The 55,442-nt window shown below is 67.5% G+C and carries 55 protein-coding genes and 5 pseudogenes (1 of these 60 running past the window's edge); 24 read left to right on the forward strand and 36 right to left on the reverse strand.

Features of this window, described 5'->3' with window-relative positions; genetic code table 11:
• Window positions 1-219, forward strand: a pseudogene (locus ACIRB1_RS32990) (hypothetical protein); the annotation flags it as partial.
• 53 nt (window positions 220-272) lie between these two features.
• Here ACIRB1_RS32990 and ACIRB1_RS32995 read toward each other — a convergent pair.
• Complete coding sequence (locus ACIRB1_RS32995; protein WP_403467953.1) at window positions 273-812, reverse strand: YrhB domain-containing protein; 540 nt, start codon at window positions 810-812, stop codon at window positions 273-275.
• A 156-nt stretch (window positions 813-968) separates the two neighbouring features.
• Here ACIRB1_RS32995 and ACIRB1_RS33000 point away from each other — a divergent pair, with 156 nt between their 5' ends.
• Entirely contained in the window at window positions 969-1,172 is a 204-nt protein-coding gene (locus ACIRB1_RS33000) for a hypothetical protein (RefSeq protein WP_403467954.1), read from the forward strand.
• Between the two features lie 945 nt (window positions 1,173-2,117).
• Here ACIRB1_RS33000 and cutA read toward each other — a convergent pair.
• From cutA to ACIRB1_RS33025, 5 genes and pseudogenes are all read right to left on the reverse strand, one after another.
• Window positions 2,118-2,441, reverse strand: coding sequence for a divalent-cation tolerance protein CutA (gene cutA, locus ACIRB1_RS33005; protein WP_403467955.1), 324 nt, complete (start codon window positions 2,439-2,441; stop codon window positions 2,118-2,120).
• 64 nt (window positions 2,442-2,505) lie between these two features.
• On the reverse strand, window positions 2,506-3,360 hold the full coding sequence (locus ACIRB1_RS33010; protein WP_403467956.1) for a helix-turn-helix domain-containing protein: 855 nt from the start codon (window positions 3,358-3,360) through the stop codon (window positions 2,506-2,508).
• 6 nt (window positions 3,361-3,366) lie between these two features.
• Complete coding sequence (locus tag ACIRB1_RS33015; RefSeq protein ID WP_403467957.1) at window positions 3,367-3,888, reverse strand: DUF6879 family protein; 522 nt, start codon at window positions 3,886-3,888, stop codon at window positions 3,367-3,369.
• Window positions 3,863-4,114: a hypothetical protein gene (locus ACIRB1_RS33020; protein WP_403468188.1), complete on the reverse strand. Its 252-nt coding sequence runs from the start codon at window positions 4,112-4,114 to the stop codon at window positions 3,863-3,865. Before ACIRB1_RS33020 ends, ACIRB1_RS33015 begins: the two co-directional genes overlap by 26 nt.
• 3 nt (window positions 4,115-4,117) lie before the next feature.
• A pseudogene (locus tag ACIRB1_RS33025) lies at window positions 4,118-4,357 on the reverse strand (transposase); the annotation flags it as partial.
• A 365-nt stretch (window positions 4,358-4,722) separates the two neighbouring features.
• Here ACIRB1_RS33025 and ACIRB1_RS33030 point away from each other — a divergent pair.
• Window positions 4,723-5,592 carry a GNAT family N-acetyltransferase gene (locus ACIRB1_RS33030; RefSeq protein ID WP_403467958.1) on the forward strand — a complete coding sequence of 290 codons (870 nt, stop codon included), beginning with the start codon at window positions 4,723-4,725 and terminating at the stop codon, window positions 5,590-5,592.
• Between the two features lie 256 nt (window positions 5,593-5,848).
• Here the strand turns inward: ACIRB1_RS33030 and ACIRB1_RS33035 are convergent, their stop codons facing one another.
• Window positions 5,849-6,445 carry an SMI1/KNR4 family protein gene (locus tag ACIRB1_RS33035; RefSeq protein WP_403467959.1) on the reverse strand — a complete coding sequence of 199 codons (597 nt, stop codon included), beginning with the start codon at window positions 6,443-6,445 and terminating at the stop codon, window positions 5,849-5,851.
• Window positions 6,446-6,939: 494 nt separating this feature from the next.
• On the opposite strand from ACIRB1_RS33035, the gene ACIRB1_RS33040 reads away from it, so the two are divergent.
• On the forward strand, window positions 6,940-7,923 hold the full coding sequence (locus tag ACIRB1_RS33040) for a phosphotransferase family protein (RefSeq protein WP_403467960.1): 984 nt from the start codon (window positions 6,940-6,942) through the stop codon (window positions 7,921-7,923).
• Between the two features lie 41 nt (window positions 7,924-7,964).
• Here the strand turns inward: ACIRB1_RS33040 and ACIRB1_RS33045 are convergent, their stop codons facing one another.
• From ACIRB1_RS33045 to ACIRB1_RS33075, 7 genes are read right to left on the reverse strand one after another with little or no spacing between them, the layout of a single operon-like run.
• The gene (locus ACIRB1_RS33045) at window positions 7,965-8,435 is read right to left on the reverse strand and encodes an NUDIX hydrolase (RefSeq protein WP_403467961.1); all 471 of its coding nucleotides are present in this window, start codon (window positions 8,433-8,435) and stop codon (window positions 7,965-7,967) included.
• A 31-nt stretch (window positions 8,436-8,466) separates the two neighbouring features.
• Entirely contained in the window at window positions 8,467-10,083 is a 1,617-nt protein-coding gene (locus ACIRB1_RS33050; RefSeq protein ID WP_403467962.1) for a carbamoyltransferase, read from the reverse strand.
• Entirely contained in the window at window positions 10,083-10,949 is an 867-nt protein-coding gene (locus ACIRB1_RS33055; RefSeq protein WP_403467963.1) for a hypothetical protein, read from the reverse strand. The genes ACIRB1_RS33050 and ACIRB1_RS33055 overlap by 1 nt, the downstream gene beginning before the upstream one ends.
• A gap of 2 nt (window positions 10,950-10,951) precedes the next feature.
• Window positions 10,952-11,989 carry a Gfo/Idh/MocA family protein gene (locus ACIRB1_RS33060; RefSeq protein ID WP_403467964.1) on the reverse strand — a complete coding sequence of 346 codons (1,038 nt, stop codon included), beginning with the start codon at window positions 11,987-11,989 and terminating at the stop codon, window positions 10,952-10,954.
• On the reverse strand, window positions 11,986-12,897 hold the full coding sequence (locus ACIRB1_RS33065; RefSeq protein ID WP_403467965.1) for a sugar phosphate isomerase/epimerase family protein: 912 nt from the start codon (window positions 12,895-12,897) through the stop codon (window positions 11,986-11,988). The genes ACIRB1_RS33060 and ACIRB1_RS33065 overlap by 4 nt, the downstream gene beginning before the upstream one ends.
• Window positions 12,894-14,138, reverse strand: a complete 1,245-nt coding sequence (locus ACIRB1_RS33070) for a methionine adenosyltransferase (protein WP_403467966.1) — start codon at window positions 14,136-14,138, stop codon at window positions 12,894-12,896. The genes ACIRB1_RS33065 and ACIRB1_RS33070 overlap by 4 nt, the downstream gene beginning before the upstream one ends.
• Complete coding sequence (locus tag ACIRB1_RS33075) at window positions 14,129-15,112, reverse strand: glycosyltransferase (protein WP_403467967.1); 984 nt, start codon at window positions 15,110-15,112, stop codon at window positions 14,129-14,131. Before ACIRB1_RS33075 ends, ACIRB1_RS33070 begins: the two co-directional genes overlap by 10 nt.
• Window positions 15,113-15,293: 181 nt before the next feature.
• Here ACIRB1_RS33075 and ACIRB1_RS33080 point away from each other — a divergent pair, with 181 nt between their 5' ends.
• The 3 genes from ACIRB1_RS33080 (at window position 15,294) to ACIRB1_RS33090 (ending at window position 18,052) form a co-directional block, all read left to right on the forward strand.
• Window positions 15,294-16,673, forward strand: a complete 1,380-nt coding sequence (locus ACIRB1_RS33080) for a transcriptional regulator (RefSeq protein WP_403467968.1) — start codon at window positions 15,294-15,296, stop codon at window positions 16,671-16,673.
• 424 nt (window positions 16,674-17,097) lie between these two features.
• Window positions 17,098-17,841 (forward strand): NUDIX domain-containing protein, encoded by a 744-nt coding sequence (locus ACIRB1_RS33085; protein ID WP_403467969.1) that lies wholly within the window; start codon window positions 17,098-17,100, stop codon window positions 17,839-17,841.
• A 46-nt stretch (window positions 17,842-17,887) separates the two neighbouring features.
• Window positions 17,888-18,052 (forward strand): hypothetical protein, encoded by a 165-nt coding sequence (locus tag ACIRB1_RS33090; RefSeq protein WP_403467970.1) that lies wholly within the window; start codon window positions 17,888-17,890, stop codon window positions 18,050-18,052.
• A gap of 24 nt (window positions 18,053-18,076) precedes the next feature.
• On the opposite strand, the gene ACIRB1_RS33095 is transcribed toward ACIRB1_RS33090, so the two are convergent.
• Complete coding sequence (locus tag ACIRB1_RS33095) at window positions 18,077-19,423, reverse strand: IS630 family transposase (RefSeq protein WP_403467971.1); 1,347 nt, start codon at window positions 19,421-19,423, stop codon at window positions 18,077-18,079.
• Window positions 19,424-19,624: 201 nt separating this feature from the next.
• Between ACIRB1_RS33095 and ACIRB1_RS33100 the strand changes: the two genes are divergently transcribed.
• A complete protein-coding gene (locus tag ACIRB1_RS33100; RefSeq protein ID WP_403467972.1) occupies window positions 19,625-19,792 on the forward strand; it encodes a hypothetical protein in 168 nt (55 codons plus the stop codon).
• A gap of 637 nt (window positions 19,793-20,429) precedes the next feature.
• On the opposite strand, the gene ACIRB1_RS33105 is transcribed toward ACIRB1_RS33100, so the two are convergent.
• Window positions 20,430-21,044 (reverse strand): TetR/AcrR family transcriptional regulator, encoded by a 615-nt coding sequence (locus tag ACIRB1_RS33105; protein WP_403467973.1) that lies wholly within the window; start codon window positions 21,042-21,044, stop codon window positions 20,430-20,432.
• 81 nt (window positions 21,045-21,125) lie between these two features.
• On the opposite strand from ACIRB1_RS33105, the gene ACIRB1_RS33110 reads away from it, so the two are divergent.
• Together ACIRB1_RS33110 and ACIRB1_RS33115 are read left to right on the forward strand one after the other, a co-directional pair.
• The gene (locus tag ACIRB1_RS33110) at window positions 21,126-22,004 is read left to right on the forward strand and encodes an SDR family NAD(P)-dependent oxidoreductase (RefSeq protein WP_403467974.1); all 879 of its coding nucleotides are present in this window, start codon (window positions 21,126-21,128) and stop codon (window positions 22,002-22,004) included.
• A gap of 537 nt (window positions 22,005-22,541) precedes the next feature.
• A complete protein-coding gene (locus ACIRB1_RS33115; RefSeq protein ID WP_403467975.1) occupies window positions 22,542-22,976 on the forward strand; it encodes a hypothetical protein in 435 nt (144 codons plus the stop codon).
• A 321-nt stretch (window positions 22,977-23,297) separates the two neighbouring features.
• On the opposite strand, the gene ACIRB1_RS33120 is transcribed toward ACIRB1_RS33115, so the two are convergent.
• Window positions 23,298-24,233 carry an AraC family transcriptional regulator gene (locus tag ACIRB1_RS33120; RefSeq protein ID WP_403467976.1) on the reverse strand — a complete coding sequence of 312 codons (936 nt, stop codon included), beginning with the start codon at window positions 24,231-24,233 and terminating at the stop codon, window positions 23,298-23,300.
• Between the two features lie 98 nt (window positions 24,234-24,331).
• Between ACIRB1_RS33120 and ACIRB1_RS33125 the strand changes: the two are divergent.
• The 6 genes and pseudogenes from ACIRB1_RS33125 to ACIRB1_RS33150 all read left to right on the forward strand — a co-directional run bounded on the left by ACIRB1_RS33125 (window position 24,332) and on the right by ACIRB1_RS33150 (window position 27,588).
• A pseudogene (locus ACIRB1_RS33125) lies at window positions 24,332-25,110 on the forward strand (MBL fold metallo-hydrolase).
• Window positions 25,111-25,161: 51 nt separating this feature from the next.
• Window positions 25,162-26,100 (forward strand): SMP-30/gluconolactonase/LRE family protein, encoded by a 939-nt coding sequence (locus tag ACIRB1_RS33130; protein WP_403467977.1) that lies wholly within the window; start codon window positions 25,162-25,164, stop codon window positions 26,098-26,100.
• Window positions 26,101-26,171: 71 nt separating this feature from the next.
• A complete protein-coding gene (locus ACIRB1_RS33135; RefSeq protein WP_403467978.1) occupies window positions 26,172-26,435 on the forward strand; it encodes a hypothetical protein in 264 nt (87 codons plus the stop codon).
• Window positions 26,436-26,500: 65 nt separating this feature from the next.
• Window positions 26,501-26,797: a hypothetical protein gene (locus ACIRB1_RS33140; protein WP_403467979.1), complete on the forward strand. Its 297-nt coding sequence runs from the start codon at window positions 26,501-26,503 to the stop codon at window positions 26,795-26,797.
• A 220-nt stretch (window positions 26,798-27,017) separates the two neighbouring features.
• Window positions 27,018-27,461 carry a helix-turn-helix domain-containing protein gene (locus ACIRB1_RS33145; protein WP_403467980.1) on the forward strand — a complete coding sequence of 148 codons (444 nt, stop codon included), beginning with the start codon at window positions 27,018-27,020 and terminating at the stop codon, window positions 27,459-27,461.
• A complete protein-coding gene (locus ACIRB1_RS33150; protein ID WP_403468196.1) occupies window positions 27,373-27,588 on the forward strand; it encodes a hypothetical protein in 216 nt (71 codons plus the stop codon). The genes ACIRB1_RS33145 and ACIRB1_RS33150 overlap by 89 nt, the downstream gene beginning before the upstream one ends.
• Before the next feature lie 242 nt (window positions 27,589-27,830).
• Here ACIRB1_RS33150 and ACIRB1_RS33155 read toward each other — a convergent pair whose 3' ends face one another.
• From ACIRB1_RS33155 to ACIRB1_RS33200, 10 genes are all read right to left on the reverse strand, one after another.
• The gene (locus ACIRB1_RS33155) at window positions 27,831-29,261 is read right to left on the reverse strand and encodes a sensor histidine kinase (RefSeq protein WP_403467981.1); all 1,431 of its coding nucleotides are present in this window, start codon (window positions 29,259-29,261) and stop codon (window positions 27,831-27,833) included.
• Window positions 29,258-29,983, reverse strand: a complete 726-nt coding sequence (locus tag ACIRB1_RS33160; protein WP_403467982.1) for a response regulator transcription factor — start codon at window positions 29,981-29,983, stop codon at window positions 29,258-29,260. The genes ACIRB1_RS33155 and ACIRB1_RS33160 overlap by 4 nt, the downstream gene beginning before the upstream one ends.
• A gap of 97 nt (window positions 29,984-30,080) precedes the next feature.
• Entirely contained in the window at window positions 30,081-32,486 is a 2,406-nt protein-coding gene (locus ACIRB1_RS33165) for an MMPL family transporter (RefSeq protein WP_403467983.1), read from the reverse strand.
• A gap of 163 nt (window positions 32,487-32,649) precedes the next feature.
• Window positions 32,650-33,339, reverse strand: coding sequence for a GntR family transcriptional regulator (locus ACIRB1_RS33170; protein ID WP_403467984.1), 690 nt, complete (start codon window positions 33,337-33,339; stop codon window positions 32,650-32,652).
• 270 nt (window positions 33,340-33,609) lie between these two features.
• Entirely contained in the window at window positions 33,610-34,317 is a 708-nt protein-coding gene (locus ACIRB1_RS33175; RefSeq protein WP_403467985.1) for an RraA family protein, read from the reverse strand.
• On the reverse strand, window positions 34,310-34,681 hold the full coding sequence (locus ACIRB1_RS33180) for a DUF4387 domain-containing protein (RefSeq protein ID WP_403467986.1): 372 nt from the start codon (window positions 34,679-34,681) through the stop codon (window positions 34,310-34,312). Before ACIRB1_RS33180 ends, ACIRB1_RS33175 begins: the two co-directional genes overlap by 8 nt.
• On the reverse strand, window positions 34,674-36,065 hold the full coding sequence (locus ACIRB1_RS33185) for an acyclic terpene utilization AtuA family protein (RefSeq protein WP_403467987.1): 1,392 nt from the start codon (window positions 36,063-36,065) through the stop codon (window positions 34,674-34,676). The genes ACIRB1_RS33180 and ACIRB1_RS33185 overlap by 8 nt, the downstream gene beginning before the upstream one ends.
• Window positions 36,049-37,164, reverse strand: a complete 1,116-nt coding sequence (locus ACIRB1_RS33190; RefSeq protein WP_403467988.1) for an ABC transporter ATP-binding protein — start codon at window positions 37,162-37,164, stop codon at window positions 36,049-36,051. The genes ACIRB1_RS33185 and ACIRB1_RS33190 overlap by 17 nt, the downstream gene beginning before the upstream one ends.
• On the reverse strand, window positions 37,157-38,896 hold the full coding sequence (locus ACIRB1_RS33195) for an ABC transporter permease (RefSeq protein ID WP_403467989.1): 1,740 nt from the start codon (window positions 38,894-38,896) through the stop codon (window positions 37,157-37,159). Before ACIRB1_RS33195 ends, ACIRB1_RS33190 begins: the two co-directional genes overlap by 8 nt.
• The gene (locus ACIRB1_RS33200; protein ID WP_403467990.1) at window positions 38,893-39,867 is read right to left on the reverse strand and encodes an ABC transporter substrate-binding protein; all 975 of its coding nucleotides are present in this window, start codon (window positions 39,865-39,867) and stop codon (window positions 38,893-38,895) included. The genes ACIRB1_RS33195 and ACIRB1_RS33200 overlap by 4 nt, the downstream gene beginning before the upstream one ends.
• Before the next feature lie 688 nt (window positions 39,868-40,555).
• On the opposite strand from ACIRB1_RS33200, the gene ACIRB1_RS33205 reads away from it, so the two are divergent.
• From ACIRB1_RS33205 to ACIRB1_RS33215, 3 genes are all read left to right on the forward strand, one after another.
• Window positions 40,556-41,011, forward strand: coding sequence for a hypothetical protein (locus tag ACIRB1_RS33205; protein WP_403467991.1), 456 nt, complete (start codon window positions 40,556-40,558; stop codon window positions 41,009-41,011).
• 68 nt (window positions 41,012-41,079) lie between these two features.
• On the forward strand, window positions 41,080-41,385 hold the full coding sequence (locus ACIRB1_RS33210) for a hypothetical protein (protein ID WP_403467992.1): 306 nt from the start codon (window positions 41,080-41,082) through the stop codon (window positions 41,383-41,385).
• Window positions 41,386-41,879: 494 nt separating this feature from the next.
• On the forward strand, window positions 41,880-42,269 hold the full coding sequence (locus ACIRB1_RS33215; RefSeq protein ID WP_403467993.1) for a DUF1275 family protein: 390 nt from the start codon (window positions 41,880-41,882) through the stop codon (window positions 42,267-42,269).
• Window positions 42,270-42,286: 17 nt separating this feature from the next.
• Here ACIRB1_RS33215 and ACIRB1_RS33220 read toward each other — a convergent pair whose 3' ends face one another.
• The gene (locus ACIRB1_RS33220; RefSeq protein ID WP_403467994.1) at window positions 42,287-43,120 is read right to left on the reverse strand and encodes an alpha/beta fold hydrolase; all 834 of its coding nucleotides are present in this window, start codon (window positions 43,118-43,120) and stop codon (window positions 42,287-42,289) included.
• A gap of 114 nt (window positions 43,121-43,234) precedes the next feature.
• Here ACIRB1_RS33220 and ACIRB1_RS33225 point away from each other — a divergent pair, with 114 nt between their 5' ends.
• On the forward strand, window positions 43,235-45,511 hold the full coding sequence (locus tag ACIRB1_RS33225; RefSeq protein ID WP_403467995.1) for a helix-turn-helix domain-containing protein: 2,277 nt from the start codon (window positions 43,235-43,237) through the stop codon (window positions 45,509-45,511).
• Between the two features lie 219 nt (window positions 45,512-45,730).
• Here the strand turns inward: ACIRB1_RS33225 and ACIRB1_RS33230 are convergent, their stop codons facing one another.
• Window positions 45,731-46,060 carry a hypothetical protein gene (locus tag ACIRB1_RS33230; RefSeq protein ID WP_403467996.1) on the reverse strand — a complete coding sequence of 110 codons (330 nt, stop codon included), beginning with the start codon at window positions 46,058-46,060 and terminating at the stop codon, window positions 45,731-45,733.
• A gap of 248 nt (window positions 46,061-46,308) precedes the next feature.
• Window positions 46,309-47,235: a hypothetical protein gene (locus tag ACIRB1_RS33235; RefSeq protein WP_403467997.1), complete on the reverse strand. Its 927-nt coding sequence runs from the start codon at window positions 47,233-47,235 to the stop codon at window positions 46,309-46,311.
• Window positions 47,236-47,432: 197 nt separating this feature from the next.
• Between ACIRB1_RS33235 and ACIRB1_RS33240 the strand changes: the two are divergent.
• A pseudogene (locus tag ACIRB1_RS33240) lies at window positions 47,433-47,570 on the forward strand (IS701 family transposase); the annotation flags it as partial.
• 565 nt (window positions 47,571-48,135) lie between these two features.
• On the opposite strand, the gene ACIRB1_RS33245 reads toward ACIRB1_RS33240, so the two are convergent.
• Entirely contained in the window at window positions 48,136-48,711 is a 576-nt protein-coding gene (locus ACIRB1_RS33245) for a TetR/AcrR family transcriptional regulator (RefSeq protein ID WP_403467998.1), read from the reverse strand.
• Between the two features lie 86 nt (window positions 48,712-48,797).
• Here ACIRB1_RS33245 and ACIRB1_RS33250 point away from each other — a divergent pair, with 86 nt between their 5' ends.
• Window positions 48,798-49,667, forward strand: a complete 870-nt coding sequence (locus tag ACIRB1_RS33250) for an NAD-dependent epimerase/dehydratase family protein (RefSeq protein WP_403467999.1) — start codon at window positions 48,798-48,800, stop codon at window positions 49,665-49,667.
• On the opposite strand, the pseudogene ACIRB1_RS33255 reads toward ACIRB1_RS33250, so the two are convergent.
• A pseudogene (locus ACIRB1_RS33255) lies at window positions 49,657-50,395 on the reverse strand (transposase); the annotation flags it as partial. The gene ACIRB1_RS33250 and the pseudogene ACIRB1_RS33255 overlap by 11 nt on opposite strands.
• 272 nt (window positions 50,396-50,667) lie before the next feature.
• Between ACIRB1_RS33255 and ACIRB1_RS33260 the strand changes: the two are divergent.
• Window positions 50,668-51,681 (forward strand): LacI family DNA-binding transcriptional regulator, encoded by a 1,014-nt coding sequence (locus ACIRB1_RS33260; protein ID WP_403468000.1) that lies wholly within the window; start codon window positions 50,668-50,670, stop codon window positions 51,679-51,681.
• Between the two features lie 68 nt (window positions 51,682-51,749).
• On the opposite strand, the gene ACIRB1_RS33265 is transcribed toward ACIRB1_RS33260, so the two are convergent.
• Complete coding sequence (locus ACIRB1_RS33265) at window positions 51,750-52,478, reverse strand: family 16 glycosylhydrolase (RefSeq protein ID WP_403468001.1); 729 nt, start codon at window positions 52,476-52,478, stop codon at window positions 51,750-51,752.
• A 442-nt stretch (window positions 52,479-52,920) separates the two neighbouring features.
• Between ACIRB1_RS33265 and ACIRB1_RS33270 the strand changes: the two genes are divergently transcribed.
• On the forward strand, window positions 52,921-54,207 hold the full coding sequence (locus tag ACIRB1_RS33270) for a glycoside hydrolase family 6 protein (RefSeq protein WP_403468002.1): 1,287 nt from the start codon (window positions 52,921-52,923) through the stop codon (window positions 54,205-54,207).
• Between the two features lie 129 nt (window positions 54,208-54,336).
• Here the strand turns inward: ACIRB1_RS33270 and ACIRB1_RS33275 are convergent, their stop codons facing one another.
• The 3 genes in view from ACIRB1_RS33275 to ACIRB1_RS33285 are tightly spaced (at most 8 nt apart) and all read right to left on the reverse strand, a layout consistent with a single transcriptional unit that may run on beyond the window.
• Complete coding sequence (locus ACIRB1_RS33275) at window positions 54,337-54,543, reverse strand: IS3 family transposase (protein ID WP_403468003.1); 207 nt, start codon at window positions 54,541-54,543, stop codon at window positions 54,337-54,339.
• Window positions 54,540-54,965, reverse strand: a complete 426-nt coding sequence (locus ACIRB1_RS33280; protein WP_403468004.1) for a hypothetical protein — start codon at window positions 54,963-54,965, stop codon at window positions 54,540-54,542. Before ACIRB1_RS33280 ends, ACIRB1_RS33275 begins: the two co-directional genes overlap by 4 nt.
• 8 nt (window positions 54,966-54,973) lie before the next feature.
• A protein-coding gene (locus ACIRB1_RS33285) for an SRPBCC domain-containing protein (protein ID WP_403468005.1) crosses the window boundary here: on the reverse strand, window positions 54,974-55,442 show its 3' portion. Its footprint extends 14 nt past the window's final position; 469 of the gene's 483 nt are visible here — the last part of the coding sequence; its start codon lies off the right edge, out of view — the gene reads right to left on this strand; the stop codon is at window positions 54,974-54,976.

Raw genomic sequence — 55,442 nt, forward strand, 5'->3', positions numbered from 1 at the left:
CTCCTCAAACACACCCTCCCCACCATCACCCACCCCGCCACCCTCACCACCCTCAACCTCACCCCCAACATCACCCACCTCACCACCACCAACACAGTCAGCACACAGAGCGGCGACACCAGCGCAGACAGCGACAACGGACACGAAGACAACGACGGCAGCGACAGCGACAGCAACAGCAACAGCGAACCCGAGAAACAGCGGGCTGGGCGAAATTGACCTGGTGCCGGCCAGTGTCGTCGTTATCCGGACTACCAGCCGGCGGCTTGAGCTCAGCCGGCGGTGTCTCGCCCAGGCTGGATGGTGCGGACGCCGAGGACGGGGTCCAGCTCCGGAACGAGGGTCCTGGCAGCGACCGCCACGAGATGAGCCGATGGCGAACCGCTCCGCAGAGCATCTACGTATTCGATGGCCTCCGCGTGCGCAAGCGCCGGAACCTTCCGACGCAGCACATGCATAGCGAAGATCCGACCGCGAGTTGCTGTCGTCTGGCGTAGCTCGTCGTGCAGGTCATCGACCGCCGTTCGCACCGCCATCCCCCGGATACGGGACCGGTAGTCCGACTCCCACGCTCCAGTGACCGCAGACACCACCCCGATCGAATGCAGCCCGCCATCCACACGATCAACGAGAAACGGACCACTACCCACCAGCAGATGGGAAGGATCACCCGTCCGCACATACTCCGCCGACTGGTAAGAGACAACCCACGCCAGTTCGTGCTCTTCAACATGGGCCACCAGCAACTGCCCCGGACACTCACGCTCCAGCTGCAACTCCACCAGCCGGACAGCGAATTCACGGTCAATCACCCAGACACCATCTCCCACCCGCAGAGTAACGACCAGCCGTCCTCACCCACGACTCAGGGCAGAGCTCACCCTGGACAACGGCGACACCCCGGCCATCAGGAACCCTCCCGGGAGACCCGCAGCCGACCTCACGAACACACCACCACACACAAAGCAATGACCGACACAGCCCACAACCTCGCCGACAACTGGATGGCACCCGATCCCAACGCCTGCGTCAAAGTCACGAACAACATCGCCAAGGCGTTCCAGGCCACGCCCCAGAACACCGGCCGCTGGCAGGAACTCACTGACGCTCATTCCCAGATCTACTCCCCGTGCACCCACTCGACGAACACCATCCAAACCGCGCACGCCTGACTGATACAAGGTCACCACCCTCCAAAGCCCAGTGTCCTCATAGCGGCCGGCGTCGGAGGCCAGTGCCAGTGCCAGTGCCAGCTACCGCATCAGCGCGCCAGTCCGCAATCCGTCACCGCTGGCGGACAATCACCACCAGAGCATCACGGCCCACCTACTCCCACCGGGAAACGCAGCCGAAATCATGACCGGCCACGCTCGACCGCCCCCGCGGACGGCGCCGCCCCGCACGTTCACAGGTTCCGCTCCAGACAGCGCCCATACCCGGTTCCGGCAGGCCGACAGGCCAGCAGGGCCATTCCCTTCGTACGCCTGCACACCGGAACCGGCTCGACACTGCCGTAAGGCACGCGACGGCATCCGCCGCGCACCCGGACTTGCAGCGAGACGCCCCGAGACCCGCCCGGGACGCCTCCCCCACAGCTGCCGATTCCCTCTGCCGTCGCAACGCCCAGCACAACCGGCGTCGAACACAATCCACAGTGCCGCACAATGCCACTGCAGCACCACGATGCACCTGCACGGTCAGAGTCACGTAAGACTCAAAGACCCTCCGCACCCAAGAAGCACACAGCACACGACGAGCAGACCTCCCGCAGTCGCATGAGCGGCCCCACCCGGCAGCAGGCCCGCTTCCGCCCACACAAGCCTCTGCAAGCAGGTAACAGGTTCGGCACCCGGGAACAGTCGCTCGGCGGAGCCCCAGCCAAAAGCCTGCGCATCCAGGGCCCAGACGAACAACTCACGCAATACCGGGCCAGCCCGACACATACACAAGGACAGCCAAAGCCCAACACCGTGGGCCATCAGCGGGCGCAGGCCACAGCCGCCGAGCTCCCCGACACCGAGTATGACCTTGCCCCCCACCTGCTGACGTTCGCGACACTATGAAGCGTCCAAGCGCACAGGCCCGGCGAGAGCGAGGCGCTGAGGTGGTGACCTCTACTACGGACGCGTCTCGTCGACGACCCAGGACAAGTACGCCTCCGACCCACCGGTCACAGGCAGCGTGACCCACTGGGGCACGTCGTACGGGTGCCTCTCCTGCAGCCACGCCTCCAGTGCGGGGAGGCGATCCGCCGACGTCATGTAAGAGATCCGCCACTCCTGAGCCGCTTCGACCTTCCCCTGCCACCGGTAGAAGGCCGCGATGGGCGCATCGATGTGAACGCCCGCCGCCAGCTTGCTCTCAACAGCGCCTCTGGCGAGGGACTCCGCCAGCTCCTTGTCGTCACCCGTCGTCTGCGCGATCACGATCTCGGGGTCCATGCGGCTACCTCTCCAGCTCGGGTACCGCGACCCTAACCACTGGATGTAGGAGGCGAGGACGGGGTCAGCTCAGGGCGTCGATGGCCTTCACGATCAGAGCCCGCGCATCAGCCCCGTACACGGCCAGTTCCGTCAGCCGGGCGAACGCCCGCAAGTACATGTCCAGTTCGCCCGGCGCCGTCACGGTCACCTTCGCGGCAAGCAACTCCACATGGATCCGCGAGTCGTCGAACACCGTGAACTGCTCCAGCGGCCACACGACCGCCTCCCGCGCTGCCGTGGCCGGGATGATGCCGAGTGACATTGACGGCAGGGACATAGCGGCCAGCAGGTTGCCGAGCTGGCCGGCCATCACGTCCTGATCGCCGATCCGGTGATGAAGGACGCTCTCCTCGACCAGGGTCGCGAACCGGTGGTCTCCCTCGTGGATCACGCGTGCGCGGCGCATGCGGACCTCGACCGCCTCCGCCACGTCGTCCGGGGTACCGCGGAAGTCCGCGATCGTGCGCATCAGTGCCGTCGCGTAACCGGATGTCTGCAGGTAGCCGGGCACAACGTGGGAGGCGTACACGCGGAACTGGCGGGTGCGCTCGTACAGCCTGGCCGAGGTCTCCGCCAACTGCTTCATGCCGGTCCGCTGGAGCCGCTTCCACTGCAGGTACAGAGAGTCGGCTTGACGGTTGGCGGCGATGAGGTCGTCCGCCTGGCCGTGCGCGCCGCAGGCCGCACACCAGATGCGGATGTCGGCGTCGGCCGGCGCGGTCACGGCGTTCTCGATCCTCGACGACTTGGCGACGGACCAGCCCGCGAGACGGGCGAGTTCCTTGCCGGTAATGCCCGCGTCCAGGCGCAGCTCCCGCAGCCGGGCCGCGAGAGCTGCGCGTGCTTCCTGCACGCCGGGCGTGGGAAATGTGGACATGGACGGTTACTTGACCCTGACCTCGTACTGGTCGTGGGGGGTGGCCCGTTCCCAGATCCGTTCGTATGCGCTCGCGTGCCGGGAGACCGTGCTGCCCTCGTCGCAGAGTTCCTTGCCGATCCATTCGCCGTCACCGGAGAAGTGGTGGATCCGCATCAGGCGCCCGTCGAAGATCCAAAGGTCGGTGCCCGGGACGAGCAAGTCCCACGCGCGGTGCCGGGGAAGCCAGCGCACATCCTCGCCCGCTTCCACGTTGGCGCGGGTCTGGTAGTGCTCCCACGCGATGTAGTCGGTGACCGGCTGGGACACGATCCTGACGCGCCGCACATGCACACCGCGGGCGACAGCGTCCGCGATGTTCTGGTGGTAGGGACGCCACCAGGAACCCCGGTCGTCCCAGTCGACGCGCCGGCCGTCCCGCCAGGCTTCGAAGCGCGGATTGGTGAAGTATGCGTCCCTCATCTCCAGATGGGCGGCGGACTGCCTGGTACCGGAGAGGAGTTCAGCGAACTCCGGAACCGAGCTCATCGCACGCCTTCCTGATGATCGGAATCATACGGGCCGGGACCCTGATGACGGTCTCGCCGCACGGGATCGGCGCCCCAGCCGGGGACAACGCGTCACAGGTCGCGGTCGTCTCGTCGTCGGCCTGGTAGCTCTGGATCAGCAGATCGTCCGTGCTGGTGTCCACCCAGACTGTGGGGCATCCGTCCTCGTCGGTCTCGGGATCTATCCCGACGAACTGAATGTTCATGGTGGCAGTGTCGCGGGGCACCTCTACTTCCACCGGCCCGACGTCGGTCAGCACGGTCTTGGCCCGGCTCCCGTTGCGGGAGTTGCCGCTGCCTCGACCGACAGCATCGTGACGTTCGTAGCCGAGGTGATCGGTGATCTCGCCTTCCAGGGCAGATTCCAGGACCCGCTTGGTCAGCTGCTGCAGCAGCCCGCCCTGCCCGGTCAGCTGCAAGCCCTCCGACCGGGCCCGTTCCACCAGCATCGCGACCAGTTGCTCATCGGACACGGGTGCAGGCTGCCTGGATGGGGCACTCTCGACAGGTTCCACGGTCTCCAACTCCACGGCGGTGTCAGTCACTTGACGTCTCTCCCATGATCGTCGGATCCGCCGTTAGTTTTACACTCCCCCCGCTGGCTATCCGTCCGGCTCTGCCCACCACCCTCGTCGCAACCACGGCGCTCGTCATTGAGATGGATGCCGACGCCTTGATGGAGGGGAGCGCCTGTTCCTCCGCGGCCGGCGACGACAACCCGAACTGACCGAACCCTTCCGGTCATCTGCGCTCAGGCCCTGGCGGATCCGCGTCGGAGCCTGAGCCACGAGCACGAGATGAGTACCCTGAGCACATGCGATTCCGCTGGGACTGGCTACGTCCAGTGGTGTCGGCGCCCTACGTGCCGACGATCGGACCGGTACACCCGTCCGTCCTCACCGAAGACTTGTTCACAGACACCCTGATCGCGGCCTCCACCGACCGCTGGTTCCTGCGCTACGACAAGGACATCCGCTGGTCCGACAGCAAAGACGAGACCGTTCTCGTCGAGCACATTGTTCACCGACCCGGTGAGACATTGATTCCCACGCTGTCCCAGCGAGGCTCCGGCATGGTCAAGGTCCATGTGTACGGCATCGAGCCCGACAGCGTCTACGCCGCCACGGAGCTGGCTCAGAAGCTGGCCGCCGAGCACAGCGCAGGCAAGGCACGGATCGTGCGTTTCCTCGGTCCCGAAGCATCAGACGGGCGCGGTACGCGCATCCAACTCCAGGACTTCAGGACGGCCTTGTGCCTGGCACCCGATGGCCCGGTCCGTCTCTTCGACAAGTGGCCAGCGGGAGTACGAGACACCTTCGCCGCCTTCGCCGAGCAAACGGCAGCCGACGGCTTCACCTTCCTTTACAAGCAGATGCAGGCTGGGACCATCGGCCCGGTGCTGACCGTCGTCGTGGGCGGCGGAGTGGCCGGCGCCATCGGCCCCATGGAGATTCGGCCCGACGCGATCGGCACCCCTCAGTTGATGCCGCAGTACTTCGGCGTCCTCCAGGAGCATCGCGGCAAGGGACTGGGACGTCTTCTGTGGCGTGCCGCGATGTATTGGGGACAGGACAACGGAGCCGCTTACCAGCTCCTTCAAACCGAGGTAGGAGGTCCCTCTGACTGCCTCTGCCAGGCCGAAGGACTCACGTCACTCGGCTTCACTTACTGGCAGACTGCCTGAACCCATGCTCTGTTCTGCCTATATCACAGAGGTCGATTATTGGCTCTGAAAGGCAGGGAAATTAACTCGCAAGTTTTGAGCTAGCACCTGAATACGAAGCGAGCAGGCAAGCTTCGGTTTTAGCTCTTCCGAAGAGAACACGACACGGAGCCTCTTCCATCTTGATCACGAGCAGGTCAGATCAAGCATGTAACACCGCTGGACAGAGCTGATGATGCACGTAGGGCGCATCGCCGCGCACTGCTGGCATTGGGGATCAGTGCCAGAGCAGCCGACCGTCGTGGACGGACGCCCGGTACCCGCGCGTTAGCGCGGTGTTTTCCTGGTCGTGCTCCAGCGCATCGGCTACGGCAGTCAGCAACTCTTCCAGCGATGAGGTGAAGTGCTTGGCGTAACCGGTCTCGCGATAGGCCAGCAGAGGGGCGGTTCCGTCCCGCTGCCCGGCCACCAGGATCAGCCCGTAGTGTGCGTCCGGCTGCACCAGGACGGGTATCCAGGACGGCTTCCACCACTCCTCGTCGCCGATGTCAGCGGCGATGCGAAGGCAATCCTGATGCTGGTTGATGATGCGCTGGCAATCGAGGAATACCTCACCACCCGGGAAGATGCTGGAGTCTATGTGGGGGATGAGCCGGAACCCTCCGGGGATTGGGGCTCTGGAGTCCTTCGCGGTGCTGCCGTTGTTCAGGCGTAGCCAGGATTCGAGGGCCTGGGGTATGCGGAAGCCCAGGATGTCGTTCAGGTGTCGGATGTCGGCATCCGTTGCCGGAGGGTTGAGTGCCTGTGCACTGGCGGGGGCGTTGTTCTCCAGCCATCTGACGATTCTGGTCCACGATGAGGTGACGTCGTCCACAGAAGGCATGAAACTACTTCCGGTATCGAGGGCCAGCGTCGTTGCAAGGGAACAGGCAGCGCGGCTGCGCTGGCCCGGTGCCGTGAGTAAACACGACGACACCAGCGGCGAAGGCGAACCGTTCGAGCTGCGGCTCGGCGGGGGCCTCGCCGAGATCGCCCAACTCCCCGGCGAGGGAGGGTTCGTGTTGGAGGCCACAGGAGCCGACCACACCAGCGGTCAGTCCCCGAGCCGTACGGAAGCCGGATCGAGGCCGCAGCCCACGCCGGCGCCTTCCTCCCCCGGCACGCGGTCCCGGGCGACGACAGCGACGATCACGACGCGGCGCACGCGGGCTGCTTCGAACCCCACCTCGGCCCGGACGGCTACGTCGACTGCGACGGCGTCCCGCTCTGAACCCGCGCGGCGCGAAGCACGCGGGACCACTGCCGACCTGGCGAACAGCGAGCACGTGAGAGCCACCCGGCCCCCGCACAGGCCGTATAAGGAGCGTCATGGACTTCTGCCCTATCCCCCGCGCCCCCGAAGCCTTTCAGCAGCCCGTTACGGCCGAGGACGTCGAAGCGATCGCACTTCGAGCCTTCGGCCGCGCCGTCCGCGTCACCTCGGTGGTCGAGCTGGGAGGGGGCATGTACAACAACACCTACCGGCTCGTGGCGGAAGGCCTCGACGGGCCGGTCATCCTGCGCATCGCCCCCGCTCCGAACCAGCAGTTCGGCAGCGAGCACGAGCTGATGCGCAACGAGTACGCCACCGCCCCCTTCCTCGCACCCATCGCCGACCTCGTTCCGCGGGTCCTGGCCGCCGACTGGTCCCAGGAGATCACCGGCCGGGACTGGATGGTGCAGAGCCACCTCGGCGGCACGCCCGCCCCTGACCGCCTCGACGACTACCCCCGCCACCTCTGGCCGGGGTTCTTCGCCCAGCTCGGCACGATCACGAAGCACCTCCACGCCGTATCCGGCCCGCTTTTCGGGCCCGTCGCCGGCCCCGGCCACGCCACGTGGAGCGAGGCCGTGCTGGCATCCCTGTCCGCCATCGCGGACGATGTCAGCCGCGTCGGGCTGGACGCCTCAGACGTACGCAAGGCCGCCGACCTCGCGGCCGAACACCACAAGGTCCTGAACGAGATCACCGAGCCCCGGCTGCTCACTGGCGATCTGTGGACCGTCAACACGCTGCTCGCTCCCACCCCCACGCCGGTGATCAGTGGCGTTATCGACCTGGACCGCACCCTGTTCGGCGACCCGGCTGCTGACTGGACCATCCGCATGGCCAGCGCGAAGACAGACGAGCGCACTGCCTTCTGGAACACCTACGGCGCCCGTGATTCCTCCCCGGCCGCTATCTGGCGCGCCCTCGTCTACGAAGCCCGCCACCTCGGCGCAGTCCGTCTGGAGCGGTACCGGCTCCACAACAACGACGGAGTGCGCGACACCTACCGTTCCATGGCCGACGTCCTGGCCGAGCTGACCTGACCGCTGCGCGGATGGCACCACTGGCAGCGGGCGGTCAGGAATCAGTCCAGCACGACGGGATGCTGGGGGATGCGGCCAGCACGGACGCGGGCGATCAGCTCGGCAAGGCCTACGGGATAGACCGTCTCCTCGGTGCAGCGCAGGTCGGGAACAGTCCACCAGCGGTATTCGCGGATGTTGTCGGGCTGCGTTGCACGGGCCGGATCGACGGCGCCCGCGTCGACGCGGGCGAGGAAGTACTTCTCCACCTGGCGGACCGGGTGTCCGCCCACCAGGTGGTCCTTGCTGCGCTCGGCAAGCTGCACGCCCAGTTCGACAGCCCGCTCGTCGATACCGAGTTCCTCGTGCAGCTCGCGGAGCGTTGCCGTGGTGTCGTCCTCCCCCGGCTCCAGTGAGCCGCCCGGTGTGGCCCAGAAGCCACCACTCTCGTCGTACCGCAGCAACAGGACGCGATCGTCGGCGTCGACCAGGATGGCGCGGGCAGCTTTCCTCAGCGGCGGGGAGGTCGTCATGTCCTCCAGTGTGGCAGTCCCTGGAAGGGAGTCAGGACCGCTCGACGAGGTAGGAGCCGATACACGCCGCGTCCAGGTCACAGGCCTGGAACGTGGCGAGCGCGTCGGCGGGGCTTTCGACGATGGGCTCGCGGTCGTTGAAGGAGGTGTTCAGGACAACGGGCACGCCGGTGAGCTGGTGGAAGTGCTCGATCAGCGCGCCGTAGGCGGGCGCGGTGGCTGGGTCGACGGTCTGGACCCGGGCGGTGCCGTCGACGTGCACGACTCCGGCGATCTTGTCGGCATGATCGGGGCGTACGGGCGGGGCGAGCAGCATGAACGGGCTGAGCACGTCGAGGTCGAACCAGGCGCCGGCATGGTCGGCAAGGATGCTCGGTGCGAATGGCCGGAACGCTTCGCGGTGCTTGATCCTTTCATTCAGGGCGTGGGAGCTGGCCGTGGTGCGGGGGTCGGCGAGGATGCTGCGGGCGCCCAATGCGCGGGGTCCGAGCTCGCTGCCGCCCTGGAACCAGCCGATGATCTTCCCGTCGGCGATCATCTGGGCGGCCGTGCGGGCGATGTCGCTCTCGCGCCGCCATGTGAACGGTGTCCGGCGGCGTTCGACCAAACCGGAGGGCGGATCGCGGCGCAGGGCCTGCTCGATCTCCTCGCTCGTGTAGTCGCGGCCGAAGTAGTCGCTGGACAGCGGCCGCCGGGGCAGGTCTCCGGTGAACCGGTGCCAGGCATACAGGGCGCAGCCGAGGGCCTGACCGCGGTCGCTGGCGGCAGGCGGGGCGAAGTAGCCGGTGACTGCGATCAGGCGGTGGATCTTGTCGGCGGCGACGCAGTTGAGGGCCACGCCGCCGGCGAAGCACAGGTTGCCCAGCCCGGTCGCGGCGATGGTCTGCTCGGCGAGCCTGCACAGGGCACGCTCGGTCTCGCCCTGGACGTATGCGGCCGCGTTCGTTCCGAGCTCGTGCGCGCCGCGGCTGTCGTACGGGCCGAAGTCGAAGCCGGTCCGTGCCGCGAGATCGGCGATGCCGGGTGCGTGGGTGCGGGTGAGGCGTCCGTGGACCTGGGTGTTGACGACGTCGAAGAGCGGGGCGAGGTAGAGGCTGGGGTCTCCGTACGAGGCGAGCGCCATGGTCTTGCCAGCCTCCTGCTCATGCCAGCCCAGCCAGTTGGTGAACGCTTCGTACGTCGCGCCGATCCCGCCCGCACGCGGTCGGGTGGGCGGGTTGCCGCCGAGACGTTCGATTCCGTCGGGGGTGGCGGCGTAGTGGGTCTCCGTGTCGTTGTTGTTGCCGCCGCCGTCGACGACCAGCACGGTCGCCGTCTCGTACGGGCTGAGGCAGTAGGCGGTGTAGGCGTGGCTGAGGTGGTGGTCGACCGGGGCGATGCGGCTCAGGTCGATCCCTAGATGGGTCAGACCGGTCTCGGTGGGGGCGGGCCGGGTGCGGCCGATGCCGCTGACGGCGACCAGGTCGATGTCGTCGAGGGCGAGGTTGGCGGCGCGCAGGCAATACAGCAGGGACGCTTCCCAGCCGGGGCTGTAGCGGGTGCGGTTGAGTCGCTCTTCGCCGATCGCGACCATCACGGTGTCGGTGATGAGGGCGGCGCCGCCGTCGTGGCCGAGGTTGATGCCGACGACGCAGGGTGTGCGTTTCATCAGGCGGCCCTCCGGTCGGGGTCGGCGAGCGGGTTCCACAGCCGGGTGCGGCCGGCCGGGTCGCGGTGTAGGGCGCCGAGCTGGCACAGCTGGACGGTGCCGCCGCGGTGTTCGATCGCCGGGGTGAAGGGGTGGCCGAATGCTTCCAGTCCGCCCAGGCGCATGTAGGTGTCGGCGAACTGCTCGTCCAGGGACGGCCGGAGGGTGGGAGCGGCGACGGAGGTGAGGCGCCGTGCGGTCTCGGCGGGGCCGACGTCCGCGAGGATGCCTGCGACCTGGGCGAGGACGGCTTCCCGGGTGGCGCCGTCGGTGTCGATGATCACCGGTGGGGTCGGGCACAGCGTGGGGGCAATGTCCGTATAGAAGGTGTGCAGCCGCTCCAGGAGCCCTTGGTCGAACCACTGTTTCCAGCGAGGAAGTTCGGCTACGTTGCCGCGGCGGGCCAGGCTCTGTGCGGGACTCACCAGGAGGATGGCGGTGAGCACGGTCTCGGGGAGTGCGGGCGCGATGCGGCGGGCGTAGAAGTCTCGGGCGGTGCGGTAGGGCAGGGAGTCCTCGGCGCGGGTGGCGTAGCAGTAGGCGAGGGCACCGAGGTGGTTACGGTCGGAGATGAGCAAGCTCGTGGCCGGGTCGACGACCAGGCGTCGCGCGGCGCGGGCCTTGTCGAACTCGTGCCGCAGGAACCAGAGGGTGTGTCCGGCCGGGCTGGGATGCACGGGCATGGACAGGCCCGTCGCCAGGCGAGCGTTGGGTTCGGTGAACCAGACGGTGTCGTCGCCCAGGGCGCAGACCATGTGGGCGAGCAGCGAGGTCTTGCCCGCTCCGGGCGGACCGTCCAGGACCAGTACGGGGGCGTCGTGGGCCACGATCACGTGTCCTTCCGTGCGGTTGTGCCGGTGCGGGCAAGGCCGGCCAGGGCGAGGGCGAGCTCCTCGACGCGCAGTGCGAGGTCGGCGCTGGTCGGCAGGTCGGCCGGGTGCTGGCCGGACAGGCGGGCGTCGACGGCGTTCCACATGGCCGCGAACGGGTCACCGAAGCCGCGCTGGCTGCCGACGGTGGTGGTCACCTGGGTGGCGGCGGCCGTTTCGTAAGGGCGGGCGAAGTCGACTGTGGCAGCCGCCGTCTGGTCGGCGAGATGGATCTGCTCGCGGAAGACCCCGGCCGGGGTGGCGCTGATGACCAGGGTGAATGGCTCACCACTGGGGCCGTGCAGGAGGGCGTGGACGGACTGTCCGGCGGGATCGAGGCCGCACGAGACTGCGGTGGTGCCGGGGACCGCCAGGACGAGAGCGGTCAGCAGGTGGTAGCCCTGCCACAGCAGGATCTGCAGAGCCGTCACCTGGTGCGGCGCGAGGTGGTCGGGGAGGGGCTGGGGAGGGTCCTGGGCGAAGGTGTATGGGGCGAAACCGGGCGGGAGAAGACGACGGCGCGCGGCTTCGTCGACGCCGTCGGCCTTCACCAGCCAGCCGCCGGTGGGCTCGGGTACGTGGGCGAGGGCGGCGTGCAGGGCTGGGTCGTGTGCGCGCATCGCGCCGACTTCCAGCAGCAGGCCGGCGTCCTTGGCCCGGGCGGCGAGCGTGCGGGTCCGTTTCGGGTCGAGGCAGACGGGTTTCTCGGTGACGACGTGGACGCCGGCGTCGAGGGCCTCCTCGATGAGGTCATCGTGCACGCCGGTCAGGATGACCAGGACGTCGGCCTCGCTCAGCAGGTCGCCGACCCGGGTCGCGGTGCGGGGGACGGCGAACCGGCGCTGCGCGCTGCGGGCCCGGGTTACGTCCCGGTCTGCGACGGCGACCACGTCGAACGCGGTGGAGGCCGTGAGCAGTGGGAGGTGGAGGCCGAAGGCGGCGGCGCCGCATCCGGCCACGGCGAGCCGCCATGGCCGGCCAGCAGGGGTGGGGGTCATCGGGGTGCCTCCGCGGGGATCCAGCAGCCGGTGGCCGCGTGGTGGGACTTGCGGGCGATTTCGCCTGCGGGCAGCGCTCGCAGCTTCGGGTTGAACAGCTCCACTGACACCGGCCCGGCGTACCCGGCCTGGGTGAGTGCGTGGGCGAAGCTGCGCCAGTCGATGGCGCCGTCGCCGGGGAACAGACGCCGGCTGTCGGTGAGCTCGCGCTCGGCGCAACCGGCGGGGAGATCGGCGATCTGCACGTGCGTGATGCGGTGCGGGCTGAGGCTGCTGATGTGTGCGGGGTCCGCGCCGGCGGCGGCCCAGTGGAAGGAGTCCACCAGAACACCGGCCGCGTCGGCGGAGGTCTCGTCGAGGAGTTCGGCGAGTTGGGGAAGAGTGCCCAGGACCGGGTCCGGGCCGTCCAGTTCGGGCGGCAGTGCGGCCTGCACGCTGACCGTTTCCACAGCGAGCTGTACGCCGTGTCGGGCGGCGGCGCTGGCGAGTTGGGCGATCCGCACGCGTGCGACGGCCCGTGCCTCGGCGCCGGGAAGCGGGGAGCGGGGGTTGAGGACGGTCGTCGCGACGGTGCACCCCAGTGCCGCCATGGCTTCCAGGCGTTCGTCGAGGCCGTCGAGACAGGTGCGGTAGGTGTCCGGGCCGGACAGCAGCGGGGCGGGCAGGACGGGTCCGGCGGGCAGGATGCCGCTTGAGGCCGCCACGGTCACGCCGAGCTCCTGCAGGAGGTCACGCAGCCGGCTGGTGCCGTGAGCCTGGGCCTGTTGGATGGAGACCTCGACGGTGGGGAATCCGGCTCCCGCGGCCAGGGCGAGGAACTGTTCCAGCGGGATACCGGAGAGGGTGGCCGGGTTGAGGCAGGGCACGAACGGGGGCCCGGCGAGATCGGTGACGCGGTGGGTGTTCACGCGGTGGCCAGCTTGCCGTCGAGGAGCTGCTGGCGAAGCGCCGGCAGCTCCTCCAGCACGTCGGCGACCACGCGCCGGACGCGGGCGGCGCCGATGGGGCTGGTGCCGGAGGCCTGCACGATCGCCTGCCAGGGGTCGGTCAGGTCCCGGCCGGACTGGGAGACCAGGGCGACCGCACAGTCCTGACCGCTCTCCTCGTACAGGCGGCGTGCGACCTCGGCGGCGGCCAGGTTGTAGAGCTTGCCGACGTGGTAGACGGGGTTCTTGCCGGATACGCCTTCGGCGGACCATGGCCTGAGCATGCTGATCAGGCCGTTGGCGCGGTTGCCGCGGCCGACAACACCTTCGTCTCCGGACTCGATCGACGAGCCGGTTGCCGTCAGGTACAGCTCGGGCCTGCTGTCGTTGTCGCGGGTGTTGAGGCAGACGCTCACGTGATGCTGGGGGGCGATCTGGGCGGCGAGTTCGGTGATCAGGTCGCGGGCCTGGGCGCGGCGGGTGATGTAGGTGTCCAGGTCTGCTGTTTCGCGGGCGATCTGCGGTACGCACGCGGTCAGCTGTACGCGCGGGCCGTACCTGACGACCATGAGTTTGATGTCGGTGCCGTACCAGGGGTGTTCGGCGCGGAACGTCTCCTCCGTGAGATGTCCCTCAATGCCCAGGGCTAGTTGTTCGGCGATGCCGAGGGGCCAGTAGGCGACGCCGGCGCTGCTGTCGTTGGAGAACATGCGGTGGCGTTCGGCGAGATCGTCGAGGCTGCGCGGGGCGAACCACCGCTGGCGGGAGGCCTCGTGCTGCGCGGCGGACGGGTCGTGGACGGCTCCGGGGCTAGATGCCTGGCTCAGCCGCGGCCGTACCTCTACCCACCGGTTGACGTCCAGGAGGGGGAGCGCGCTGGCGAGGTAGTCGCGGGCGGCGGTGGTGACGATGTCCGTAACCGGGATGGCGTGGGCGCCGAGGGCGGTGGTGATGCGCCCGTTGACCAGGACCTGGATGGGTGCGGTGAGCTCGCCGTGCCCGAAGGCGACGTCGGCGGCTCCGCCGAGCAGGGACGTCTTGTCGGTGTTGTGGTGCAGGATCGCGCCGAGTTCGTCCAGGCAGTAGCGGCTGTAGGCGCGGGAGATCGCCTCGGCGACACCGTCGGCGAGGGTGTCGGGGTGTCCGGCTCCCTTGCGTTCGACGACTTCGGTGCCCAGCACGGCGGAGGCCGGCATCAGACCGGTGGTCGTTATCACGTCCATGGGAGGGGCTCCTTCGGGGCGTACTGGGCAAGGGCGATGGGACGGCGGCCCAAAAGGCGCAGGCGACCGCGTTCGAGGTGGTAGGCGCCGATCCGCACCAGGTCGCGGGCACCCTCGACGGCGCGCGAGCGGTCCAGGAAGGTCCATCCGGCGGCGAGGCCGACGGCGGCGGCGTGCACGTCCCTGCAGCCGGCCTGGATAGCGGCGGGCTCCACGGTCACGCTCAGGTGCATGCGGGCCACGCATACGCCGTGTCCGGCGCCCTGGCGGACGAAGTAGCGGAGGGTGGTTTCCGGACGGTAGACGGGGTGGGAGGCGCGGGCGGCCGGCTCGATGAGGGTCTGGTGGCCTGCCTGACGGGCCCGGTCGATGAACTCCAGGTCCTCGCAGTCCCCCATCCACCGGCCCCGGCGCCCGAGGTCGGTGCGGAACAGGCCGATGTCCAGCGCGGTCTGCCGGTCGAAGAGCAGGTTGCAGCCGGTGACCCAGTACGGCCACACGGCCATCTCCCGGCCTGCGGGCCACTTCACCGCACCGTGGCACTCACGCAGCGCCGTCGTCAGCGCGGTGATCTGACCGCCGGGGTAGGTGACGTCGGTGCGGCCGCCGACGGCGAACACCTGCTCCTCCTCGATCGCAGCGACGAGGGCGTGCAGCCAGCCGGGGTCGGGGGTGATGTCCGGGTCGGTGATGGCGACGTACCGGCCGCGGGCGGCGCAGATCCCGCGGTTGCGGCCGGCGCTCAGTCCGGGAGTCGGCTCGTACAGCACCCGCACCGCGAACGGCCAGGTGCCGTCGCAGACCGCGTCCGCGATCGGCCGGACGGGGCCGGGCAGGTCGTTGTCGACAACGACGGCTTCCATCTGCGCAGCCGGCAGCGCCTGCACGGCCAGGGCGTCCAGCAGGTTCCGTACGCTCTGGGTGTTCCCGCGGGCACTGACGACCACGGACACCAACGGGGGCGGACCGGGCATGGGCACTCCCTCCTCGCTCGGGGATCGGGGCTGCCGTTCATGTCACCGCGCGCACCCAACTGCCGGGAAGGAAAAGCCTGTTGCGGAGGTGTTGCGGACCGTGCGCCGAAGTTCTGCACAGCACGGGCGGGACTGGCTACGGTGACGGAACATCAGGAGAGCGTGTGGAGGAGGACTTACGATGTCCGACCAGCTGCTACCGCACCCGCTGGCCGCTCTGCGCGCCGAACTCGGGCTGAGCGGCGAGCAGTACCTCGACCGGCTCGACGACGTGCACAGCGCCCTCGGCCACGGCCGGATGGCCAAGAGCCGGCAGAAGATCTCCCGCTGGGAAAACGGCGTCAACTCCCCCGACATGCCCGCCCGGTACGCCATGGCCCACCTCCACGGCATCCCCCGCGCCGCCGTCACCGAGGTCGGCTGGCCGGATTTCCTGCTGCTCGCATTCCCCGACGACCGTCCCGTTCTCGACAGCCCCTGGACCCTGACGGGTACCGTGGCAGCAGTAGCCGCTGCTGCTCGGGGAGGCTCCATGCAGGATCGACGGGGATTTCTCATCGCCAGTGGAGCCGCGCTGACCAGCGTGGCGACGAGCTGGAGTCGCGCGCTCGCCGAACCGGCCGGGGCCTCATCTGCCGTCTTAGCGGGCGCCGTCCCCACGAACACCCGCCTGACGCCGGAACTGCTGGACACCCTGGAACAGCGCCTGGACGACCTGCGCCGCCTCGACGACGTCCTCGGAGGCACCCGCCTCCGCCAGACGGCCATCGCCGAGTACGACCTTCTGGAAGGCCTGGCCAAACGGACCGGTCAGCACGGGCCGCTCGAACACCGGCTGCTGTCACTGCTCGCCGAGTCCGCCCGGATGTGCGGCTGGCTCCAGTTCGACTCCGGACACCATGCCCGCGCCCAGCGGTTCTACATCACCGCACTGCGCGCGTCCGCCAGCGCCGACGACCACCAGGTCGGCGCCAACACCCTCGCCTTCATGGCGATCCAGGTCTACTCCGAGGGCAATCCCCAGGACGCCGTCGCCCTGGTCCGCACGGCCCAGGACGCGACCCTCCGGTGCGCCACGCCACGTGTTAAGTCGATGCTGCACGCCCGCGCTGCCCGGGCCTTGTCCAAGACCGGCGACCACGCCGGGTGCTGGCGCGAACTGGACACCGCACGCACCGAATACGCACGCGGCCCCCACGACGACGACCCCCCGTGGTCGTACTGGCTCAACCCGGGCGAGATCGAGATGCTCGCCGGGTCTTCTGCGCTCGATCTCGACGACCCTCGTCGCGCCCTGCGCCACTTCGGGCAGGCACGCCATGTTCAGTACGCGGCCGACGGATACGCCCGCGACCACGTCCTCTATCTCACCCGAACCGCGCGCGCCCATCTCCGACTGGGTGATCTGGACACCGCGTGCGCCGTGGCGACGGACGCCTTTTCGCAGAACGTCTTCCTCAACTCCTCTCGTCCGTCGGACGCGCTCGATGATCTCCGAAACGAGTTGGCTCCCCACCGCCGCGTCCGGGCTGTGCGGGACTCCCTGCTGCTGAGCGCATGACGCCGACGGCGGGCATCGCCCGGACCGGGATCAGGGTTCCCCGGTACGCAGGAGGGAGGCGATCCGGTCGGCGATACAGCGGGGAGGTGTTCAGTTCGTGGGCGAGTGCGGTGAACTGCTCACGGGTGGGGTCCACGGGGATGTTGCTGGCCTCCAAATACATGACGGCGACAGCGCAGGCGACAGTCAGGCCTCTGGTACGCAGGCGGCTACCGCAGCACCGCCGCCGCCCGCATGGCCGGTGTCCACGCCACCGACGAACAGAGCCTGGCCACTCTCATCCGCAGCACCACCGAACACGAACCCTGATGTGCCGAGCACTTCTGAACCACCACCCGGTCACCAAACGCACCACGAGATCGACTTCGCCAACGAAAGCGACACCCCCGTGAGAACAGGGTGTCGGCTGTGACAGCCTTCGGCGGTGACCCAACCCTCAACGCACCCACCCGTTGACGTCATCGAGGCCACCGAGCTCCACCTCATCGAGAAGCCACCGCCGCGGCTGTCCGCCGAACACCAGGCCGCACGCGACCGCGCCTGGGACGAACTGGCCCACAACAATCCCGCGCTCTTCGACGGCCCCGTCGTCGCCTGCACCAGCCTCACCCAGCCCAGCCCCCACGAACTCGTCGTCGGATGGGCCCGCGTCACCTACCGCAACTTCGCCCTGCGCCGGGTGCCCGGCGCCCGCGCCCTGCCCGCCCTGTTCGTCGACGTCCTCCAGCCCACCGACGACGGCGCCCTGCTGGTCGCCCAGATGTCCACCGCCACCGCCCACCCCGGCCGCTGGCACCTGCCCGGCGGATCCGTCGAGCACCCCGACGCCGGCCAGCCCCTGAACACGACGGCACTGCGCCACAACGCGGCGCGTGAACTCCAGGAAGAACTCGGGGCCGACACCGCCCCCGAGGACCTCACCCTGTGGGCCGTCAGCCGCGGCAACCACGGCAACATCGGCATCCACTTCGCCGCCCCGCCGCAGCCCGCGACAACCCTCAACGACCGGTTCACCGCAGCCCTCCGCGCCACCGCCGCCGTTAGCCAGGCCCCCGAACTCGACCGGATCGCCTTCGTCCGCCGCCCGGCCGACCTCAAAGCGCTCGACGGCCCGCACGTCGACTACCTCGAACCCCTCGTCAACCGGTACGCGCAGCTACTTCTGTAGCTGCATGTCGGGTGGGGGAAAGGATTCAACTACGGGAAGAACATCGATGAAGACCGCAGAGCAAGGCGCGGACGGCTCCGACAGGGCCGGGACGGTGCTCGGCGCCCAACTGGCGATCCTCGGCGTCGTGCTCGTCACCGCGCAGTACGCGCCCTGCGAAAACAGCGACCGGGCGTTCCGCCTCTTGGACTGGATGACGAGCAACTCCTAGTGTGATGCGCCAGAAATCTCGCGCTTAAGTTTCTCCCTGGTTTTTGTTGACCGGTGGAGTGACCTTCGTGAGGTAGTCGGCGAGAGAGTCGAGGATCTCGTCGGCGGTCTTGGTCCAGGTGAAGGGCCGCGGGTTCTCGTTCCAAGTGTCGATCCACGCGGTGATGTCGTCCTCCAGGGCCTTCACCGACGTGTGGACGCCGCGGCGGATGAGCTTGTCGGTCAACAGGCCGAACCACCGCTCGACCTGGTTCATCCAGGAGGAGCCGGTCGGGGTGAAGTGGACGTGGAAGCGGGGGTGCTTGCCCAGCCAGGTCTTGATCTCGGCGGTGTTGTGGGTGGCGTAGTTGTCACAGACCAGATGGACGTCGAGGCCGGCCGGCACCGCCTTGTCGATCGTGACCAGGAACTTCTTGAACTCGATCGCCCGGTGGCGGCGGTGCAGTGCCGATATGACAGTGCCGTCGGCGATGTTGAAGGCGGCGAACAGGCTGGTGATGCCGTGCCGCAGATAGTCGTGGGTACGGCGTTCGGGCATGCCCGGCATCATCGGCAGCACCGGCTGGGACCGGTCCAGCACCTGGATCTGGGACTTCTCGTCCACGCACAGCACCACCGCCTTCTCCGGCGGGTGGTGGTACAGCCCGACGACGTCGACGACCTTGGCGACGAACTGCGGGTCGGTGGAGAGCTTGAAGGCATCCTGCAGGTGCGGCTTGAGATCAAACCTCTTCCAGATCCGCCCGATGGTCGACTTCGACAGCCCGGTGCGCTCGGCCATCGAGGCCCGCGACCAGTGCGTGTCCTTACCCGGCGTCGATTCCAGCGTCGCGACGACAACGTCCTCGACCTGGTCGAGGAGGATGGACGGCGGCCGCCCCGGACGGGGCTCGTCGACCAGCCCGTCCAGGCGCCGCTTGACGAACCGGGCCCGCCAGCGGTTCACCGACTGCTCGCGCACCCCGAGTTCGGCCGCCACCTGCTTGTTCGTCCCGCCCTCCGCGCACCGCAGCACGATCTTCGCCCGCAGGGCCAGGAACTGGGCGGTCTTCGCCCGCTTCGCCCAACGCATCAACTGATGCCGCTCGTCCTCGCTGAGTACCAGTTCTGCCTTGCGCCGGCCTGGCCGCAGCATGTCCGTCAGCCCCTCGAGCCGATGGTCAGAAAACCGCGACCGCCACTTCCTGACCGTGTCGGCGGTCACCTTGAGATCCGCCGCCACACGCGTATTCGGCGCCCCGGCCGCACATGCCAAAATGATGCGCGCCCGCTCGGCGATACGGGGTTCTACCGCCCCGTCCGCCCAGCGTGACAACTCGGCGAACTCGGCATCGGACAGCCTGACTTCAACAGCACGGGGTCCCGGCGACATGTAAATAGGCTACAGACTTAAGCGCGAGATTTCTGGCGCATCACACTAGTACTCCAGCAGCACTTCGCTGTTTTCCCTGTTCAGGGGCGGTTTGGGTGAGTGTAGAGGGCTGGCCGGCGGCCTGTGTTCTCTTTCCCGGTCCGCCCCTCGATCGTGTTCAGCCGCCGCTGATAGTGGCAACAGTCCGGGCAGCCTCCCGACGTGATCGACGAGCGTGCAGTTGAGATCTGGAATGACGAACTCGAGGAACTGTTCCTGCGTACCGGCCACCGCTTCCAGCGTGTCGAGCCGCGTCGCAGAATGCGTGACTACATCCGCGGGCTGCTGGGCCGCCTCAGGGCTGTCGACATCCTGTGCCGTTCAGGCTGAGTACGCGTACTCCACCGCAAGCGCAGACGCCTCGGCAAGAGTGTCGGCGACGGGGACGCAGCCGCGCCGGAGAGTGTCGCGGTGTGTCAAGCCTCCCGCGTATGCCACAGGGTGAACCCGATTCGCGACCGCGGCCTGGATGTCATCCACGGCATCACCGATGAGGGCGATCGACCGGTCTCCCACCGTCTGGCGCAGCGCGGTGAGGTGTTTGGCCAGAGGTTGTTTCTTGCTCCTGGCGGAAGGGCCCGTACGTCCGTCGCCCGTAAGAACAAGGAGTCGATGCCCAGTTCAGAGATGCGGTGGGTCAGCTCGTTGTGGGCGGCGAGGGAGAGCACCGAATGGGTGCACCCACTGCGGATCAGCCGCGTAAGGAGGTTTCCCGCCGTAGCGAGCGAGGTCCTGGTGCACGGCTGGTGTGCGAGACGAGGCCGTCCGGATCCGGGCCGTCCGACGCCAGCGAGGCGAGTTCGTCCGGGATGTGCGCCAGACCGGACAGCCCGGAGGCAGCCACGACGGTAGCCGCGGCCACCTGCGCTCCGTCCTCCATACGCACCGTGAACCCTGCACCGTCGCGGTCCACGGCCGCGGGGTCGTCCGTCGTCGAGGCCAGGGGGCCGCATCGTGAGCGGAGGTCCTACTCCTGCCGCTGGGGGACGAATGCCACCCCCATCGCCTGGTCGAGGATCTCCGCCAGCGGTCGTGGCCGATCGGTTGCGGTCCATGCGGCCAGCGTGGCCTCGACGCAGCCCAGTGCCGCGGCGATCACGGCGTCGGCGCGCGGGTCGGCGGCGTCGGCCGGGTCGGCCCCCAGGCGGCGGGCGATCTCGGGGCGCAGGAGTTCGTGCCAGCGGGCGTTCTTCTCGCGGTGCCGGGCCGTCAGCGCCGGCGTGTTCACCATGAGGCGGGTCAGGCGCCGGGTGCGCTCGTCGTGGCCCTCGTACTGGTCGATCACCGGAGTGAGCGCGTGCCGGATCGCGACCCAGGGTGCTTCATCGGCCGGGCGGGCGGCGAGCGCGTCCCGCAGGTATTCGGGGGCGTCGGCCGTGGGGCCGAAGAGGGCCTCGTCCTTGGAGTGGAAGCACCGGAAGAACGTGCTGCGCGAGATCTCGGCGGCTTCGCAGATGTCGTCGATCGTCGTCTCTTCGTAGCCGTGTTCGAGGACCAGGTCCTGGACGGTCACGGCCACCTCGGCGCGCAGGGCCTGGCGCGCCCGCGCTCGTGCGCCGCCTGCGGTTCGGTCCGGATTCATCTCCTCACGGTACTACTAGCCATTATTGGTACTGTGTCTCACTCATGGGACGTGGTGCCAATCCAGGAGGAGTGACAAGCGATGAGTGACACCAAGGTGGTCGTCGTCACGGGCGCGAGCGACGGCATCGGGGCAGCAGCGGCGCGGAAGCTGCACGCGGACGGGCAGACCGTAGTCGTCGTGGGCCGCTCCGCCGAGAAGACCCGCACCGTCGCCGCGGAAATCGGGGCCGACAGTTTCGTCGCCGACTTCACCCGCCTCGACGACGTCGAACGTCTCGCTGCCGAACTGCGCGCCGCGTACCCGCGGATCGACGTGCTCGCCAACAACGCCGGAGGGGTGTTCGGCACCCGGACCAAGACCGTGGACGGCTTCGAGAAGACCTTCCAGGTCAATCACCTCGCGCCGTACCTGCTGACACGGCTGCTCCTGGACGTCCTCATCGCCTCGCGGGCGTCGGTGCTCCAGACCTCGAGCACGGTGCGGTTCGCCAAGGAAATCCATCTCGACGACCTGGACCACGACCGCTCCTACGACCCGGTCCACGCGTACGGCGCGTCGAAGCTGGAGAACATCCTCTTCACGACCGAACTCCACCGGCGCCACCACGCCGACGGCCTCTCGGCAGCCTGCTTCTACCCGGGCAACGTCCGCACGAACTTCGCCTCCGACACCACCAGCGCGATCATGCGAACGGTCCGTTTCCTCGGCACCAAACCCGTCATACGAAACATCCTGCTGTCCACGCCCGAGCAGGGCGCGGACCAGATCGTGTGGCTCGCCGAGACCACACCTGGCAAGGACTGGCGGTCAGGGGCCTACTACTACAAGCGCAAGGACGTGCCGCCCAAGAACCCGCAGGCCCTGGACGCCGATCTCGCCCGCGACCTGTGGGACCGATCCGAGGAACTCCTCGCCGGGCGACTGCCCGCATCGGCCCAACAGGCACCGCGAAGCTGACACGTACCCCACCGGCCGCAACCCGACAACCGCGCACCCACCCCCAACAACCCGGCCGGGCCCGCGACTCCCCCGTTACGTCTTCCGCGGTCCTGCAAGAGGGCCGCTGGCCTCCGGGCCCGGCATGGCTGATCCCCCTGTCGAACGGATGACCCGGGGGGGGTGGTGCCACCGGGGTTCACGCGCGCGCTCTCACGAGGCTGGGCAGGTGGACGGCTCTCCTGGCAGTGACCGAGGGGCGGCGGCACCGTTATACGCGACCCACCGCAACCTCAAGTTCGGCTGCGGCGCGGCCTCCCTCGGCACCGGAAGCGGGCGTCGTACTGATGAAACGCTCACGGCGATGCCCGCCCCGATGAGCAGGAGGCGTTCATCAATCGACGCCTTCAACCCAGCGTTCCAAGCGGGACATACCCCACCCCTCGCCTCACGGGAGTGGACCGAACCCCACAACCGGCGTCAAGACAGCGATTACAGCGACTACTGTAGGAGTTGTCCGGCCGATCATGGCTTTGGGTAGTCGGGCACGATGCCCCGGTGAGCATCATCGTGAAGTTCTTCGCGGCGCCGGACGACACGTCAGCGGGCCTGGCTCTCAAGACTGGGCCGGGACAGGCATTCGAGTCGCTCTCCTTCGGCAAGTTCGATCCTGAAGAAGCCGTGGTCGAGTGGGAATGCCTCCTGGCCGGCGGCAGCTTCGAGGAACTCGTCGAAGCCGGTGAGCCTCGCATCGTCGCTGGGCAAGACAACGACGGGTGCGTCGTCTTCGCGCTCTCGCCTCGCCTGACCACTGCACTTGCGGACGCGGAGCACTCCAGGTTGCGTGACGTCGCTGCCGCGTGGGCTCAGCGGCGTGCGGAGGACGGCGAGGTCATCGACACCGAGATCGCGGACGGGATCGTGGGTGATTTGGCTGCTCTTGTCAGTAGCGCCCGGCGCCAGAACCAGAGCGTCTACTGCTGGGTCGCGTAGGAGTTCAGGTTCGGAGCCAGATAGCGACGGCCGCGGCGGTAGCGGTGCCGAGATAGACGTAGCCGCGCTTGTCGTAGCGCGACCGCCCGGGACTGCTTCAGGCGGTTGATCGCCCGCTCGACGGTGTTGGGCTTCTTGTAGCGATCCTCATCGAAACCGGGCGGCCGTCCACCGCGTGGACCCTTGCGCAGGCGGGCGGCCTGGCTGTCAGTCTTCTCCCCAAGAAGCCTTGCTCCCGGAACACGGGCACAGGCCACACGATCAGCGACAGCGTATTAGATGCAGCCACATGCCCGGACAGATCAGGTGAGCGGCCAGGCGTCATCCGCCCTGATGGGTGTGACGGAATGCGCCAGGCGTCACTCCAATGCGACGGGTGAAGAACTTTCCGAAGTTGGTGGCTTCCAGGAATCCCAGCCGGCGGGCGATCGTCGCCACCGGTTCGTCGGTGTGGGCGAGCAGCCGCTGGGCTTCAAGGGCCACCCGGGCGTCGATGACGTGCTTCACAGGCTGTCCGGTGGCGGCGATACAGGCACGCGTGAGGGTCTTGACGGTGTAGCCGAGACGGTGCGCGTAGTCGGCGGCGCGGCGGGTGGTGGCGTAGGAGCGCTCCAGCTCGGCGCGGAAACGGGCGTACACCTCGCCGCCCGCGTGCGGGTCTCCCCCGCTGTCCGGGTGGGGCAGGCGGTCGATCTGCAACAGGACGGTGGCCAGCAGGAGTTGGAGGATCTCCGCCGATACGCTCTCCTCCTGCCGGTCGTACTCGGTCCGCATCTGACCGAGCAAGGTCGACAGCACGGCGTACTCAGGGCGCGCGCCCAGCTGCCAACAGGCGGGCCCGTACCACTCCTTCACCAGCCGGTCGGCGCTGCTGGTGTGCGGCGGGAAGGCCGGTGTGAACAGGAGATGGGTGCCGTTGGCCGTGCCGGGCCGGACAAAACGCTGCACCTGACCCGGCCGGACCCACAACAGGGTGCCCGGGCGGCAGGGATACGTCACGAAGTCGACCGCGTGATCCCCGCTGCCCTCCGTGATCAGCGTGAGGGTGTGGAAGTCCACTCGGTGTACCAGATCGGGCCGCCGGCCACGCCGCCGACGCCGCTCGTGCAGGGTGGCGAGATCGATGATCTCGAAGACGGGCACCCGCTCCTGGGGCGGATTGAAGTCGAGCCGCAGGATCGCCCCGCCACGGGAGGGATCACCGTCGCCAAGGTCCGCGGAAAGCACACCGAGCTCCAAATGTCCTCGAATTACCATGCCGCGTCTTCAGCGTACCTCGCCTACCTCGGCTTTTACGACGACTGTAGAGGTCGTCAAGGCGGCGCAAGGCCGCCTCCAGCGCAGGGAGCATCGCAATGAACGGCACAGTCACGGTCCTCGACATGGGTGCGGTCCGCATCCACAGCTACATGTCGCCGGCGGACACCTTCCACACCACCACCCAGCTGGTCGAGACCCCGGCGCGGATCGTCGCGGTCGACGCCCAGCTGCTGCCCGCCTACGCCGACGAGGTCGTCGCCTACGCCAAGGGCCTCGGCAAGCCGATCGACCGGCTGATCGTCACCCACGCCCACCCGGACCACTACAACGGCGCGGCGCGCTTCGGCGCTCCCGTCCACGCGCTGGCCCAGGTGACGCAGCAGATCATCGACCGCGGCGACAGCCACCTGCCGACCGGACAGGTCATCCCCCTGAGCGAGTTCACCCCGGACGTGGCCCTCGTCCCGGGCACCGAGGTCATCGACGGCGTCCGCTTCGTCTTCGAGGCCGTCTCCGGCGGCGAGGCCGCGGACGAGCTCCTCATCAAGCTGCCCGAGCAGGGGGTGCTGATCGCCCAGGACCTCGTCTACAACGACGTCCACCTCTACCTGGGCAACAACGACATCACCAGCTGGCAGCAGCTCGTGGACACGCTGGCATCGGAGTCCGGCTACGACACGATCCTGGCCGGCCACGGCGCCCCACCGGGCCGGAGATCTACGCGGACATCCGCCGCTACCTCGACGACGCCCGGGAACTGCTCGGCGACGACGGCGACGCGTACAAGAAGGCGATCGTCGACAAGTACCCCTCCCACGTGGGCCCGTTCATCATCGACATCGCCAACCGGTCTCTCTTCCCGGCCGCCGGCTGATCCCCGCCTCGCTGCTCCCTCCTGCCCCGCTCTCATCCGGAGAGATCCACCATGTCCCGAGTACGTCTTCGCGGTCCCCGGGCCGCGGCTGTCGCCACGGCCGCCCTCCTCGTCCTGGGTGCGGCCACCCCGGCCCTCGCCACCTCCGACGGCGGCACACCCCACCACGCTGTCCTCGCCGGGAAGCACTCCCTTCCCGCCAGTTACACGATCCCCGGTGACAGGACCTACCCCGAGGGCATCGCCCGCCAGCAGGGCACACCCTTCTTCTACGTCGGCAGCACCAGCGACGGCACCATCTACCGGGGCGACATCCACCAGAGCGCGACCGAGGCGTTCCTGCCCGGCGGTGCGGACGGACGGACCTCCGTCGCGGGCATGAAGACCGACCGTGCGGGACGGCTCATCGTCGCCGGCGGCGCCACCGGCAAGGTCTTCGTCTACGACACCCACACCCGCGCCCTGCTGCACGTGTTCGACACCGGACGCACCGACACCTTCCTCAACGACGTCGCCCTCGTTCCCGACGGCGACGCGTACATCTCCGACTCGATCCACCCGGCGCTGTGGCACATCACCGCCGCCGAGCTGAACAGTAAGCAGGTCCAGCAGCCTCTGCGGGTGGGCACGGACCTGACCAACTCGCCGATGGTCTACAACGCCGACTTCAACGGCAACGGCCTGGTGGTCACCGGTGACGGCCGCTATGTGCTGCTCGCCGACTACAACGACTACGCCTTCTACCGCGTCGACCTGCGCACCCACCAGGTCGTCCCGGTCGACCTCGGCGGCGCGAAGGGAATCTCCGGCGACGGGCTGCTCCTCAAGGGGCACACCCTGACCGCGGTCACCGAACTGGACAACCCCGACGGCCAGATCGCCGTACTGAAGCTGAACGGCGACTACACCAAGGCCCACGTCGTGAGCGTGGTGCACGGGCACGGCATGCACAGGGTGCGACATGGACCAGGATGTCGTAGTGGAGTCTGATTGGCGATCTGTGGCGCTCAGTTCAGCCTTCCGCTAGCCAGCGGTATCAGTGGCTAGCTATGGTAGCGGGTATGGCAAAGCAGACGAATATCCGACTGAGCGACGACGTGAGGGCGGCCGCCGAGGACCGGGCAGCACGCCGTGGCCTGAGTCTCCAGGGGTATGTGGCCGATCTGATCGAAGCCGATGTGAACCAGTCACGCGCCGCCTTCATGGCCGGTGCTGCTGCATTTCTGGCTGCATATGCGGACACATTCGAGGCAGAGATCGGTGAGGACCGATACCCGGGTCTTCCGGAGGGGCTGGCACAGAACGCACCGCGGGACGCTGCGTGAATCTCCGAATCGATCTAGCTTGGATCCTAGCGGTAGCGCAGCAGATCCCCGGAGATCCCCAAGTCGTGGACTACGGCGTACCGGTCGCTGCGGAAGCACGTCACCGGGCGGAGATCCTGGACCACCCCGTCTATCCCGAGGCCCACCACAAGGCTGCCGCGCTGTTGTGCGAACTGGCGAGGAATCCGAGTTTGGAGGCGCGCAATCTTCTTTTTGCGGCCACAGTGACTGCGGCCTATCTGTCGGCGTGCGGCCTTCCTGTGAGCCCTGGGCTGGACACAGTTCTCCCCTTGGCTCGCGCGGCCCGGGAGGGGTTGCCTGTGCGGGAGGTCGCCGCTCAGATCAAGACCTGGACGAGCTGATCGGACAGACTCTCCTGCGGTGCGGGTCGGGCCTGAAGCGCGATCACGTGAGCAAAGCTGCCCACAGCCGCTGTCGGTCTGGAAACTGCCGATCATCGCTGACAGCTGGGTCTCTGATCACTAGGAGATCCACATGTAGAAGACACCCCCGCTCGCTCGCGAGGCCAAGCGGCGCCTTGCCGTCATACGCCATGTCGAAGAGGCCACCAGCAACGTCGCCATGAGCTGCCGGTACTTCGGCATCAGCCAGCAGGCGCACTACATCTGGTATCGCCCCTACCAGACCGAGGGGATCGAGGGGCTGCGCACCCGCTCGAAGGCGCCCCAGCACAGCCCGAACGCCACTCACGTCGAGGTCGTCGAGCAGATCATCTATCTCCGGCAGAACTACCACTTCGGGCCCGAGAAGATCGCGATGTACCTCAAGCGGTATCACAACCTCACGATCAACAAGTCGGGCGTCCGGCGGATCCTCAACCGGCTGGATATGGGCCGCCTCCCAGCGCTGCAAGCGGCACGACCGCCGATGGAAGCGGTACGAGACGCAGCTGCCCGGCCACCGGGCACAGATCGACGTGAAGTTCATCGAGCCGCTCGCCTCCATGCCCTATGGCTGCTGCGGCGGCCGCGACAAGTACTACCAGTTCACAGCGACCAACGCTGAACGCGAGGAACTGGCCAGGCAGCAGCGCGGCATTCTTGAAGCCCTGGTCGGCCAGGGGAAGTCGCCGCACGCTGCTGTCCGAATTCTGTGGTCGAGAAGTACCGCGCCTGGCTTCGCGCCGCCTTGAAGACATTCACAGAGCCCGTTGACGTCTGCCGACCGTCCGACGATATCCGTAGTCGGGAGGTTCGTAATTATCGTGACGATCGCTGCGCGTACGAGCCTTGGGCCTCAACAGCAAGGACATACTGTCCACGCGTTCTCTCCGTTCCCTGTGCAGTTTTTCCGGTATCTCTTCCGGAGTTACATGTACCTGCCGTGAGATGATCAACCAGCTTTTCGGATCGAACGGCCCATGCGTGGAATGCATCAGAGCTGTCGTGAGGGTTGAGGGAGCCGGACGGTGACGGTGGTGCCGACTCCGACTTCGGATTGGACGGCTACTTGCCCGTGGTGGGCGTGAATGATCGCTTCGACGATGGCGAGGCCCAGTCCTGAACCGCCATAAGCGCGGCTGCGGCTGGCCTCGGCGCGCCAGAAGCGTTCGAAGATGCGAGGAAGGTCCTGGGCCGGGATTCCGGGTCCGTTGTCGGTGACCTGGAGTTGTACGCAGTCTTGGAACCGGGTGATTTCTACGCGTACCGATGTCTGGACAGGGGTGTGCTGTACGGCGTTTCCGACAAGGTTGCGCAGAACTTGTTGCAGGCGGGTCGCATCGCCGAGGACCACCGTAGGGGGTGTGTGAGCCATCGTGATGTCGCGGTCCGGATTGATGATCTGAGCGTCCTCCACGATGCTTGCGGCCAGGGCGGTCAGCTCGACGGGTTCCTGTACCACTGGTCGGCCAGCGTCGAGACGCGCAAGGAGGGCGAGGTCTTCGACGAGCAGACGCATCCGTCCGACCTCGTCCTCTATGTGATCCAAGGCGATCTCCAGGCCTGGTCCTGATACTCCGCCTTGTCTGTGCAGGTCGAGCCATCCGGAGATGGTCGACAGCGGGGTCCGCAGTTCGTGTGATGTGTCCGCTGCCAGGGAACGTACGGTCGCTTCGGCACGGGCCTGTGCGTCGAAAGCCCGGTTGACGGCTTCTGCGAGCACGTCGGTCTCGCTGCTGTTGCCGTGGGTGGGAAGGCGTTCGGTGAGCGAGCCGGCTGCGATGGCGTCGGCTGTGTGCGCCATCCGGGTCAGGGGTCGCATGCCCAGGCGCAGGACGATCGTGGCGAGTCCCAACAGGAGGATCAGCTCTGCTCCGACGAGGGCGAGTTGGCGTTTGATCAGGCGGTCCGTGGTGACATCGTCGACGGATGTGTCGATAGCCAGGACCAGGGCCGCCGGTTTGAGGGCGGCTTGGGCCGGGCCACGGTCCAGAGTCAGACCAGGGCTGGGAATGCGCACGGCCGTGAGGTCGTCCTGGTCTTCTCGTCCGTGGTAGGTGACGACTCTGTCGGGCGACGTAGTGGCCGTGAGTTTCGCGATGTCGCCGGCGACTTGAGAGGCGGAGCCCGTGCTGGTCAGAACCTGATTGTCGGCGTTGACGGCCACGACACCCAGCGGAGGCCCAAGGAGGGCGGCGAGCTGATCGGCGTTCGCGGTCTGCGGCCCGCGGGCGACGACTTTCGCGAACCGGTCCGCGCTTGTCCTGATGGTGTTTTCGTATCGATTGTGGAGAAAGTCCTCAAGCAGCAGTGCGCTGCTTACCGCGCTGGCGACCAGCCCGGCCGCGAGGAGCACGGCCAGGCCGACGAGGAGCCGGAGGCGGACGCTGGAGAACGACCACGGGAGTCGGCCACGCAGTTTCACCTGGGAGCCTCGTCGCGGAGGGTGTATCCGACACCGCGGACAGTGTGCAGCAGCGGCGCAGTCCTACCGTGATCGATCTTGCGGCGGAGGTTGGAGATGAATCGCTCGACGACCACCGAGTCCCCGCCGAAGTCGTACTGCCAAACTGCTTCCAGAATTTGAGCACGGGAGAGGACCTGCCCTTGATGGCTGAGCAGGTAGTGCAGGAGGCGGTACTCAGTGGGTGAGAGCTCGATGAGCTGGCCGGCCCGGCGCACTTCGTGACGAAAGTCGTTGACCTCAAGGTCGGCACACCGTAGCGGTGCCTCCTCGTTTCCGGCTGGTGCACCGCCGCGGGATCTGCGGAGCAGGGCTTGGAGGCGTGCGCCGACCTCCACGACGCTGAAGGGCTTCGTGACGTAGTCGTCGCCGCCCAGACGGAGACCTCGGACGCGATCCTCGACGGCGTCGCGAGCAGTGAGGAAGAGGACAGGTACGTCGATGGCCTGGGCGCGGAGCAGCTGGAGGATATCGAAGCCGTCGGCCCCCGGAAGCATGACGTCGAGCACAATGACGTCGGGGGCCTGGCGGGCAACCTGTTCGAGGGCTTCGGTCAGATCGCCCGCGACGTCCACTTCGAATTCCGCGAACCCTAGTGCCGAGATCAGCAGACGCCGGATACCGGGGTCGTCGTCGATGACGAGTACACGGTCAGCGGCACTCGGTGTGTCGACGCCATTCACATGTACTCCTCTTGTTCGGGCAATGCGAGCTGCCCGACTTCGATCACTTCGGCAGATACGGCAGATGCCACACATGTTCCGGTGTCGGCCTGACTGGTCATCGTGTTATGGGCTCACTGGGGTGAAGCGCTTTGACGCTGGCGTCGGGGTCATCGAAGTTCTCGCCCTCGACGTCGAGGTGGGGCAGCAAGCGGTCGAGTCGACGAGGCAGCCACCACGCCCGGTCACCGAGGAGTACGAGCACCGCCGGCACGAGCGTCATGCGGACCACGAAGGCATCCATCAGGACCCCGAAGGCAAGAGCGAAGGCGATCGGCATGATGTCGGCGTCGTGAGAGAACAGGAAGCTGATGAAGACCGAGATCATGATGAGGGCCGCTGAGGTGACCACTCGGGACGCGTTGCGGGCTCCCGTGATGACGGCGGCACGGGCATTGCGCTGGTGGATGTAGTCCTCTCGCATCGCGGATACGAGAAAGACCTCGTAGTCCATGGCGAGTCCGAAAAGCACGGCCATGACGATGATGGGGACGAAGCTTGCGACCGGCCCTTGGCTGGGTACACCCAGGAGGTCTGCCAGCCACCCCCATTGGAAAACCGCGACGGTGGCTCCGAAGGCGGCGCCGATGGACAGCAGGAAGCCGATGGTCGCCTTGATGGGGATGGCGATGGAGCGGAAGGCGATCATCAGGAGCAGCAGGGACAGGCCGACCACCACGATGGCGAAGGGGACGAGGGCGCCACTGAGCTTGGAGGAGACGTCGATACTGACGGCGGTCAGTCCGGTGACGGCGACGTAGCTGTTCGTCGAACGGGCAATGGGCTGCACCGTGGTACGCAGATGGGACACCAGGTCGCTGGTCTGCTGGGTGCGCGGCCCGGTGGACGGCGTCACTTGGATTCGGGCGGCCGCTTTGTCCTTGGCTACGTCGACGCCGCTGATGTCCGCGATGCCCTTGACCGTGTGCAGTTTGTGCTCGACGGCAGTGGCTGTCGAGGTGACGGTTGCCGGGTTGTCGTCCTCGATCAGGATCAGAAGGGGTCCGTTCGCACCGGGCCCGAAGGAGTCACTGATCATGTCGTAGGCCTGCCGGCTCGACGAGGTGGTGGGGTTGGAGCCGTCGTCGGTGAGTGCAAGCTTGAGCTGCATACCGGGAATCGCCATGGCTACCAGTGCGACGGTGCCGAGGATCAGGTTGCGCAGCGGGTGGCGCAGTACGCCCTCCGTCCAGCGCACACCCATCGTGGTCCCGCGGCTGCTCTGATGTGCCTGCCGAGCTGCTCGTGAACCCGGCTTGGGAATGAGTCTGCGGCCGGCCATCCCCATCAGGGCGGGCAGGAGCGTGAGCGCCATGACGATGGCTACGGCGACTGCCCCGGCGGACGCCAGGCCCATGGAGGTGAGCATCGGGACGCCGGCGACCGACAGGCCGGCCAGTGCGATGAGGACGGTGGCACCGGCGAATACGACGGCGCTCCCCGCGGTGGCGGTGGCCTTGGCGATGGACTCGTTGACAGGAGTACCGTCGGCCAGCTGAGCACGGTGCCGGGAGACGATGAACAGGGCGTAGTCGATACCTACGGCCAGCCCGAGCATGATCGCCAGAGTGGGCGCGTTGTCGGATACGCCGAGTACGGACGCCAGGCCCATCATGGCGACCATGGTGCCGACGACGCCGAGGATGGCGGTGAGCAAGGGCAGACCGGCAGCGAGCAGCGAACCGAACGTGATGACAAGGATGGCCAGAGCCACACCGAGACCGATCATCTCGGTCGGTCCGACGGGCGAGGTCGACGGAGAGTATGCGTCGCCGCCGTAGACCGTTTTAATACCCGCCTGATGCGCTACGGCGCCGGCGTCCTTGACTGCGGTCAGTGTCCCGGCGGGTACGTCGCTGTCCTTCTTTGTGGTGAAGGTGACCTGCGAGACCGCAGTCCGCCCGTCGTGGGAGACGGTGCCGTCCTCGACGGGGTCGCTGACGGCCGTTACCCCATCCACGTGGCCAGTTGCGGTGAGGGCTGATTCGAGGGGCTTCTTCAACGCGGGTTCGGTGACTTTGTGTCCCGGGGGCGCCTGGAAGACGATGGTCGCGGACTGGACCGCCGGGTCGGGCCAGTGCTGGTCCATTTTGGTCAGCGCCGTTTGGGCCGGTGACCCCGGGATGGAGTTGCTGCTCTGGAACGAACCGGCAAAGGAGATGCCCAGACCGATCACAGCGCCCAGGGCGAGCACCCATCCGACCAGCATCGTTCGCCACCGCTGGGCCCCTGAGGCACCCAGGCGGTACAGGAGCGTTGCCATGTGTGGATCCCTTGATGGAAGTGGCAGTGACATGGCCGATCCTTCTGGGCGGACTTGATGTGACACCCCCGGGCGCTTGAGGGTTTCCTGACGGTTGCGTGTGCCCGTCCTCAGGAACCGCGGTTGGGGCCGACGGACGTCGATCCGACCGCAGGCTTTGGTTAGCGGCAGTACCTCAGCTGGAGCCTTCGTCCTGGCCATGCCGCCGCCTGAGCACTCAGTGACTGCTGCCAGGCCCGTCATTCACGGGGTCGTCCAGCACCATGGCCACCGCGGCGGCACGGACACCCAGCAGACTGGACATGCAAGCGCTATATGCCATAGCAAGCAGAGCCTCGTTCGAAGGGCCGCCTTGGCACGCGCCTCAAGCCGAGGGGTGAGCCGTGAGCCGTGACGTGTTGGAGGTCTTGCTGTGGTCGTGCATCAGCCGTTCCGCACGGTCACCGTCACCGGCGGCGATGGCATCGAAGATGGCGCGGTGTTGTTCGTAACGGGCGATCACGGCATCCCGCCGGTCGCTGCCGACCTCGGACAGAACGCTCCGGCGCCGCTCGTCCGCGCCGAACGCATCGACCATGTGCAGCATCTGGATCAACGTCGAGTTCCCGCTGGCCCGGTCGACCAAGGCGTGGAAGCTGCGCATGCACTCCAGGATGGACACCACCAGATCGCGCTCCTGGAGGCTGTCCGCGCCAGCCTCTTCCGCCTGCTTGCGCAGACCGTCGGTCTTGTCCAGGAGGGCGGCCATCTCGCGACGCTGAGCCGCGGTCGACTTCTCCGCCGCCAGCCGCGCCGCCAGGGCCCGAAGCGCATCCTCGATCATCGTGAACTCGCGCAGTTCTTCGTCCTCGAACTTTGCGATCCGCACAGAACGCGGGCCCTCCCGGACGACCAGGCGATCCTGTTCAAGTCGCCGCAGCGCCTCGCGTACCGGTGTTGCGCTGATGTCCAGTGACTCGGCCAGCCCCCGCTCCGTCACCCTCTCCCCACGCTTCAGGGCACCCGAGATGATCGCCTCACGGATAGCCTTATAGGCCTGATCCCCCAGGGTCACAGAGGATACAAGTTGCGGGAGCCGACTCATAGAACTCACCTTATTTGCTACAGCGTAATTGTCAACATGGTGCGTCGAACAGTGACTGAGAGTCCGGGATGTTGTCGTCCGCTCCGGTTCGGAATGCCTTACCACGTGGAGGATGCGCCTTGCCCCGAAGTCTGCCTCGGCGGGGGCCAACCGCTGCGGCGGAGATGGAAAAGCACTTCAGCGGTCGTATGACGAGATCACACTGCCCACCGGAGTGCCGAGCCAGGCGGACGTGCTGTCTCAGTGGATCTCGCTGGAAGCCTTCAACGCCTTGCGCAGAGCAGCGACGGTGAAGGAGTCCGATCGCACGGAAGCGAGGAGAGCCTGCTCGCGGCGGGTGACCGTGTCGGCTCCGGCGAGAACCTGATCGACAAGTGCGGACGGGACGCGGACGGCTCCGTGCTGGTCGGCGTGGATGAGATCACCGTCGCGTACCTCCATGCCGCGCACTGTCACGGGCTGGCCGAAGTCGACAACCCAGGTATGGGCGCGGGACGGTACCACTCCTCCGGCAAGGATCTGAAAACCGGGCGCGTTGTCGTCGACGTCTCGGACACTGCCGTTAGTGACCGTTCCAAGGCAGCCGAGCTGCTGGTGGATGGCGGTGTTCACCTCGCCCCACATACATCCGCTGCCTGCACGGTCACCGTCGAGGTCCTCCATGACGACGACGGTGGGGCCGGCCCCCTGGGCGACGTACTCGTAGTAGGCGGCGCGCACTTCGGCGGCATCCACCCTGTCCGCGGGAGGTGTTACGGCACGGATGCTGGCAGTTCGGGCGAAGCCGACCATGGGCGGCAGCTTCGGATAGACGCAACGCAGAGGCTGCGATGTGAAGTAGGGCAGATCGAAGTCGGGGTCGATGAGGTCGAGCGCGTTGCACACGGTGGGGGTGTCGAGCCGGCGGAGTCTTTCGAGCTGCCCGTCCGTGACGGTGGGTTCAGCCACGTGCCGTCCCCTTGCTCTGGTCGCTGAGGTGATGGACGGGGATCGTCAGGGAGGCAAGAGGTACATGGTGCTGACCCGCGTGGACGTCACGGTCGCGGAGGCTGGCCTGGGACACTGGGCGCGGAAACGAGATCTTCACGACATTCAGTGCGGGGATCCGGAAGACCTGGACGGTCCCGGCGTCGACCTTGTACAGATCAGCGATGACCTGTTCGTTGAGGAACTGTTCGTCGGCTGCGATGGCGTAGCCCTGGGCGTCCTTCATGAAGGTTTCCATGGTGACCCAGAAGGGGCCTGCGTTCTTGGAGCGGATCTCGGAGGCGTAATCCCCGAGTACGGGCTTGTTCTGGCTGTCCTCAGGCACGGGAGACCTCTTGGCTGTGGTGGGTGCGGAACATACTGGTGGCGGAGTCGACCTCGACCACATGGTTGAGGACGAACTCGTATGCGGCACCTCGCTCGGTCTCGGCTGGGGAGGTGGCGAAGGCGAAGCTGGGGAGATAGTCCATCTCCGGCAGCGGGAGGTGCAGCATCAGCGGGTTGGCGATCTTGGCGACGGCCGTGGCGGTGGTCTGGGAGGGGGCGTTGACGATGAGCATCACACCGACTTCGCGCGGCGGGCTGGAGTCGGGGTCGATGCCTTCGAGGATGGCGTTGTGACCGTACAGTCGGACATCCAGGGCGTAGTCATCCTCCGTCAGTCCGAGGGTCTGCGCGATCCGTTCGGGGAGAATCTCACGCAACAGCAGTGCCCAGCGGTCGATGTTGGCGGTGATGTACGGGTCGCGAATGCCGGTGAATGAGACCGTCTCGTATCCAGTGATGCGGGTGCCTTCGAGCTTGATCGTGTGCTGTTCGGCGAGTTCGAAGCGTGCCCCCTCGACGCGTACGCGTCGCTCGTCGAGCGCTGTGTAGACGGCATCGGACACGTCGAGTGTGCCGGCGGGTTCGCGCATCTGGTGGGGGTTGACCGTCTCGTAGAGCATGTGAGCGGCGACCGAGATCGGGGTGCACGCGGATGCGGGATCCAGCGGCTCGATGGTGTAGCCGGCCTGGTCGATGGTGGCGAAGACGCCGCCGGAGCGCGGATTGGTGGTGCACTGACCGCCGCATTCAACGACTTTCGCGGCGTGCCACGTCGGACCAGCGGGCATTCCGAGCATGAGGGGTACTGCCGCAGCGACTGCGGTGTCCGTGGCACGGCCGGCCAGCACGACCTGTGCGCCCGCCTGGATGGCCTCGACGAACGGCTCGTGGCCCATCATGCCGACGATGTGAGTGCAGCTCTCCAGCGTTTCCGCGGCGAGCGGACCGAGTGGGGGAAGCGGTCGGATGCGTCCGGCGGCCAGCCGTTCCTTGAGGAAGCCGGCCTCCTGCTCGCTGTAGATGCGTGCGACCTTGAGGTTGAGTCCCTCTTCAGCCATGACGGTCTCAGCGATGCGCGCGACCCAGTCGACCCCCGAGTCGGTGCCGCTGGTTCCACAGGAACCGATCACGAGCGGGATGTCCGCGGAGGCGGCCGCCTTCAGGAGGATCCGCAGGTCGCGGCTGATGGCCGCGGCGGTGGTCTTCGCGGTGCCCGTTCCCAGATAGTGCGGGCCCGAGTCGGTGGAGCCGCCATCGACGGCGATGACATCAGGATGGAGCGTCAGGCCTCGCTCGACGGTCGCGGGGTCGAATCCGGCGCCGAGCATGCCGGACGGCACCAGGATGCCGACCTGTCGAGCGGCATCAGTGGGCGGGGGCATGGTGGTTCTCCTCATCCGTGGAAAGTTCTTCGTGGAAGATGCGGATGTCTTCCGGTGGGAGGCTGATGGTGAGCGCGCCGGCGTCCACTCGGCGCGTGGTGGTCACCGCGATCGGGGTTGCGCCGATGCGCACGCTGTACCTGAAGTGATCGCCCAGGTATGCCTGGTTCTCGATCGGGGCCGTGACGCTGTTGCCGGCCGGGACATGGCCAGGGCCCGTTGGTAGGACGTCGATGTTTTCGGGCCGGATCGTGATGTGGGCAGCACCCAGGCGCTTGTCGGTATGTGGAACGCTCAGCACGTCGTCCAGGCCATCGAGCTTGATGAGTGCACGGGTTCCGTCGGCTTCGACGATGGTGGCGGGAAGGATGTTGGCGGTGCCCACGAAGTCAGCGACGAACAGATCGGCCGGGTACTCGTAGATCTCGGCGGGCGTGCCGATCTGGCGTACCCTTCCCTGGCTCATGACAGCGATGCGGTCACTGACGGAGAGGGCTTCGTCCTGGTCGTGAGTCACGAAGATCGTGGTGACACCGACCTGCGCCTGCAAGGTCTTGAGCCACTGTCGGGAGCGGTCGCGGAGTTTGGCGTCCAGGTTCGAAAAGGGTTCGTCGAGCAGCAACATGTCGGGCGGGTGTGCAAGTGCGCGGGCGAGGGCGACTCGCTGCTGCTGTCCGCCGGACAACTCGTGCGGGTAGCGCGCGGAGTGCTTGCCCAGTTCAACGAGTTCCAGCACCTCGTGGACGCGCCGATGCCGCTTTGCCTTGTCGACCTTGCGGAGTTTGAGCGGGTAGCCCACGTTGTCGAACACCGACATGTGGGGCCAGATCGCGTAGGACTGGAACACGACGCCGCAGTTGCGGTGCTCCGGCTCGACGTCGATGCGGCCGTGGTCGTACACGACGCGGTCGTCAAAGGAGATGCTGCCGGAGTCCGGTTGGTGCAGGCCTGCGATGGACCAGAGAGTGGTGGACTTTCCGCACCCGCTCGGTCCCAGCAGGGTGAAGATTTCCCCGTCGCGCACCGTCAGGGACAGGTCGTGCAGGGCCGTATGGTCGGTGAACCGCTTCGTGATGCCGTTGATGTGGAGGCTAGGCACGGGGACGCACCCCCAGCAGGGCGCGCCCGGCGCCCAGGACGACCAGGGTGATGATCATCTGGATTACTCCCAACGCGGCGACGGTCCCGCCGGTGCTAGTCGCTGCGAGTTGCAGCATGGTCAGGCCTAGGACGGGGGTCGTGTCGGTGACGAGGAAGACAGCGGGTTCGGCGTCGTTGAGCATGGACACGAACAGCAGGACGAACGACACTGCCATGGCTGGGGCGACCAGGCGGAAGACGACGGTGCGCATGGCCGTCCACCATGTGGCGCCTGAGGTACGAGCGGCATGGTCGAGGTCGGCACCGATGCTGGCGAGAGCAGGATAGAAGGCGCTGTAGCCGAGAGCGAGGCTGCGGACGGCGAAGGCGATGCCAATGCCCCACAGGCTTGCGCGTATGGCTCCGGACCGGTCGAGAAGGGCGAAGCTCCAGAAGAAGGCCATGCCGGTGATCAGTGCGGGCATCATCCGCGGCCACAGCATGCCCTGCTGGAGGGACCCGCGGAACCGGAAGTCGGAGCGATGGGCGATGACGGACAGCACGGCGATGACGACAGTGGTCAGTGCGCCGCCGATGCCCGCGATCAGCAGGCTGTTCGTGAGTGAACTGGTGTAGAGCGGGTTGCTGAAGACAGTCGAGAAGTTGTCGAAAGTCAGCACGCTCCACGGGGAGATGAAGGGTGAGAGAAGTGTGGTGAAGGCCGCCATCACCACACCGGCCAGGGGAACGATCACCGAGACGAACAGGACGAGGGCGATCGCGGCGGTCAGCAGCCAACGCTGCTTCCCGATGCGGATGACGCGGACTCCCGTGGGCTTTCCGGTCGTGGTGGTGAAACGCGCGGTGTCACCCACGAGCCGGTTGCGCAGCAACAGCAGGCCGGAGACCGCGGCGAGCAGAAACATGGCGCCGGCGGAGACGAGCCCCTGCTGGGAGTCGTTGACCCAGTGGTCATACAGATAGGTCGAGATCAGATTGATCTTGCTGGAGAACCCGAGGATCAGTGGCAGCCCGAGAACTTCGATCGACAGAGCGAAGACCAGCAGCGCGGCGTTGATGACTGCGGGACGCAGGAGAGGCACGCTGACGGAGACCAGGCTGCGCAGGGAGCTCGCGCCAGAAGTGCGCGCCGCGTCCTCCAGGGCCGGGTCGATGGACAGCAAGGTGCCGCGGCAGAGCAGGTAGACCACTGGAGAGGCCACGCTCATGCCGACGAGTGCCATTCCGGGAACGCTGTAGAGGTTGATCGGCATGCTCAGGAAGGTGTTGGTCTTCAGCCACGACGACGCGAACCCGGCGGGAGTCCACATCACGGCCCATCCGAGAATGAGCACAAGCCCGGGCAGCGCGAGCGGGATGAGCAGGATCGACGAGAGGATGCGCCGCCCGGGAATGTTCGTGCGGGTGAGCAGGACGGCGCACACCACGCCGACGAAGATGGAACCCGCTGTGTTGAGCGCGGCGAACAGCACCGAATTGGCGACCGCGGTCCACCAGGAGTGGTCGGTGAGCAGGGCGTGGTAGTTGTCCGAGGTCAGATGTCCGCCGGAGTCGTAGAGCGGTGTGGACCAGAAGGAGGCGAGTGCCACGGGCACAATGGGGCCGATGATGACCAGGAGCGCTGCGGCCCAGAGCAGGTAGTGACTGGTGTTGGTGAAGAGCCACCGCTTCCGGGGTGGTGGTGTGGGGGGCGTGTGGCCTGCTGCAGGCCGTAGTTGGGTGACGGTCATCGTCCGAACGCCTTCTTCCACCGGGCTTCCATGGCGGGCTTGTTCTTGACGATGTCGTCCGGATATCCCCCGAGGATCATGTTCTGCGCACCGACGGCCTTCTCGATGGCGGGGACGCCGTACGCGCACTTGACGCCGTCACGGTAGGGAGTGAAGCCGCCCTTGCAGGCTGCTTCCTGTCCTTCGACGGCGAGCAGGAAGTTCACGAAGACCTTCGCGGCGTCCGGCGAGGCGGCCTTCTTGGTGATACCGATGGCTCGGGGCAGCATCGGCGTACCGTCGGTGAGGTAGGTGTAGTTGAGAACCTTGGCCGTGTCACCTGTGATCAGCGCCCGGACCGCGCCGGAGACGAAGTAGGACGCCTGGTACTGGCCCTGGGCGAGCTTTTGCATCAGGTTCCCGTTGCCGGATTCCACACCGGAATTGGGGCCCAGCTCTTCGATGTTCTTCCACCCGGCCTTGCCGTGCTTGCCGATGTAGCCGGCCAGGGCACCGAATGCGACGGGGTTGCTGATGTCGGTTGTGCCGATCTTGCCCTTGAGGGAGCGGGACAGCTGCGCCATGGAGGTGACGTCTTTGGGCTGCTTGTCCTTGGGAATCAGGGCGGTGTTGTAGACAGCGACGACCGGGTCCTCGGACATGGCTGCCACGCCCGGGGCGAGTTGGGCGTACTTGGGCAGGTTCTTGAGGTTGGGGTCGGTGTAGTCGGCGATGTTGCCCTTCTTGACGAAGTTCAGCATGCCGACCGAGTCGGTGGTCATCACGACATCGGCCGTGCGCACCCCGGTGGCGGTTTCGGTTGCGTAGCGCTGGAAGGTCTGTGTGTCGTCGAGGTTGAGCACCCGCAGTTTCAGACCTGGGTATTTCGCTTGGAACGCTTCCGTGATCGGCTTCATCTGCTGTTCGTCGGCGTTGGTGTAGAGGAGAACCGACCCCTGCTTCTTCGCTCTGGCCAGCGTGCCGGCGCTCACCGGTGTCACTGCGGAGGGGGTGCCCACATCCACCGTCGAGCTGGGCGTGACGGTTGCCCCGCCGGACGATGCGCCGCAGGCCGCGAGGCCAAGCGCGCACGCGGCTGCCATGGCAAGGGCTTTAGGTGTTGAGATCTTCATCGATTCTCCACTATTTGCTATAGCACTGTACGGTGCAGTTCATTGCGGGATATAGCAGTTCTCCAGCGCTGCACCGCGCCGGGCTCCTCTCCGGCCCGATGTGCCGCAGCTTCACGGCCCATCCTCAATCAACGTGAACCCGTGCAGCTCCCGCCTTCAAACCCCGCAACTCGCCGGCGGTCTGGAGACATCCGGCACCGAGCCGCCCCACTCGGCGTGCGGCAGCGCCGCACGTGCCAACGGGCCGCCGATCTCCTGCGCCTCAGTCACGCCGCGTTCCGCCGCTGTGACCCTGCGTGCCATCGGTCCGACACGGCGGCTTCACGGATCGCCTCGCGCCTCCCTGTCCCGTGCGACACAGGAGGCGTGAGAAGCAAAGGTTACTTCCATATCCAGTACCGTATTTGCTACAGCATGATTGTCAACCTGTTAGACGACAAAAGATCTCGCCGGCGAGCTGTTCGCCGATCTCGCCGAGGCCTCCCGCTTCTTCCAGAGCGAGGCGAAGGGGTACTCGGCCACCAGGTCCGGCCGCCACCTGGACGGCATGGAACTGCACACCGACGCCTGGCACGTAGAAGCCGGCAGAGTCCGCTCCGCCGCATCGACCTTCTTCGACGACCCAGGCCGCTTCCCGTCAGGGAGTGCGACCCTGGACTGCGCCCTGGTCATGCGCAACGTTCCCGCCAGTTGGCGGCCGTCCCGGCCATGGCCACCGACCGAAGCGCTCAACTCGCCCTCTGAGTCGCTCAGTCAGGGCGGCATACCCGACGACCTGCCGCCCGGCCTCAAGCGCCTGCACACCCAGCGCACATGGCACACGATGCGGCTCGAGCGCATCGACCATTCTTCAGCAGCGGCGTGGGCGGGGCCGGGAACCAGTTCCATAGACGTGGCCAGGACCAGAGCGGCTCCCGCTGTCGTCGGCCTGGTAGCCGTTGGCAGGAAGAAGCGTTTATACCTCGCCAGCAGCGCGGCCGTTGTCGCCCGAGCCCATTCCTGAAGGCCCGCGGCCCGCTCGGTGCCACCGTTGATCCGGCAGAAGGCCCGGACACCAACACGCTAAGCGGCGTGAGGAGCGAGACCGACCGGGTGCGCGTATGGGAGATCCCGCTCCCCCCAGGCGAGCGCACACGCGCCCACCAGCACGTCCTGGACTACTTCTGGACCGCGGTCGCGGGCGGCCGCAGCCGCCAGCACACCGACGACGGCACCACCAGGGAGGTCGCGCACCAGGCGGGCGACATCCGGCACTTCACCTTCCGACCCGGCCAGTACCTCCTCGACGACTTGGAGAACACGGGTTCTACGACCTTGGTCTTCACCACCGTAGAGTTCAAGGACAGCCCGAACGCCGCATTGCCCCTGCACAGTTGACGGGCCTGGCCAGGACACGGTCACCAGCACCAAAGGTTCGACATGGCCGAAGGCGTCAGCGAACGGGGCTGCTCCCCGGGTGTTACGGCCCGAAGCCGCTCGTCCAGGCCGGCGCCGTAACCATGGGCTTCCACGAAGAGGGTGAGACCGCGGCGGTCGGACTCGCCCGCGACGGTATGTCGCGCCCTCCCGCACGGCAGAGCAACGGCACGGTCAGTCGGCTGCCGCACCGGGAGGGTGAGGTAATGGGCCTGCCCCGCACAGCTGCTGCCGCACTGGGAACACCTCGGCGCCACCCTCGGGAGCATCGCAGTGGCCACGAGGACGCCCCGTCCGGCGAAGAAGTCGCCGCCCTCGTCGGAACGAAACGTAACCCACCCGCATACCGTGCGCGAACCCCTCCCCCGAGGCTTCACCGTGCGGCACGTAATCCGGCTGCGTGGTCCAGGCCGCCGCGCGCCACTTGCCCGGCACCCCTTTCCGTCGTGCCCGGCATGACCCCTCCCGCCCAACTGCGTCCGGTACTACTGGGCATCTCGACCGTGGCCGCCTTCGTAGCGCCCGGCGCCACGGCCAGCGTCTACGCCCTGATCGCCGTCACGGCCTTCGCCGTGGGCCCGCGCAACGCCACGGTCCGCAGGCTCGGCGTCCCTGGCCTGACGACGACCGTGCTGACCATGACGTTGACCGGCCGCGCGGCGGACTCCCGTGCGGGCGGCGGACCCGGCACCCGTTCGCCCTGCCGCATGGCGTCCGTGACCTCGATGGTCACCGGGGCCGCGCTGGGCGCGTGGCTGGTGCTCCATCACGGTGTGGGCATTCCGCCGGCGATCTCGGCGGGGCTGGTGAGCGTGTCGGCGGTGGCGGCCTCCGGGTGCGACTGACCACCCCTTGCCGAGGGCTACTTGGCGAGGAAGCCCAGCAGCGCCGCGTTGACCTCCTCGGCGTGCGTCCACAGCAGCCCGTGCGGCGCGCCCTCGATCTCGACGTACTCGGCGGACGGCAGCAGCGCGTGGAAGGGCCGTCCGGTCGAGTCGATCGGCAGGATGCGGTCACCGGTGCCGTGCACGATCAGCGCCGGTACGTCGACCTTCGCCACGTCGGCCCGGAAGTCGGTGATCCAGGTCGGCACACAGGCCACCGAGGCGTGGGCCGAGGAGCCCGCGGCCACGTTCCAGCTGTTGCGCAGTGCCTCCTCGCTGATCCGGCTGCCCAGCGTCTCGTCCAAGTTGTAGAAGTCCTGGTAGAAGGCGCTGAAGTAGGCGTACCGGTCCTTGGTGACCGCCGCCAGGATCCCGTCGAAGACGTCCTGGGGCACACCGGTCGGGTTGTCGTCGGTCTTCAGCAGGAACGGCTCCAGCGAGGCCAGGAAGGCGGCCTTCGCGACCCGCCCCGAGCCGTACGCGCCCAGGTAGCGGCCCACTTCGCCGGTGCCCATGGAGAAGCCGACGAGGACCGCGTCCGTCAGGTCCAGGCTGGTCAGCACCTTGTCGAGGTCGGCGGCGAAGGTGTCGTAGTCGTAGCCCGTGGTCGGCTGCGAGGAGCGGCCGAAGCCCCGGCGGTCATAGGTGATGACGCGGTGGCCGGCCTCGAGGAGCGCGGGGACCTGCCGCTCCCAGGAGTGGCCGTCGAGCGGGTAGCCGTGGATCAGGACGACGGGCTGTCCGGTGCCGTGGTCCTCGTAGTAGAGCTCGATGGGCGCGCTGTTCTCTTCACCGACGGTGATGTACGGCATGGGGGTTCGTCCTCTCTAAGTGGAGAGTCCAGCTCACCACGGACAGCCGCGGGCAACCAGGCAGAAGTGCAGGCGGAAGTAGCGAGCATTTGGTCACTTGGTCTAATTGTCGTGATGACCAGTCATGACTCAGAACCAGCACCGTCCGAGGTTCCGCACGGCGGCACCGCCTTCGGCATGATGCTGCGCTCCTTGCGCCGGAGCGCCCAGCTGACCCTGGAGGAACTGTCCCAGGCATCCGGGGTGAGCGTCCGCGCACTCGGTGACATGGAACGCGGTCGGAGCCGGGGGCCTCAGCGTCGTACCGTCGACGCCCTCGCCGTCGCCCTCGGGCTCGATGACGAGGAGCGCGAGCGCCTCCAGCGGCTGGCCGACGCCGGCCGGGAACGCGGCGGGGCGCCGGCGCCACCGTATCTGCTGCGGACCGTCCCGGACTTCACCGGCCGGGAGCAGGAGCTGGCCGAGCTGGAGGCCCTGGCGACCGGTACCCGCACACGTGGCGTGGTGCTCTTCGGGCCGGGCGGACAGGGCAAGACGACGCTCGCCGCAGAAGCGCTGCGCCGGCTGTCCGGCTTCTTCCCGGACGCCCGCGTCTGCGTCCAGTTGCACGGCATGAGCGATTCTCCGCTGCCGGCCGGCGAGGCACTGGTCCTCCTGCTGACGGCGCTCGGTCATCCGCCGGAGCGTATCCCCGTCGGCCTCGCGGCCCGCGAGGCCCTCTACCGGGCCACCCTCGCCAGCCGCCGCGCCCTGATCGTCCTCGACGACGCGGCCGACGAGGCACAGACCAGACCGCTGTTGCCGGACGCCGAAGGCAGTCTGGTGCTGGTCACCAGCAGGAGTCCGCTCGCCGGTCTCGAAGGGGTACGGCGGATCCGGCTCGGCGGGCTCAGCGGCGGCGAGTCGGCGACGCTCCTGGAGCGGATCCTCGGCACTCCGCGCACCGACGGACAGTCCGAGGCGATCACCCGGCTGACCGAGCTGTGCGGGCACCTCCCGCTGGCCCTGCGGATCGTCGGCAACCGCCTCTCCAGCCGCCCGAACTGGACCCCCGCCCGACTGGCCGGCCAACTGGCGGACGAGGGGCGCCGGTTGAGCGGCCTGGTAGCGGGCGACCTCGCCGTGCGCAGCGCGCTCGCCCTCTCCTACGGCCAACTCACCGACGCGCACCGGCTGTTGTTGCGCCGTCTCGCCCTCGTCCCTGGGCACGACACGGGGCCCGACCTCGCCGCCGTCCTGACCGGCGACGATCCCCTCACCACCGAGGACTCCCTCGACCTGCTGGTGGACCGGGGCCTGCTGGAGGAGACGGCGCCCGGCCGGTACGCCCCGCACGATCTCGTACGGCTCTTCGCGCGGGAGCAACTCCGCGACGAGGAAACCGAGTCGGCGACCCTGGACGTGCGACTGCGCATGGCCGACTGGCTGATGCGCTCGGCCTCCGCCGCGGGCCGCCGGTTCGAGGCACCCGGTGCGCCGGAGCCCTGGCCGGGCGAACCCGCCGCCTTCGCCCCCGGGTCCGCCGAGGAGGCGGAGGAGTGGCTCACCGCCGAACGCTCCAACTGGGCCGGCGCCCTGTCCCACATGTTCGCGGCGGACCGGCACCAGGAGATCCTGCACGCCTCGCGCACCCTGTACTGGTTCTCCGACCGCTGGTGCCAGTGGCCCGAGTGGCGGACCCTGTTCTCCCACGGCGCCCGGTCCGCGGCCGCCCTCGGAGACCGGGTGGCCGAGGCCCACCAGCTCAACTGCCTCGCCTGGGCCCACTCGGTCGGCGCGTCCCGGTACGAGGAGGTCGAGCAACTCGCCCGCCAAGCCCTCGAGTTGGCCTCGGAGACCGGTGACCTGGACCAGCAGGCCTGGTCGTGGTCGTACATCAGCGGGGCCTGTATGGGTCTGGGCCGGCCCGCGGAGGCGGCAAAGGCTGCCGCCCGGGCCACCCGGCTCTTCGAGACCACCGGGGACTCCACCGGCAGGGCCGTCTCCCAGCGCGTCCTCGGCACCGCCCTGCGCGAGTCCGGCCACGGCGAGGAGGCACTGGCCCTGCACCGGGACCTGCTCGGCACCCGGCCCGCGGACGTTCCCGGCCTGAGCGAGTACGTCGAAGCCCTGCTGCGCTGCGAGACCGCCAGGGACCTGCTGGCTCTGAAGCGCTGGCCGGAAGCGGTGGAGGCCTTCCGGGCGGTCGGCACACCGTCCGTCCACACCGGCATCGACCGTCTCCGGGCCCAGACCTCCATCGGCCTCGCCACGGCGCTGGAACACGTCGGCGAGCGCGCCGAGGCCCGCGAACACTACATCCGGGCCCGCGACCAGTTCACGGCCTTCGGCGACACGGCGTCCGCGGCGGAGGCCACCGCCGGGATCGAGCGTCTCGGATCCATCGACTGAGACACAGCACGACGAGACCTTCACCCCAGGCCGGCCGCCGTCCGGTGATCGGGCCGCCTCTCCTTCGCCGGCATCGAGTGCGCTTCAGCCGCCGCCCGGTACAGCCGCATCCCGGAGTCGCGCCGCACGTCGTCGAGGGCCCAGACACGCCCGCCGTGCCGGACCGGGTGCCAGGAGAGACCTCCAGCACCCGCCCGGCCTCCTGAGCCTGCCCCTCCCTCACATCGCGCCCGGCCCCGCGGCGCGGCCCGCCGCTCTGGGCATCGGGCGAGCACCCTGCTCCGGGACACGGACGGCCTGCAGGAAGGTGCTCTCCGCGCGAGCCGACCAGCCGATCACCGTCACCCTCGCCCGCTGAACGCACTGCCAGCCCGCCGCAACGGGGACCCTCCCCATCGGCATCGACCAGGGCCCGGGCGCCTCGTCCTGCCGTCCCTGTTCGTCGACGTCCTCCAGCCCGCCGACGACGGCGCCCTGCTGGTCGCCCAGATGTCCACTGCCACCGCCCACCCCGGCCGCTGGCACCTGCCCGGCGGATCCGTTGAACACCCGAACTTTTCAAGAAGCACCTGCGTGTGAGCGGGAGTTGTACGCCAACGATCTCGACGACGCGTTCCAGGTGCTGCGGGGGGCAATACTCCTCGAGCCACGAAGGCGATCAGGTCGACTTCGGGGGGCTGGCCGACGGCGGCCTCACCGGGTTCTTCGGCCGCATCACGCTGTCGGAGGCGGACGCGGAGCGGCCTTGAGTCCTCCAAAGAAGGACCCGGCCTGTGCCCTCAGCGAGAATCCCGATCTCATGGATCGCCGCTGACTACCTGTACGAGTCGCCACTCGCCACGTACCTTCACAGCGGAAAGCAGGATCCGCCAGCCGGTCCGGGCCCGGGCGGCGATCTCAGGGCGTACGGGGATAGGGCCGACCAGCGGGCAGTCGTCCTCATCGTCGTATCCCCTGTCGTAGTCCTTGAATGTCAGGGAATCGGCGGTCACTTCCTCGATTGTCAGGTACTGGCAGTCGACGTCGGCCTCGATCAGGGAGCGGTCGGACCAGGGCACGAGATCGTCGTGGCCGAACGCGTCGACAAACGCCTTGACGGAGGCCCGCTCGTCCACGGTGATGCCTATGTCTTCCAGACGCCGTCGTGCCGAATCGGCGTCGAGGTGGCCGTTCGTGACCATCCAGTCGAGCAGATCGGTTACCACGCGTTTCGCCGCCCGGAACTCGTCGGGGGAGGCGTGCTGCTTGTGGGGCAGGGTGCTGCTGAAGAGAGCGCCCAGTTCATCGACGATCTCTGCCGGTGCCATCTCGGTGGACGGCTTGTCGCCGTACCAGCCGATACTGAAACGCAGCGTCGAGATGACCTCGTCTGCCTCTTCGAACGCGTGCATGTCGTCCCACCGCTCGACGAGGTAGCGCGACAGCACGACGGCGAGAGTGGTCTCCTCACTCCGCGCCTCGGCCCGGACCTGTGCGCCACGATGCTGGTGGTAGGCCAGTCCGGCGGCCAGGTCCCACGGCACCTCATCCAACCATTCGTCGCCCTCGTCCCAGGCGATCTGGTGCTCGGCGAGCAGCGGACGCAGTCTCTGCCACAGGTCGGGCTCGTCGGGCGGGCGGCGCTGGGCGCGCTTCTCGTGCAGGGTCCTGTCTTCCACGCAGATCCGCACCCGTGACCGTCGGGTCAGCGTCTCGAGCCCTTCCAGGACGGCCGTCAACGCCATCCTGTGTGACGTCACTCCTGTAGCGCTGCCACTGATCTCGCGCTGGCGGGTCCCATAGATCAGGACCGCCGCCCACCCGCCGAACCCCTCCTCGCACCTTCCGGCCGCGTACAAGACGACTTCGCTCGAGGCACGATCCATCAACCCTCCCGCAGTACGCCGAGACGACACGATGATCTCACCACGACACATCGGGGAGGGCCAAGCGCAACTACCGCGAGATGAAACAGGCCCTGGGACTGACCCACTTCGAAGGCCGCACCCAGAGCGGCTGGCATCACCACGTTACCCTCGTCTCCGCCGCCCACACCTTCAGCACCTTGCAGCGACTGGCCCGAGACCCAAAAGACGCGGTGCGTGCGGGCCTGAGCCTCTACCAGGTCGTCCGCGAGCTGCAGACACTCCTCTCAACCCTTACCGGCACCTGTCCCACCTGCCACCGCAACATACCCACACCATCACGAACCTGACCAAGCCCTACTAGAACGTGTTCCGGATGGGGCGATGGTGCTGGCCGATTGCCTTGATCGATACCGCGACCTCTATCGGCCGGGTCTTCGGGTGGAATACCTGTAGCCGTGACCAGTGCCCGTCCGCGCTGACAGTTCTCGACCGCATGGTGCCGATCCAGCACCTCAGCAGGCTCCGCAGGATGTCATCTCACCCCGGAGCCGTTCACCTCGCCCGACCTTCTAGGGCGAAATGGGTTGAAGTTCGGGAGATCGATGGCGACGAGGGTCGTCGGCTGGTGCGAATCGTGCGCAGGGGCAGGGGCTCGGTGGTGACTCGGCGGCGGGCCCGGATGATGCTGCTCCCGGCGATGCCGGTCGCGACGATCATCTTCACCAGCACTGCGCGCGGCGCCACGTATCGGACAGCGTCGCATTCCGGCCAGGCAGGCTATTCGAGCGCGGACACAGCGGTCTTCAACTCGCCAAACACCTCTCGCGCGTACTCGACGAGAGTCCGCGGATCCGCTGTCGACGTCCACCGGTCGAACGCGCCGTAGAAGGCACGCACGCCCAGTTCGGCCGCGAGATCGGCGACGAGTTCCGAGACACCGCGCGTGCGAAGCGCCTGCGCCATCGCCCCGGAGAGCGCCACCCGCTTGGAGGCAGAGCGCTCCTGCAGTTCCGCGCTGTTCGCGATGACCGCCCGTAGCCGCCGCCCGATGTCGCGCCGGTCCTCGGTGAACGAGGAAGCGAGTCCGTCCAGCGCCAGGCCGACCGTCTCCAAAGGCGTGGCCGATTCGGGCGCCTCGGCGATCGCCTCGGCGGTGATCCGGTTGTGGATCTCCTGGCCCGCGAACAGCACCTCGCGCTTGTCGGTGAAGTGCCGGAAGAACGTGGTCTTGGTCAGCCCTCCGGCCCGCTCGGCGATCTCGTTGACCGTCGTCGCCTCGTACCCCTGCTCCGCGAACAATTCGACTGCGGCGCGGACCAGGCGTTCCCGTGCGTTCGGTTCCCATCGAGCCATGAGGGCCATCCTAGGTGATGTGACTTGGTATCGTCACCATGCTAGCGTGATGTTACCAAGTCACTTCACTTCCCGGGGAGATCCTCATGCGCGTCTTCGTCACCGGCGCCAGCGGCCACATCGGCTCCGCCGTTGTTCCCGAGCTCATCCACGCAGGTCACGACGTCGTCGGCCTCGCCCGTTCCGAGGAGGCGGCAGCGACCGTCAGGGCCATGGGCGCCGAGGCCCGCCGCGGGGACCTGACCGACCTCGACGGGCTGCGCGAGGCCGCCCGCGACGCCGACGCGGTCGTCCACCTCGGCTTCCAGCACGAGGGCATCGCGTCCGGCCGCTTCGCCGAGGTCGCCGCACAGGACCAAGAGGTCGTCCACGCGATCTGCGGCGAACTCGTCGACACCGGCAAAGCCTTCCTCGGCATCGGCATGGGCCGCGTCGAGGACCTGGTGAACCACCCCAACCCCCGCGCCAAGGTCGCACTCGCCATCCACGGGTACACCGGACGCGGCGTACGCACCGTCCTGGTCGCGGTCCCGAACGTCACCCACAGCGAGCGCGACCGGAACGGGTTCATCCCGCAGTACATCCGGATCGCCCGCCAGACCGGCGTCGCCGGCTACATCGGGGACGGCGCCAACACCTGGGCCGCGGGCCACACCCTAGATGTTGCCCGCGTCTGGGCGCTCGCACTGGATAAGGCCCCAGCCGGCTCGCAGGTCACCGGTGCCACCGAGGCCGGCATCCCAGTCCGCACCATCGCCGAGTCCGTCGCCCGCCACCTGGGCATCGAGGCGGTCAGCATGTCGGCGGAGCAGGCAGCCGAGCACTTCAAGGTCTTCCCCTTCATCGGCATCGACGTCAAGATGCCGAACCAGGCGACCCGCGAACTGCTCGGCTGGGAGCCGACCCACCCCACCCTGCTCGCCGACCTCGACGCAGGCTTCTACTTCAATCGCTGAACCGCCAGGAGGGGTGGCGCTTCCAGTGCCGCATCCAAGCAACGTTCGCCCTGGCGACAACTTCGCGTAGGCGTTCGTCGGCGGCGTACTTGTTCCGCCAGATGATGTAGCGGCGGATCATGCCGCCCTGAGCCTTGTGGCTGGGGTGGTCGGTGCCGTCGAGGACGAAGTAGCGCAAGGCGGTGGACTGGGCCTCGATCCGGTTGAGCCGGGAGCTGTTGGTCGGGATGTAGTCGATCTCGACGTTGTTCGCCGCCGCCCACGTTCCGACCCGCCGGCACCGCTTCGTCGTCAGGTGCGGAGAAAGTTGTCGCAGATTGTCGCAATGCGCACGTCCGCCGGGTGCAGCGAGCGCAGGTAGCGGCAGAACTCCAGGAACTTCGAGCGGTTGTTGATCTTCTTGATGTGGCGGTAGAGCTGGTCCTTGCCCAGGTCGTAGGCGGCGAACAGGTGCCGGCCGCCGTGCGGTCGGGTGTAAGTGGCCCGCCTGCGGGGTCTGGGTCGCGGTCGGGGTCGTTGCCCTTGCCGCCGCGTTCGGCCCACTGCCGGCCGGGGTGCGGCTGGAGGTTGAGCGGCCCGAACTCGTCCAGGCAGAAGACGACTTCGGGCTCACCTTCCTCGGGTACGACCTCGCTTTCGGCGAGCGCGTAGAGGTGCTCGACGCAGGCCGCCTTGGCGGCGTAGTCGGGGTCGTGGGAGGTCTTCCAAGTCTTCACGCTTTGACGGGATGGCGGACCAACGAGTCCTGGGATTAGGACGCCGCGTGACCCGCATGAGCTCGTGAACTGGGAAAACAACCCCCTTGCGGGAGAACGTGTGCCTGTGTTCTGCGGGATCGACCGGGCAGAAAGGCATGTGCGCCGTGAGGCGCACCAGCGCCTCGTAGCGTAGAGACCACGCATGCAGGGGAAGTTGGGAGTCATGGCAGAGAGGCGTCAGAGGACGGAGCAGACAAGAATGGACGGACTTGCACGTACGCGGTGACATGAAGGGGTAAGTGATGCATGAGGTCTCGCGGTCGGGACGGCCGACGCTCGACGAGGTGGCTGCGCTCGCCGAGGTCTCCCGCTCCGTCGCGTCCCGGGCACTCAACAACGCTCCGCATGTCAGCCGGGCCAAACGCGACGCGGTAGAGCGGGCCGTACGGGAACTTGGATACGTGCCGAACCCCAAGGCCCGGGCGCTGGCCACGCGCCAGGCGGGGGCAGCGGCTCTCGTCATCTCGCAGCACGATTCCTCAGTGCTCGCGGACCCCTTCTTCGGACAGGTCATCGCCGGAGTCTCCAGTGTCCTCGAAGAGGCCGACCTGCATCTCATGCTCTGCCTGGCCGCCACCGACCGGGCCCGGAAGCGGGTCGGGGACCTGCTGCGGTCCCGAGGCGTGGACGGCGTGATGATGATGGCGCTGCACGCCGACGACCCCCTGGCACACCTGGCAGCGGAGACGGAGCTGCCGGTCGTCTTCGGCGGACGCCCTGGAGGCGCCGAGCCGCGCTGGTACGTGGACATAGACAACGTCGCCGGCGCACGGCGCGCTACCGAGCATCTGATCGCCGGCGGACGCACCGACATCGCCACCATTTGCGGGCCCCTGGACACGGAGGTGGGCCGTGCACGCTACCAGGGCTACCGGGAAGCGCTGCTGCTCGCCGGGAGGACGCCGCACGCCCCCGAGACCGGGGACTTCAACGAGCCCAGCGGGGCCTTGGCCATGGCCAGGCTGCTCGAGAGACATCCCGCCGTGGACGGAGTGTTCGCAGCGAACGACAACATGGCCGCGGGGGCCCTGCGTGCACTGCGCGCAGGCGGCCGCTCGGTTCCGCACGACGTCGCCGTCGTGGGCTTCGACGATCTCCCTGTGGCGCAGATCGCACACCCGCCGCTGACCACCGTTCACCAGCCGATCCGTGCCCTGGGACGGGAGATGGCCCGCATGCTGGTCGGTGTCATCGAGGGCGCAGACCCCACTCCCCTGCTGCTGCCGTCTCATCTGGTGGTGCGTTCCAGCGCCTGACCGTGCGAACCACCCTCGCGGGATCCCGCACGGGCGGCGGCCATCGCGGAGGATGGCCGCCGGTCAGGTCACGGGTAGTACGGCGTGTACGTGATCGAGGAGACCTTCAGGTAGCGGGCGCCGTCCGCCGTTGCCCAGGTCGAGTTGTCCGGATTACCCGGCCAGTCGCCTCCCACCGCCGTGTCGACGATGAAGTGCATGCCGGTGCCGGCCGGTGTGGTGTAGGGCTTCGAGCCCGTGATGATGCCGTCCACCGCGAAGTCGACGTGGTCGGGCCACCACGTGAACGAATACGTGTGAAACGCGTTCGTCCACCCCGAGGAGTTGTTCTTCGAGTACTGAGTCTGCCCGTTGTTCTGGTCGTGAAGTGTCTGGTAGACGGTGTGGTTGTTCTGGCCGACGATCTCAGCGGCGTCGAACTCGGGCAGCCACGGGTTCAGGTAGGCCGCCCACACCGCCGGGAGCAGCCCGCGTCCGTCGGGCATGTTCGCGGTGAAGCTGTAGGTGCCGTAGCCGTAGAGCGCCTTCGACTCCACGCGACCCGAGTAGTACGTCCCGTTGGCGGCCTTGTATGTCTTGATCATCAGGGTGCCGCCGTCGTACCAGACGCAGTTCGGCGTGTACGTCTCCAGCTCGTTGTTGGCGGTCCACCTCCCGTTGATGACATTCCACGAGTTGACGGTCTGGGGACTCCCCCAGGAACTGGCTTGCGCCGGGTGAGCGGAGAAGGGCAGCAGCAGGCATGCCGTCACCAACGTGACCGCGCTGCGGACCGACGTGAAGAGACCAGCTGGCATGGTGAGCTCCGTTGCTCGGCCGTGGATTCGTTTTGGAAGCGCTTCCAGTCAAGGTGGCACTTCGCTCCGATGACGGTGAACATGACAGCGCCGTAACTTCCTGTCAATAGCTTCGACTTCAACTGTTGAACAAGAACGGGTCGATCGCTTCGTTGAGCGAGCTCGATTGAACTGAAGGCGGTGCCGATCCGGACGTTGCGGGTCACCGAGTTCGGCGTGTGAATGCAAAGGTGAGACGACGCGACCCCACGTCTCGTTCCTCATGCAGCCGTATACATCATCCACTTCAGTCTTGACACGGGCTCTCGTGCGCTCAATCATCACAAAACTGGAAGCGCTCCCAACTGTGCGTCGCATGGCGGGGAGCCGTGAGATTCGAGGCTCCGCCGGTGCAGTAGCCCGGCATACCCACACGTGTGTACTGAAAGGGAGACTCCACCCCATGATGAATGGCAGAGCGCTCCGCCGACTGGCCCTAGCGGCCTGTGCGGCGGCTCTCGTGGTGACAGGCCTCACCTCCGGCGCCCAAGCCACCCCCGGACCGGCATCGAGCCGAACACTGGGCAGCGGCACACGCTTCTACGTCGATCCGCACAGCGAAGCCGCTCACCAGGCCCGCTCCGACCTGCGGGCCGGCCATCTGGCCGACGCGCGCAACATGGCCGAACTCGCCAGCTGGCCCGAGGCGGTCTGGCTGACCGACGGAACCCCTCAGCAAGTCGGCGATCGCGTCCGAGGCATAGTCCGGGCCGCGAAGGCGACCCGCTCCGTCCCCCTGCTGGTCCTGTACGACGTTCCTGGCCGCGACTGCGGCTCCTATTCGGCCGGCGGCGCGGCCGACTCGGCCTCCTACGACGCCTGGGTGAAGGCTGTCGCCAGAGCCATCGGCACCTACAAGGCCGTCGTCATCGTCGAACCGGACTCACTCGCGCTGCTCCCCAAGGACTGCGGCCCGGACACCGACCCGACAGGTTCGCTCACCACCGCCCGTATCGCCGAGGTCAGATCGGCCGTGGGCACCCTGGAAGCCGACCCGGCGACCTCCGTCTACCTTGACGCCGGCAACAGCAAATGGCAGCCCGTCGGTGAGATCACCGGCCGGCTGATCGACGCGGGCCTGCGACAGGCGCAGGGATTCGCCCTCAACATCTCGAACTACCAGCCGACCGACCAGCTCAACCGCTATGGCACATGGGTGTCCAAATGCGTCTGGTACGCCACGGAATCCCTTGACCCCGCCGGGCGGGCGGACCAGTGTGCCAGCCAGTACTACTCCTCGGCTGCCCCCAACGACGGGCTCCCGGGCGACGCGGTCGAGTTCGACGACCCTTCGACCTGGCACTGGACCGACGCCTGGTACGACAGCAACGTCGGCACACCTCGTACCGACCGGCTCACCCACTACGTCCTGGACACCAGCCGAAACGGACAGGGTGCATGGACAGCCCCGCCCGGCAAGTACACCGACGATGAACCCTGGTGCAACGCCCCGGGCCGCGGAGTCGGCAACCGCCCCACGACGCAAACCGGCGCCCCCTTGGCCGACGCGTACCTGTACGTGAAGACCATCGGCCAGTCCGACGGCACCTGCCACCGCGGCACGGCCGGACCGGGAGACCCCGAGTACGGCGGCGTCGAGGATCCGCCCGCCGGTGCCTGGTGGCCGGACTTCGCCCACACCCTCGCCAGCAACGCCAACCCTCCGCTGACCTTCAACCACGCGCACTGATCACACCGCTTGGCACACCAACCCGGCTCTCCCGGTATCGGCCCCCGATAACGCACCTGCGGTGAGCTGCACCCCGTTTCGTGGCGTCCACGGACTGGCCCGAATTGGGTGGAGTCGAGTTGCTTGGTCTCACGCTACCGGTGGGGTGCGGAGTTCGTACTCCACCGGGTTGAGCATGCCCAGGGCGGAGTGTCTGCGCTGGCGGTTGTGCAAGATTTCCAGGTATTCGAAGAGTGCGGTGGACAGCTCCAGCCGCGTCCGCCACCGTCTGCGGTTGAGCAGTTCGAGTCTGATGTCGCAGCCGGGAACGGTGAGGACGTCACAGTCGCAGATCACCTCGCCCACCTGGGGCGTACGACGGTTTTGTGCGCCGAGACGTGCAATCCGACGGAACCCTCGTCCCACAGTCGGGCGAACTCCGCGCTGGGGGACCGCAGTTCCTCGACGAGGTCGGTCAGGCCGCAGCTGTGTGAGTAGTCGGCGACAGCGGTGCCCAGGTCGGCGATTCCGTAGAAGGACAGGCAGTGGTCAGCAGTGCATGCCTTTCCTGGTGTTGCAGAAGCTTCTGTTCCTGCGGTGGCGGCTCCGCGGGCGGCCGGTCTCGGCCAGCTGAGCGCTGCGGTGGACCGTGTGGGTCTTTGTGATTCTGAGCTGAGGACGGTCGGGAGGACGGCTGATGTCCCGAGCCCCGGGGCGCGGTGGAGGTGCTGACGAACGATGAGGTTTGCCAGTGCCTGCCGTTCAGTCGCTTCCCGCACCGGCTTTGCTAGAGGTGGTCGGGGCTCCGGGGGTAGTGGGGGCGTAGGTTGCCTTGGTCGTCGAGGTTGTTCAGCAGGGCGGGTAGGCCCTTGGTGAGCATTTTGGCGCGGACGGTGCCAAGGATCTTGGCCATGAAGAAACCTCCGGCCCCGGTGAAGCCGGTGTGGTCGTAGGTGAAGCGCGTCCCGTGGTCATGCGGTTCGAGCCGGTAGGCGACCTCGGTTATCTCGCCCCCGGCTTCGTCCTGCCACGAGTAGCGCAGCAGAGAGGGCGCGCGTACCGCCAGCACCTCACACCTTACGACTCCGCTCCAGCCGGGCTTGGGCTTCGCGATGAACTTGAACGTGGTGCCGACCGTGGTGGCGAAGCCTTCCGGCCGAGCGCCGGCTCCGGTGGCTGTCCACAGCGGAATCAGTGCCGGATCGGTGAGCGCATGCCAGACCTTCTGTGGTGGGTGTGGGTAGTCGCGGACGATG

Origin of the sequence: Streptomyces sp. NPDC096013, assembly GCF_044763565.1 — a bacterium.
Classification (GTDB): Bacteria; Actinomycetota; Actinomycetes; order Streptomycetales; family Streptomycetaceae; genus Streptomyces.

What these genes read in the sequence shown, in the direction of transcription:
- ACIRB1_RS33130 (WP_403467977.1), top strand. Translation starts at nt 25,162, where the DNA reads ATGTCCCGAGTACGTCTTCGCGGTCCCCGGGCCGCGGCTGTCGCCACG.
- ACIRB1_RS33265 (WP_403468001.1), bottom strand. Translation starts at nt 52,478, where the DNA reads ATGCCAGCTGGTCTCTTCACGTCGGTCCGCAGCGCGGTCACGTTGGTG.
- ACIRB1_RS33045 (WP_403467961.1), bottom strand. Translation starts at nt 8,435, where the DNA reads ATGACGACCTCCCCGCCGCTGAGGAAAGCTGCCCGCGCCATCCTGGTC.
- ACIRB1_RS33080 (WP_403467968.1), top strand. Translation starts at nt 15,294, where the DNA reads ATGTCCGACCAGCTGCTACCGCACCCGCTGGCCGCTCTGCGCGCCGAA.
- ACIRB1_RS33225 (WP_403467995.1), top strand. Translation starts at nt 43,235, where the DNA reads ATGACCAGTCATGACTCAGAACCAGCACCGTCCGAGGTTCCGCACGGC.
- ACIRB1_RS33145 (WP_403467980.1), top strand. Translation starts at nt 27,018, where the DNA reads ATGAGCTGCCGGTACTTCGGCATCAGCCAGCAGGCGCACTACATCTGG.
- ACIRB1_RS33220 (WP_403467994.1), bottom strand. Translation starts at nt 43,120, where the DNA reads ATGCCGTACATCACCGTCGGTGAAGAGAACAGCGCGCCCATCGAGCTC.
- ACIRB1_RS33245 (WP_403467998.1), bottom strand. Translation starts at nt 48,711, where the DNA reads ATGGCTCGATGGGAACCGAACGCACGGGAACGCCTGGTCCGCGCCGCA.
- ACIRB1_RS33075 (WP_403467967.1), bottom strand. Translation starts at nt 15,112, where the DNA reads ATGCCCGGTCCGCCCCCGTTGGTGTCCGTGGTCGTCAGTGCCCGCGGG.
- ACIRB1_RS33135 (WP_403467978.1), top strand. Translation starts at nt 26,172, where the DNA reads ATGGCAAAGCAGACGAATATCCGACTGAGCGACGACGTGAGGGCGGCC.
- ACIRB1_RS33185 (WP_403467987.1), bottom strand. Translation starts at nt 36,065, where the DNA reads ATGCCCCCGCCCACTGATGCCGCTCGACAGGTCGGCATCCTGGTGCCG.
- ACIRB1_RS33040 (WP_403467960.1), top strand. Translation starts at nt 6,940, where the DNA reads ATGGACTTCTGCCCTATCCCCCGCGCCCCCGAAGCCTTTCAGCAGCCC.
- ACIRB1_RS33050 (WP_403467962.1), bottom strand. Translation starts at nt 10,083, where the DNA reads ATGAAACGCACACCCTGCGTCGTCGGCATCAACCTCGGCCACGACGGC.
- ACIRB1_RS33205 (WP_403467991.1), top strand. Translation starts at nt 40,556, where the DNA reads ATGGAACTGCACACCGACGCCTGGCACGTAGAAGCCGGCAGAGTCCGC.
- ACIRB1_RS33010 (WP_403467956.1), bottom strand. Translation starts at nt 3,360, where the DNA reads ATGTCCACATTTCCCACGCCCGGCGTGCAGGAAGCACGCGCAGCTCTC.
- ACIRB1_RS33095 (WP_403467971.1), bottom strand. Translation starts at nt 19,423, where the DNA reads ATGTCGCCGGGACCCCGTGCTGTTGAAGTCAGGCTGTCCGATGCCGAG.
- ACIRB1_RS33260 (WP_403468000.1), top strand. Translation starts at nt 50,668, where the DNA reads ATGCATGAGGTCTCGCGGTCGGGACGGCCGACGCTCGACGAGGTGGCT.
- ACIRB1_RS33215 (WP_403467993.1), top strand. Translation starts at nt 41,880, where the DNA reads ATGACCCCTCCCGCCCAACTGCGTCCGGTACTACTGGGCATCTCGACC.
- cutA (WP_403467955.1), bottom strand. Translation starts at nt 2,441, where the DNA reads ATGGACCCCGAGATCGTGATCGCGCAGACGACGGGTGACGACAAGGAG.
- ACIRB1_RS33195 (WP_403467989.1), bottom strand. Translation starts at nt 38,896, where the DNA reads ATGACCGTCACCCAACTACGGCCTGCAGCAGGCCACACGCCCCCCACA.
- ACIRB1_RS33090 (WP_403467970.1), top strand. Translation starts at nt 17,888, where the DNA reads ATGAAGACCGCAGAGCAAGGCGCGGACGGCTCCGACAGGGCCGGGACG.
- ACIRB1_RS33110 (WP_403467974.1), top strand. Translation starts at nt 21,126, where the DNA reads ATGAGTGACACCAAGGTGGTCGTCGTCACGGGCGCGAGCGACGGCATC.
- ACIRB1_RS33105 (WP_403467973.1), bottom strand. Translation starts at nt 21,044, where the DNA reads ATGAATCCGGACCGAACCGCAGGCGGCGCACGAGCGCGGGCGCGCCAG.
- ACIRB1_RS33060 (WP_403467964.1), bottom strand. Translation starts at nt 11,989, where the DNA reads ATGACCCCCACCCCTGCTGGCCGGCCATGGCGGCTCGCCGTGGCCGGA.
- ACIRB1_RS33235 (WP_403467997.1), bottom strand. Translation starts at nt 47,235, where the DNA reads ATGGCGTTGACGGCCGTCCTGGAAGGGCTCGAGACGCTGACCCGACGG.
- ACIRB1_RS33270 (WP_403468002.1), top strand. Translation starts at nt 52,921, where the DNA reads ATGATGAATGGCAGAGCGCTCCGCCGACTGGCCCTAGCGGCCTGTGCG.
- ACIRB1_RS33070 (WP_403467966.1), bottom strand. Translation starts at nt 14,138, where the DNA reads ATGGACGTGATAACGACCACCGGTCTGATGCCGGCCTCCGCCGTGCTG.
- ACIRB1_RS33165 (WP_403467983.1), bottom strand. Translation starts at nt 32,486, where the DNA reads ATGGCCAGGACGAAGGCTCCAGCTGAGGTACTGCCGCTAACCAAAGCC.
- ACIRB1_RS33000 (WP_403467954.1), top strand. Translation starts at nt 969, where the DNA reads ATGACCGACACAGCCCACAACCTCGCCGACAACTGGATGGCACCCGAT.
- ACIRB1_RS33250 (WP_403467999.1), top strand. Translation starts at nt 48,798, where the DNA reads ATGCGCGTCTTCGTCACCGGCGCCAGCGGCCACATCGGCTCCGCCGTT.
- ACIRB1_RS33020 (WP_403468188.1), bottom strand. Translation starts at nt 4,114, where the DNA reads ATGAACATTCAGTTCGTCGGGATAGATCCCGAGACCGACGAGGACGGA.
- ACIRB1_RS33030 (WP_403467958.1), top strand. Translation starts at nt 4,723, where the DNA reads ATGCGATTCCGCTGGGACTGGCTACGTCCAGTGGTGTCGGCGCCCTAC.
- ACIRB1_RS33015 (WP_403467957.1), bottom strand. Translation starts at nt 3,888, where the DNA reads ATGAGCTCGGTTCCGGAGTTCGCTGAACTCCTCTCCGGTACCAGGCAG.
- ACIRB1_RS33120 (WP_403467976.1), bottom strand. Translation starts at nt 24,233, where the DNA reads ATGGTAATTCGAGGACATTTGGAGCTCGGTGTGCTTTCCGCGGACCTT.